This window comes from Micromonospora sp. NPDC053740, from assembly GCF_040677775.1.
Lineage (GTDB): Bacteria > Actinomycetota > Actinomycetes > Mycobacteriales > Micromonosporaceae > Micromonospora > Micromonospora alfalfae.
Genome location: NZ_JBFASO010000001.1, coordinates 57,536 through 113,294, shown reverse-complemented (window position 1 = coordinate 113,294; position 55,759 = coordinate 57,536). Strand labels below are relative to the sequence as shown.

The following is a 55,759-nucleotide window of genomic DNA, read 5'->3' as shown; positions in this document are numbered from 1 at the left end:
CGCTCCTCGGGGTGGGCGATGCCCCAGTCGGTCACCTCGCGGTAGCGCTGGAGGAACGCCCGGATCTCGTCCGAGCGCTTGTCGACCGCCCGGGGCGCGGCCAGGACGTACTCACGGTTGCTGGCCAGGCCCGTCGCGTCGGCGAGCACCTGGACCCCCGGCTGCTCGGCCAGCGCGAAGTACGGGTCCCAGATCACCCAGGCGTCGATCTGGCCGCCGTCGAACGCGGGCCGCCCCTCGGCGGGCTTGAGGTACTTGACCTGGATGTCCTTCAGGGTCATGTGGTTCGCCTCCAGCAGCCGGACCAGCAGCCAGTGCACGTTGGACCCCTTGTTCAGGGCCACCGTCCTGCCCTTGAGGTCGGCGAAGCTGCGGTAGCCCCGATCGGCCTTGACCAGCACGGCCTCGCCCTGCGGGATCGGCGCCGAGGTGCCGATGATGGAGAACGGGATCTTTCCGGCGGCGGCGAAGACGGGCGGCGCCTCGCCGACCTGTCCGATGTCGATCGAGCCGGCCTTGAGCGCTTCGGTGAGCGCCGGACCGCTCTCGAACAACGACCACTGCACATCCGGTGCGGCGTCGCGCGCCTTGACCAGGCTCAGCCCGCCGAAGCGCTGGTAGCCGATCCGGAGCTTGCCCGGCGCGGCGTCAGCATCGGCGGACCCGCCGCACCCGCTGACCGCGACCGTGGCGAGCACCGCCACGGTGGTGAGCGCGGCCGTCAGCAGGCGGCGATGCGGGGGGTGGCTCGTCGACGGGGTGGGCATGGCGGCTCCTCGGGTCGGGCAGGGCGGGGTGGCGACGCATCGACCGGTGTCGGCGCCTGAAGTAGCCTACTAACCCGATAGGTTTTATGGGTAGGCTGTCGGCGGGATCGTCCCACCCCTCAGGAGGTGCCCGCGTCACCGCGTGCGCCGACCGCCCCGCCGACGGAAAGAGCCGCGATGACCCTCACCTTCCACTGGTTCCTGCCCACCAACGGCGACAGCCGGGACATCGTCGGCGGCGGACACGGTGTACCGACCGGCGCCGCCGGAGGCGCACGCCCCGCCAGCGTGGCGTACCTCGGACAGATCGCGCGCAGCGCCGAGCAACTCGGCTTCGTCGGCGCGCTCACCCCCACCGGCGCCTGGTGCGAGGACGCCTGGCTCAGCACCGCGATGCTCACCGAGGTGACCGAGCGACTCAAGTTCCTGGTCGCCTTCCGACCCGGGCTGCTGGCCCCCACCCTCGCTGCCCAGATGGCCTCCACCTTCCAGCGGTTGTCCCGGGGCCGGCTGCTGCTCAACGTCGTCACCGGCGGCGAGTCGCAGGAGCAGCGGGCCTACGGCGACTTCCTGGACAAGGACGCCCGGTACGCGCGGGCCGACGAGTTTCTACACGTGGTGCGCGCGCTCTGGCGCGGCGAGACAGTCGACCACGACGGCACCCACGTACGCGTCGAACAGGCCCGGCTGCACCGGCTGCCCGACCCGGTGCCACCGGTCTACTTCGGTGGGTCCTCCGCGGCCGCCCTCCCGGTGGCGGTGCGGCACAGCGACGTCTACCTCACCTGGGGCGAACCACCAGCCCTGGTCGCCGACAAACTGGAGCGGGTTCGGGCGTTGGCCGCCCGCTCCGGACGGGAGTTGCGCTTCGGCATCCGGCTGCACGTCATCGCGCGCGATACCGCCGAACAGGCGTGGGGGCAGGCCCAGCGCCTGCTCGACGGGGTCGCCGAGGCTGACATCCGGGCCGTGCAGGAGGGCCTGCGCCGCAGCGAGTCCGAGGGGCAGCGCCGGATGCTCGACCTGCACGGTGGCTCCCGCGACGGGCTGGAGGTCGCGCCCAACCTGTGGGCGGGCGTCGGGCTGGTCCGTGGCGGGGCCGGCACCGCCCTGGTGGGCAGTCATGCCGAGGTCGCCGACCGGATCGCCGAGTACCACGCGCTCGGCATCGACGAGTTCATCCTCTCCGGCTACCCGCACCTGGAGGAGGCGTACTGGTTCGGTGAGGGCGTGCTGCCGATCCTGCGCGACCGTGGGCTGTGGCGGCACCCCGACGGCCAACCAGGGGCCGCCGACCACGTCGACGTCCCGTTCGCCGGCGTGCCAGCGCCGCAGCCCGCCGGAGCCCGCTGACCGACCGACCCGCGGCAACCGGCGCCACGGCCGCTCACAGGTCCATCGCGTAGACCCGGACCTGACGGCCGGTGTCCGGCTGCACGGTCTCGCGTTCCAGCGACATGCCCAGCTTGACCATCACCCGCGCGGACGCCTCGTTGCCGACGACGTGGATGCTGACCAGCCGCCGCAGGTCGAGCGTGGCACGGGTGTGGGCGACAACGGCCCGGGCCGCCTCGGTGGCCAGGCCCCGACCCCAGTACGCGCGGCCGAGCCGCCAGCCGATCTCCACGGCCGGCATGATCTCGGGCAGGAAGGTCGGCACCGCCAGTCCGGTGAAACCGGCCAGCTCGCCGGTCTCTCTGACCTCCACCGCGTACAGGCCGAAGCCGTGCTCGTCCCACTGCCGCTGATAGGTGGCCAGACGCTCCGCGGTCGCGGCCCGGTCCAGGGTGCGGCCGTCATGGATGTAGCGCATCACCTCGGGCTGCGCGTTGACGGCGGCGAACCCGTCCAGATCATCGCTTCGCATGCGGCGCAACAGCAGCCGCGGAGTTTCCAGGGACGTGGCATCAGGGGAGCTTTTCGGGTCAGGCACCTCCCCTTCGTAGCATTTCGGCGCCCACGGGGGCGACGGGACGTCTCTAGGCGGAGCGGCCGGCGAACCGCTGGCCGACCCGCCGCCCGGCGAGGCTCACCAGCGTGCTGCCGACAGCCATCCCGACCAGCACCAGAATCCCGCCGACCACCCACAGCCCGCTGTCGTCGGTCCCGGCGGCCCGCCACGACCAGACCGCCGTGAACGCCACAGTCATCACCGGCGCCACCAGCCACGGACTGAGCCGCGTCCCGGCGAGCGCGGCCAGCAGCACCAGCGTCAGCACGCAGCCGATCACCTGCCACGCCTCGTACGGGCCGCTGCTCGCGCCGGTCTGCGCGTCGACCGTGTACCGGGTGTCCCAGCCCAGCCAGAGGATCCACGCACCGACCGTGGCCGCCGCCAGAAACAGAACACCGAGCAGTGCGCGGGTACCCCTCGTCGCCGTCATCGGGCGATCATGCCCTGCCTGCCGCCGCACCGGAACACGGACCGGCACCCGGCACCATCCCTGATGGCTGTTGCCTCGGTCGGTGGCGATCCTCTACGGTCTGCTCAGCGGTGGGCGGTGCGGTCCGCATCCGACCCGACACCGCCGGTTGCCCGTCGTGCGGGCCGGGATGGTGGAATCCCGGGTCGCCCCGTCGGCGGTGACCCGGCGGTCGTGTGACTCCCAGCTCGTCCCCTCGGGTCCTGTTGCCCGGGTGGCTCCGTGTGGAGCCGACGGCGAGCCGGGGCACGCCGACCCACCGGGAGAGCCCCGTGTTCCTCAGCCCGCACGAGCAGGACCGCCTGCTCGTCCACGTCGCGGCAGATGTCGCCCGCGCCCGCCGCGAACGCGGCCTGCGCCTCAACTACCCCGAAGCCGTCGCGGTGATCACCGCGTTCCTCCTCGAAGGTGCCCGCGACGGGCGGTCGGTGGTCGACCTGATGTCCGCCGGCCGGGCGGTGCTCGGCCGCGACGACGTCCAGGACGGCATCCCCGAGCTGCTGAGGGAGGTGCAGGTGGAGGCGACCTTCCCGGACGGCACCAAGCTCGTGACCGTGCACCACCCGATCCCATGATCCCCGGGGAGATCCTGCCGGCGGCGGACCCGGTCGAGATCAACGTGGGGCGTCCGGTGACCACGGTGCTCGTGGTCAACACCGCCGATCGCCCGGTGCAGGTCGGCTCGCATTACCACTTCGCCGAGGCCAATCCGGCGCTGTCGTTCGACCGGGGCGCGGCCTGGGGACAACGGCTCGCCGTTCCGGCCGGCACCTCGGTCCGGTTCGAGCCGGGCATCAACCGCAGCGTCGACCTCGTGCCACTTGGCGGCGCACGCGTCGTGCCGGGCCTGCGCGCAGAGTGCGCCGGACCGTTGGACCCGTCGCCGCACGCGGTCACGGCCGACGGGTCGCCGCGGTGAGCGCCGTGCGGCGGGACCGCTACATCGACCTGTACGGACCGACGACCGGTGACCGGATCCGACTGGCCGACACCAACCTGCTGATCGAGGTGGAGACCGACCACTGCGTGGGAGGCGACGAGGCGGTCTTCGGCGGCGGGAAGGTGATCCGCGAGTCGATGGGGCAGTCCCGTGCCACCCGCGCCGAGGGGGCGCTGGACACCGTCATCACCGGCGCTGTGGTGCTCGACCACTGGGGCGTGGTCAAGGCCGACGTGGGGCTGCGCGACGGGCGCATCGTGGCGCTCGGCCGGTCCGGCAACCCGGACACCATGCCCGGTGTCCACCCCGACCTGGTCATCGGCCCGTCGACCGAGGTGATCGCGGGCAACGGTCGGATCCTCACCGCCGGAGCTGTCGACACCCATGTGCACTTCATCTGCCCGCAGATCGTCACCGAGGCGCTGGCCAGTGGCATCACCACGATGGTCGGCGGTGGCACCGGGCCGGCCGAGGGGACCCGCGCGACAACTGTCACCCCGAACGCCTGGCACCTGGCCCGGATGCACGAGGCACTGGACACCATGCCGGTCAACGTGCTGCTGCTCGGCAAGGGCAACACCGTCTCCAGTGAGGCGCTGTGGGAACAGTTGCGGGCCGGCGCGGGCGGTTTCAAGCTGCACGAGGACTGGGGCACCACACCGGCGGCGATCGACGCGTGCCTGCGGGTGGCGGACGCGTCCGGGGTCCAGGTGTCGATCCACACCGACACGCTCAACGAGGCCGGGTTCGTCGCCGACACCCTGCGGGCGATCGGTGGACGGGCGATCCACTCGTACCACACCGAGGGAGCCGGTGGCGGGCACGCGCCGGACATCATCACAGTGGCCAGCGAACCGAACGTGCTGCCGTCGTCGACCAACCCGACCCGGCCGTACACCGCAAACACCCTGGCCGAGCACCTGGACATGTTGATGGTCTGCCACCATCTCAATCCGTCCGTCCCGGAGGACCTGGCCTTCGCCGAGAGTCGGATCCGACCGTCCACGATGGCGGCCGAGGACCTGCTGCACGACCTCGGCGCGATCTCGATCATCGGCTCGGACGCGCAGGCGATGGGCCGGGTCGGCGAGGTGATCATGCGGACCTGGCAGAGCGCCCACGTGATGAAGGACCGGGTCGGCGCCCTGCCGGGTGACGGGCCCGCCGACAACAACCGGGCCCGACGGTACGTGGCGAAATACACCATCTGCGCGGCGATGGCCAACGGCCTGGAACGGGAGGTCGGCTCGGTCGAACCGGGCAAGCTCGCCGACCTGGTGCTGTGGGACCCGGCGTTCTTCGGCGTACGGCCGCACCTGGTGCTCAAGGGCGGCATGATCGCGTACGCCCAGATGGGCGACGCCAACGCCTCGATCCCGACACCGCAGCCGATGCTGCCGAGGCCGATGTTCGGGGCGTACGGCGCAGCGGCGGCCGCCACCAGCCTGGCCTTCGTGGCCCCGGCGGCCCTGGACGCCGGACTCCGCCTCGACGTGCGTCGCCGGGTGGTGCCGGTGAGCGACGTACGGTCGCGGGGCAAGGCCGACCTGCCGGAGAACAACGCGATGCCGCGCATCGAGGTGGACCCGGACACCTTCACCGTGCGGATCGACGGGCAGGTGGTGGAGCCGGACCCGGTGACCCGGCTGCCGATGGCCCAGCGGTACTTCCTGTTCTGATGGCGACGCCGAGCCTGCTGTTGCTGTTGGCCGACGGGCGCTTCCCGGCCGGGGCGCACGCGCACTCCGGTGGTCTGGAGGCGGCCGTCGCCGCCGGCCGGGTCACCGACCTGACCTCGTTGGAGGCGTTCCTGGCCGGACGGCTGGCCACCGCCGGTCTTGTCGGCGCGGCGTTCGCGGCGGCCGCACACCGGGTGGCGATGCCCGAGACGGTCGGCTCGGCGCACCCGGCCCGGTCCGCCCGACCATCGGACGCGCCGGTCGGGTCTCCCGCTCGGTCGGGGGCGCTGGCCCGGCTCGACGCGGAGCTGGACGCGCGTACCGCCGCCCCGGCGTTGCGGGCGGTCTCGCGCCGGCAGGGCCGGGCGCTGCTGCGAGCCGGCCGGTCCATCTGGTCGGACGCCCCGTTCGCCGACCTGCCCGCGACGCCAGGTGGCGCGCACCAACCGCTGGTGCTCGGGCTGCTCTGCGCTGCGGCCGGGTTGTCCCGCGTCGAGACCGCCACGATCGCCGCGTACGGGACGTTGACCGGGGCGGCCAGCGCCGGTGTACGTCTGCTCGGCCTCGATCCGTACCAGGTCCAGGCCCTGCTTGTCGGCCTGGCCGACGCCTGCGACGGCACTGCCGCCGACGCGGCGCGGGCCGCCGATGACCCACCGGAGCGGCTGCCGGCCGCCGCCGCCCCACTTGCCGACATCCATGCCGAAATCCATGCCACCTGGGAGGTGCGTCTCTTTGCGTCCTGACACCGTTGTGCCGAGCGCTGTGCCCGCCGTCGAACCGCTCACGCCGCCGGCCGTCCCACCCCACGACGAGAGCGTTCCGCACGCCCATCCGGAGCCGGGGGTGGACCCCCATCCGCCGTTGGCGCGTGCCGGTCGGGCCCTGCGGGTCGGCATCGGCGGCCCGGTCGGCTCCGGCAAGACGGCCCTGGTGGCCGCGCTCTGCCGTGCCTTCGCCGACGAGTTGCGGCTCGGCGTGGTGACCAACGACATCTACACGACCGAAGACGCCGATTTCCTCCGGCGGGCCGGTGTGCTGGACCCGGCCCGGATCCGCGCTGTGGAGACCGGCTGCTGCCCGCACACGGCGATCCGTGACGACATCGGTGCCAACCTGGACGCCGTCGACGAGCTGGCCGAGGCCGTCGGCCCGTTGGACCTCGTCCTCGTGGAGAGCGGTGGGGACAACCTGACCGCGACCTTCAGTCGCGGGCTGGTCGACCGGCAGATCTTCGTGGTCGACGTGGCGGGCGGGGACAAGGTGCCCCGCAAGGGCGGGCCCGGGGTCACCGCCGCCGACCTTCTCGTGATCAACAAGACCGACCTGGCGCCGATGGTGGGTGCCGACCTCGCCGTCATGGATCGTGACGCGCGGGCCCGGCGCGGCGACCTCCCGACCCTCTTCCTGTCCATCGTGGGAGACCCCACCGCCACGTCGGTAGCGGACTGGATCCGGCACGAGTTGGCCCACCACGCCGCAGCGCACCCACTGACCGTGCCGGTCGGCCCGGCCTGATGCGAGCGCTCGCTCGGCTGGTCGCCCGGGCCGACGGTCGGGGTGGCACGGCCCTGGTCGAGCTGCACGGCGAAACGCCGTTGCTGCTGCGCCAGACCCCGACCGACGGTGGTGTCGCCACGGTGCACCTCGTCGGCGGGGCGGCCGGACCGCTCGCCGGCGACGATCTGCGCCTGGAGATCGAGGTTGGACCGGGCGCGGCCGTCCGGGTGCACAGCGTCGCCGCGTCGATCGCCCTACCGGGTCGCGCGGGTGCCGTCTCCCGGATGGCGGTTCGGGCGGTGGTGCACGCCGACGCCACGCTGCACTGGCTTCCGGAACAGTTGGTCGCGGCGGCCGGCTGCGCGCACCTCGCCGAGTCCCGGATCGAGTTGGCCGCCGGTGCGAGCCTGCTGTGGCGCGACGAGCTGATCTGCGGCCGGTACGGCGAGGCGCCCGGCGGCGCCGTCGTACACACCCAGGTCGACTACGCGGGTCGACCACTGCTGCGCCAGTCCCTCGCTGTGGGACCGCACGCGCCGGGCTGGGCCGGCCCGGCGGTGCTCGGCGGCGCCCCGGCCACCGGATCGCTGCTCGTGGTCGATCCGTCGCAGGCCGCCGAACCGCCAATGGCCGACGGCAGTGTCGCCCGGCTGCCGTTGGCCGGTGGCCCCGCGACACTGTGGACCGCCACGGCTCCCGACGCGCACACCCTGCGCGCCCACCTCAGCGTCTAGGGACCCGCTGCCGAGTCGTCCGCTGGTCCTGCCGGGATCGACCTCGGTCAGCGAGGCCGTTTCCGAGGTCAGTTTGGTGCGGTGAGCGACGGCGCCGGGCGGGAGCGGGGAAGGGGGTCAGCGGTGTGGACCGACCGCGTCGGCGTGCTCCCGCTGACGGGTCGGGTCGAGGCGGCCGACTAGGTCGTCGAGGTGGCCGATCAGGTCAGCGGCCTGCCGGACGCCCAGTTCGGCGATGCTGGCTCGGACTCGTTCGTCCAGGCGGGCGTGCTCGCGGCGGCCGCGAACTGTCAGGTACGCCCGGATCCGTCGGCGGTCGATCGGATCGACCCGGCGGAAGACGAGGTTGCGGTCGACGAGCTGGTCGACCAGCTTGGTGAGGGTGCCCGGCGGCAGTGACGCCTCGACGGACACCTCGCTCATCGGGTGACCCTGGCCGTCGGCGAGCAGGCAGAGCACCCGCCACGCCTCGATGCTGATCGCGTCGTCGGCCAGAACAGCGCCCAGTCGGCGGGAGAGCAGCCGTTCGGCGCGGGTGAGCGAGCGCAGCAGGTCGGCTGGCGTCCCGGGCACGTCTGACATGAAACTCCCTGGGCCGGTGGCCCTGTCATGGTAGCGAGTCGTCCCGGCCAGTGGTGAGCGCTGGTCTTCCGTCGTGGGCCGGGCAATCATGTGGTCATGTCCGCGCCGGCACCGCCGTGGCTGACCGTCGACAGTGCCGTGGTCAGCATCGCGCTGGTCTACCCGATGCGCGGGCCGGCCGGCATGTTCGGCCCCACCTGTGAACTCTGCGCGCAACTCGCGGTCGAGGAGATCAATCGGTGCGGTGGCGTGCTGGGTCGGGAGGTCCGGCTGGTGCCGGTCGACGGTGGCGCACCGCCGGCCGAGGTGGCCGCCGAGGTCGAGGCGTTGGTGTCGGTGGGGGCCGTGCAGGGGGTGACGGGGTGGCACATCTCCTCGGTGCGCCAGGCGTTGGCGCCCCGCGTCGCGCACCGGGTGCCCTACGTCTACACCGCACTCTACGAGGGCGGCGAACGCACCGAAGGTGTCTTCCTGACCAGCGAGACGCCGGATGCCCAACTGTGGCCCGCGATGCGGCTGCTCGCCGCGGAGCAGGGCGTGCGCCGCTGGTTCGTGGTGGGCAACGACTACGTGTGGCCGCGCCGGACGTCGCGCGCGGCCCAGCGGTACGCGCTGCGCGCCGGTGGGCAGGTGGTGGGCAGGCACTTCCTGCCGTTGGACGCGCACGACTTCACCGAGGTGCTGCGCCGCATCGAGCACAGTGACGCGGACGCGGTGTTGATGCTGCTGGTCGGTGCCGACGCGGTCCGGTTCAACCGCGCGTTCGCCCGATCCGGCCTGGACCAGCGCTGCCTGCGGTTGAGCACCCTGATGGACGAGAACATGCTGTTGGCCAGCGGCGCCGGCGCGACCCGGAGGCTGTACAGCACGGCGGGTTTCTTCGCCGGGCTGGTCACACAGGAGAATCTCGACTTCCACGGCGAGTTCGCGCGGCGTTTCGGGGTGGAGGCGCCGCCGCTGGGAAGCCTGGGCGAGTCCTGCTACGAGGGCGTCATGCTGCTTGCCGCGCTGATCGGCCAGGCCCGCACCCTCGATGTACGGGCCATCGAGACGGCCGCCGACACGGTTGCCTACCACGGGCCCCGTGGGCGGTTGCGGCTGCGCCAGCGGCACGTCCGGCAGCGCATCTACCTCGCCGAGGCCGACGGGCTCGACTTCACAGTGCTCGCCCAGCTCTGAACTCAGCACGGCAGTCGGCCCAGCCGACCCTTGACAGCGCCACCCGATCCCGTCCTAAGATGCTTCCTGCGTGAAGTATCTGCCATGGGGTCAGATCTCACCATTGCGCGCCCACCGTTGACGGATTCGTCCGTCGACCATTGTGGTGGCACTTATCCTGCGTTTTTCCGAACGGCCGACACCGCTTCCTCCCCAACGGTGTCGGCCGTTTTTCGTGCGCGCCTCGACGGTCCCTCGGAAACAGTCAATTAAGGACTGGGAAACACCCGCGCAATCATGCCGGTCAACGCTTTCCCTGCCCATATCCGATCCGGTGCCCTGCGCGGCGTCCACCCGTCGACCCTGGCATCGCCCACGTCAGCTCCATCGGACCGCACCGACCGTCCTTTCGCCACTTGAGTGCACCGCAGGGAGAGTAGATGTCATTATTCCGGGGCCGCCGCATCCTGGCGGGTGCCATGACCCTGGTCGCCGCGGCCGCGATGACCGCGTGCGGCAGCAAGACCACCGACGAGGGCGGCGCGACCGGCGTCACCGCCGACGTCTCCGGTGACACCGTCAAGGTGGGCCTGCTCAACTCGCTCTCCGGGACCATGGCGATCAGCGAGGTCACCGTCCGCGACTCCATCATGCTCGCCGTCGATGAGATCAACGCGGCCGGCGGTGTCCTCGGCAAGAAGATCCAGCCGGTCGGTGAGGACGGCGCCTCGGACTGGCCCACCTTCGCCGAGAAGGCCGAGAAGCTCATCTCCGAGGACCGCGTTGCCGCCGTCTTCGGCTGCTGGACGTCGGCCAGCCGCAAGGCGGTCAAGCCGGTGTTCGAGAAGAACAAGGCGTTGCTGTTCTACCCGGTGCAGTACGAGGGGCTTGAGCAGTCGCCCTACATCTTCTACACCGGAGCGACGACCAACCAGCAGATCGTTCCCGGGCTGGACTACCTCAAGTCGCAAGGCGTCAAGTCGGTCTATCTGGTCGGTAGCGACTACGTCTTCCCGCGAACCGCAAACAAAATCATCAAGGCGTACGCGACCGCGAACGGGATGACGGTGCTGGGTGAGGATTACGCGCCGCTCGGCTCCACCGAGTTCGGCACCATCGTCAACAAGGTCAAATCGTCCGGCGCGGACGCGGTGTTCAACACACTCAACGGTGACAGCAACGTGGCCTTCTTCAAGGAGTACAAGTCCGCGGGTCTGAGCGCCGCCGCGATGCCGGTGGTGTCGGTGTCGATCGCCGAGGAAGAGGTGAAGGGCATCGGCACCCAGTACCTGGAGGGCCAGCTGACGGCCTGGAACTACTACCAGACCACCCCGGGCGCGGCGAACTCGAAGTTCGTGGCCGCGTACAAGGCGAAGTACGGCGCGGACAAGCCGACAAGCGATCCGATGGAGGCCGCGTACGTCGGCGTGCACCTGTGGAAGGCGATGGTCGAGAAGGCCGGCGCCTTCGACGTGGAGAAGGTTCGCTCCGCCTCGGACGGGATCACCTTCGACGCGCCGGAGGGTCTGGTCACCGTCGACGGCAAGACCCAGCACATCGCCAAGACCGCCCGGATCGGCAAGATCGGCGCGGACGGTCTGATCACCGAGGTGTGGAACTCCGGCAAGCCGGTCGCACCGGACCCGTACCTCAAGACCTACCCGTGGGCGAGCGGCCTGAGCTGACGCCGCCGGCCCGGGCGGAACGCGTTGCCGCGCGCTCCGCCCGGGCCACCCGACCAGCAGTTCGGAGTCCCCACAGTGACAGTCCTCTTCGGTCAACTCTTCACCGGCATCAGCATCGGCGCGGTGCTGCTGCTCATCGCGCTCGGCCTGGCGCTGACCTTCGGCCAGATGAACGTGATCAACATGGCGCACGGTGAATTCATCATGGCCGGCGCGTACACCACCTACGTTCTGCAACAGAGCATCACCGGCGCCGGCCTCTCGCTGGCGGTCGCGCTGCCGGTGGCGTTCGTGGTCGCCGGCACCATGGGTGTCCTGCTGGAGGTGCTGCTCATTCGCCGGCTCTACGCCCGGCCACTGGACACCCTGCTGGTCACCTGGGGTGTCTCGCTGATTCTGCAACAACTGGCTCGGGACATCTTCGGCAGCCCGAACGTGCAAACCCGCGCGCCCGAGCTGCTCACCGGCAACGTGGCGCTGCCCGGCGGGCTGACCATCGCCAACAACCGGCTGTTCATCCTGGCCCTGGCGCTGGCCGCCGTCGCGGCGCTCACACTGGCGCTGCGACTCACCCCGCTCGGGCGTCGCATCCGCGCGGTGGTGCAGAACCGCGACCTCGCCGCCGTGTCCGGCATCGCCACCTCCCGGGTCGACCGGACGACCTTCTTCCTCGGCTCCGGCCTGGCCGGGCTCGCCGGGGTGGCCCTCACCCTGCTCGGCCCGATCGGCCCGACAATGGGCACCAACCTGATCATCGACGCCTTCCTGGTCGTCGTGGTCGGCGGGATCGGCCAACTCAAGGGCAGTGTGATCGTCGCCTTCGCCCTCGGCGTGCTCCAGGCCACCGGGGAGTACCTGACCACCCTCAGCGTCGCCAAGGTGATCGTGTTCGTGGCGATCGTCGCGTTCCTCCAGTGGCGGCCACAGGGTCTGTTCACGCTGCGGACCAGGAGCCTCGCATGACCGCCGTCACCCCCGCGCCGCCCAGCACCGCCGTCCGTCCGGCGCCCGCCGGCGCCGTACCCCCGAACCGCCCCGCCGGCCGCTCGCGACTCCGCACCCTGGCCGGCTTCGCCTTCGGCGCGGCGCTGCTGTTCGCCGTCGCCCCGCTGGTGTTGTCGGACTTCCGGCTGGCCCTGCTCGCCAAGTACCTCTGTGTCGCCATGGTCGCGGTCGGCATCGGGATCGCCTGGGGCCGGGGCGGGATGCTCACCCTGGGCCAGGGCGTCTTCTTCGGCCTCGGCGGCTACGCGATGGCCATGCACCTCAAGCTCGCCGACGCGGGCCCGGGTGGGATGCCCGACTTCATGCAGCTGTACGGGCAACTCGACGAGCTGCCGCTGTGGTGGCGGCCGTTCGCCAGCCCGTGGTTCGCGCTGCCCGCCACTGTGCTGCTGCCGATGGCTGTCGCCTTCGGGCTCGGCTCGCTGGTCTTCCGTCGCCGGGTCCGTGGCGCGTACTTCGCCATCCTCAGCCAGGCGCTCGCCGCCGCGATGGTGATCCTGCTGATCGGCCAGCAGGGCACCACGGGCGGCACCAACGGGCTCACCGACATCACCGGCTTCTTCGGCTACGACCTGGACGACCCGGTCAACCAGCGGATGGTGTACTTCATCATCGCCGGGACGCTGCTGGCGTTGCTCGCGCTGACCCGTCAGCTCATCCACAGCCGCTACGGCGAGCTGCTGGTGGCGGTCCGCGACGGTGAGGAACGGGTCCGCTTCCTGGGCTACGACCCGGCGTCGGTCAAGCTGGTGGCGTACGTGGTCGCGGCGGGGATGGCCGGGCTGGCCGGGGCGCTGTTCGTGCCGGCGGTGGGCATCATCTCGCCCGCGCTGATCGGCATCGTCCCGTCGATCGAGTTCGTCATCGGCGTCGCAGTGGGCGGCCGGGCGACACTGCTCGGGCCGGTGCTCGGCGCGGTGGCGGTCGCCTGGGCGCGTACCGCTCTCTCCGAGCGTTTCCCGGGCACCTGGACGTACCTCCAGGGGTTGCTCTTCGTGGTCGTGGTGGCGTTCCTGCCCGGCGGTCTGGCGTCGCTGTGGGCGTTGGCCCGCCGCCGCGACGTCGCCGCGCAGCCGCTGCGGCGCGGGTGGTTGTCGCTGGGCCGACGACGCGCCGAGCGGACGGAGGTGCCGGCGGCATGAGCGAACGCACCGAGCGCAGGGAGGGCCGTGAGCGCATGCCCAGCCAGCACGGCATGAGCGAACGCACCGAGCGCAGGGAGGGCCGTGAGCGCATGCCCAGCCAGCACGGCATGAGCGGCGAACGGTTGGACGGGTTGTCCGTCCGTGACCTGCGGGTCAGCTTCGACGGCTTCACCGCTGTGGACGGCGTCTCGTTGGAGGTGCCCGCCGGTGACATCCGGTTCCTGATCGGGCCGAACGGCGCCGGCAAGACCACGGTTGTCGACGCGGTCACCGGTCTGGTCCGGGCCACCGGCTCGGTCCGGTTCGGGGAGGAGGAACTGCTCGGCCGGCCGGTGCACCGGATCAGCCGACTCGGCATCGGGCGGACCTTCCAGACCTCGACGGTATTCGAGGAGCTGTCGGTGTTGCAGAACCTCGACATCGCGGCGGGCGCTCGCCGCAGTTGGGCGACGCTGGCCCGCCGCCGCCGTGGTGTGCCCGACGAGGTCGCCGCCGCGCTGGAGACCATCGGCCTGGCCGAGCGGGCCGCTGACCTCGCCGGGACGCTCGCGCACGGCCAGAAGCAGTGGCTGGAGATCGGCATGCTGCTGGTGCAGGACGCGCGGCTGCTGCTGCTGGACGAGCCGGTCGCCGGGATGAGCCATGAGGAACGCGACGCCACCGGCGCCCTGTTGGAGACGGTGAGCCGGGACCGCACCGTCGTCGTGATCGAGCACGACATGGACTTCCTGCGTCGGTTCGCGCGCAGCGTCACGGTGCTGCACGCCGGCCGGGTGCTCAGCGAGGGCACTGTCGCGCAGGTCCAGGCGGATCCGCGCGTGCAGGAGGTCTACCTTGGCCACCCGGTGGACGCCGGGTCGGCCCGCACCGGCCTGGAGGCATGATGCTGACGCTGCGCGGGGTGCACGCCGGGTACGGGCGTTCTGAGGTGCTGCACGGGGTCGATCTGGCGGTCCCGCCCGACGGGGTGGCCGCCGTGCTCGGGCACAACGGTGCCGGCAAGAGCACACTGCTGCGGGTTGCGGCGGGGCTGCTGCGCCCGAGTGCCGGCACCGTCGAGTTGGACGGTGAGGACGTCACCCGCGCCGGGCCGCACGAGCGGGTGGCGCGGGGGATGGCGTACGTGCCGCAGGGTCAGCAGTGCTTCCCGCACCTGACCGCCGCGGAGAACCTGCGGCTTGTCGCTGACGGTCGGCGCGACGGGGCGGTGGCCACGGCGGAGGTGCTGGATCTGTTTCCCGCGTTGCGCCCGCTGTTGCGGCGTCGGGCCGGGCTGCTCTCCGGCGGTCAGCGCCAGCAGCTGGCCATCGCCCGGGCCCTGATCACCCGGCCGCGGCTGCTGATGCTCGACGAGCCGACCGAGGGCATCCAGCCGTCGGTTGTCGCGGAGATCCAGGAACGGATCGTCGAGCTGACCCGGCAGTCCGGGTTCAGTGTGCTCCTCGTCGAGCAGCACCTGGGTTTCGCGCTGCGGGTGGCGGACCGCTACCACGTGCTGGAGTCGGGTCGGGTCACCTCGCACGGCGACGGGGGTTCCACTGCCGAGCGGGAGGTCCGGGCGGCGTTGGCGGTGTGATCGGCGTGGCGTCGGTCAGATCGTCGGTGCCGGCCCGGTCGAGTCGCGGACCACCAGCAGGTGCCCGGTGGGGCGGCGGCGAGGGCGTGTCGTGCGTGGCTTGAGCGCGAGGGCGAGTGCCGTGCGGCCCATCTCGGTCATCGGCAGGCGGATGGTGGTGAGGCTGGGTGCGAGGTCGGCAGCCACGGAGACGTCGTCGAAGCCGACGACTGACATCCGCGCGGGCACCGGCACGCGGCGCGAGCGCAACGTCGACAGCACGCCAATGGCCATCGCGTCGTTGAGCGCGATGATCGCCGTCGTCTCGGGATGGTCGTTGAGGATCTGCTCGGCGGCGGCGCGTCCACCGCCGCGGGTGAAGTCGCTGTGCACGACGGCGAGGTCGGCGGGGGACCGCCCGCGCTCCCGCAGAGCCGACGACACTCCGGCCAGCCGGTCGGCGACGGTGGTGAGGCCGGCGCTGCCCGCGGCGACAGCGATCCGCCGGTGGCCGAGATCCATCAGGTGCTGGGCGAGCGCGAAGCCACCGGCCTCGTTGTCCGGCAGCACGGCGTCGACGCCGAGCGCGTGCCGTCCGATGGCGGCGGCCCGGCCGCCGTGGTCCTGGAACGTGGCCAGCTCGGCGCGCGCCGCGCTCTCCATCCGTGGGTCGTCGTAGCCGGAACCGCTGATCAGGACGATGCCGACCCGCTGGGCGATCAGGTGGCGCAGCTGTTGCAGCTCGTAGTCGGGGTCGCGGCCGGACTGGCAGATCTGCACGAGCAGCCCCTGCTCGGCGGCGAGCTGGATGACCCCGGCGGCGATCTCGGAGAAATACGGGTCGTCGACCTGATGGACGATCAGACCCACAGTGGAGGTGGCCCCGCTGGCCAGGGTGCGGGCGTACGGGTTGGCCACGTAGCCCAGTTCGCGAGCGACCTGCCGGATCCGATCGGCCACCTCGGCGCTGACCCCCTCACGGCCGGCGAGGGCGCGGGAGGCGGTCGCCAGCGAGACGGCGGCGTGTCGGGCGACGTCCACGAGGCGCGGCCGCTGGCTGGCCCTGGGCATCGGCAACCTTCCGAAAACATCCATGTCGCCCGATCTGTTGCGAGCGACATCGATCGAAGCCTAGGGTACGTAAGCGCTTTCGTAAGCGCTTACGTGACCGGCATCCGGGATGCCGCGAAACGAGGTGACAGCCATGTCCAGGGCCCGAAGAGCGGCCGTCTCCCTCCTGGCGATCGGCGCACTGACCGGCGCCAGCGCGCCAGCGGCGCAGGCGGATCGCAGCATGTCGCCCGACGTCCACCCGGCGCTGCGCGCGCACCTGGTCGCCGCGTACGACTTCGACCACCCGGTGCCCGGCGACCCCGCCCTCGAACGCGACCAGGGGCGTTCCGGCACCGAGATCGAGCTGATCAACGGCGGTGCCGCCATGCGGGTGCCGGACCGCGCCTACCGCGGCAGCGGCAACGCGGTGCAGACCCGGCAGGTCGCCCCCGCCGTCGCCGGCAACGACGACTGGAAGGCCGGCACCTGGTCGGCCAGCGGGGTGCGGACACTGCGTGCCTTCAGCGCCACCGCCGGCACCACGGTCATGGGCTGGTTCAAGCTGAACATGGACAGCCCGCTACCCAACTCCACCACCGCCGACCCGGACGACAGGTACAACGCGATCGGGCTGGCCGGAGTGCTGACCGGCGACTCCGACGGCCACGGCGTCCGCGCCCTGCTGGAGCTGATCGACGTCGACGGGGAGTTGCGCCTCGTCGCGCTCGGCCGGCGGCTCGACGGCGGCAACTCACAGACCTTCGCCGCCACCCGGGACTGGCGTGAGCTGCTGCCGGTGGGGGAGTGGGTGCACCTCGCCGCCACCTTCGACTTCAACACCGGCGCGCTCGCCCTCTACCGCAACGGCGAGCCGGTGGACGGCTTCTACACCCGCGCCGACGACCCGTGGCTGGTGTCCGGGCCGGGCCCGCACGTGACCACCGCGTCCGACCCCCGGGGCATCAAGATCGGCGGGAGCTTCCCGCAGGACACACTCGAACGCAACCCGTGCGACTGCCGGATCGACGGCCTGATGTTCCTCGACAGTGTGGTCTCCGCAAACGACGTACGGAGGCAGTACCGCCACCTTGCCCGCTGACCACCCTCGGCACCGTCCCACCGAGAAGGAGACACGCGTGCGCACCCTGCACCGCCGCGCCGGCACCGTCCGCCGGCCCACACTGAGGGCCGGCCTCACCGCCCTCGTGCTGATCCTGTCCACACTGGTCGCCACGCCCGCGCGCGCCGCCGACGCGGTCTACGACCCGATCCCCGAGATGCCGGTCCAGTCCCGACTGGGGCTGGTCCTCAGCGAGTACGCCAGCTTCCCGCAGTCGTACCCCACGCCGGCGCCGACCGACGCGCGGCTCATGCGTACCGCACGGATCAACACCATCATGGAGGTGCCCGACGGCTCCGGCCGGCGGGCGGTGCCCGACCTCAACGGCAGCCTCTACCTGGTCGAGGGTGGCGTGCCGCACGTCTACCTGGACGTGGCCGCGACGTTCGCGCCGCGGTTCTTCTCCGGTCGTGGGCTCGGCCAGGGCTTCGGGTACGTCGCCTTCCACCCGGAGTTCGGGGCGAACGGCCGGTTCTACACCATCCACACCGAGTTGGCGTCGACGACGACCGCCACAGCGGACTACGCCCAGCCCAACACCCTCTTCCACGGTGTCATCACCGAGTGGACGGCGACGGATCCGGCCGCCGCCACCTTCGCCGGTACGCACCGGGAGGTGCTGCGCATCGGCTTCGGCGGTCAGGTACACGGCATCCAGGAGATCAACTTCAACCCCACCGCCAAGCGGCACGACCGCGACTACGGCCTGCTGTACCTCGCCGTCGGCGACGGTGGCCAGGGCGCGCGCAACACCGATCCGCAGAACCTTGCCCTGCCGCACGGCAAGCTGCTGCGGATCGACCCCCGGGGCACCAACTCCGCCAACGGGCGTTACGGCATCCCCGCCGGGAACCCGTTCGTCGGCAGGCCCGGCGCGCTCGGCGAGCTCTACGCGGTGGGTTTCCGGGACCCGCACCGGTTCAGCTGGGACCGGGCGACCGGCCGGATGTACCTCGGGCACATCGGTGAACACGCCGTCGAGGCCATCTACGAGGTCCGCGCCGGGGACAACTTCGGCTGGAGCGAGCGCGAAGGGTCCTTCGTCTTCGACAGGGCGGCAACGAACCAGTGCGACCGGCTGTTCCCGCTGCCCGCCGACGATGACAGGTACGGCTACACCTACCCGGTCGCCGCGTACGACCACGACCCCGCCGCCGGTTGGAACTGCACCGACGACGTCGGTGTCGCGGTGGCCGGTGGCTTCGTCTACCGGGGGCGGGCGCTGCCCGCGCTGCGCGGAAAGTACGTCTTCGGCGACCTGGTCGACGGCCGGGTGCTCTACACCGAGGCCAACGAGATGCGCCGGGGCCGGGATCTGGCCACGATCCACCAGCTCGCGCTCTTCGACACGGCTGGCACCCCGGTCCGGATGCGCGACCTGTCCGCCCCGGGCGCGCCCGGTGACCCCAACCGGGTGGACCTGCGCTTCGGCACCGACGCCGCCGGTGAGCTCTACGTCGTCGCGAAGGCCAACGGAAAGGTCTGGAAGGTGACCGGTACCCGGGAGTTCGCCAGCGGTGACGTCGGAGACGTCACAGTCCGCCGCACCGCCGGAGCCGCGAACTGGGCGCCGGTGACGCCGGCGAAGTGGCAGTTCACAGGCGACCAGGTCATCCTGGCCGAGGCCGGGGAGAGCCGGCCGGGCCCGCGCCGGCCCTTCGAGTACGCAGTGCTGACCAACGGCCCGCAGTGGTCGTCGGTGCGGATCGACGCCGAGGTACGACTCGACACCCCGGTGGAGGTCACCAACCGGGACGTGATCATCGTCTTCGGCTGGCGCTCCGACACCGAGTTCTACTACGCCCACCTCTCCACCGACAACACGATCTATCCGCACAACGGCATCTTCAAGGTGGACGACGCCGACCGGGAGCGCATCGACCACCAGTGGAACGGCCGCTCCCGGGGCGCCAATCCGGCGATCACCGATGCCAGGTGGCACCACGTCCGGGTGGTGCACCTGCCGAGCACCGGCGAGATCGCCGTCTACCTCGACGGGCACCGCGACCCGCTGCTCACCGCGAAGGACACCACCTTCGGCTCGGGCCGGGTCGGCTTCGGCTCGTTCGACAACGTGGGCCGACTGCGCAACCTGACCGTCACCGGCACGCCGGCCTGAACCGGGGGCGCGGTGGGGACGACGACGCTCGCGCCGTCGTCCCCACCGGCTCATCCGTCGACCTGCCCCGGCGGGCCCGGTCCGGTTCGTAGAATTCCTGCCATGCCGGAGATCGTCGAGTTGTTGGCCTCGCCCGTGCACCGCTTCCTGGGCCGGCCCGCCGACGGCCCGGCCCCGGCCCCGCCCGGTGAGCTGGTTGACGCCGTCCGGATCCGGGCCGGCCTCGGCATCGTCGGCGACAGGTACTTCGGCCAGCAGGCACACCGCGACGCCAGCGTCACAGTCATCGCCCAGGAGTCGCTGCCGGTCGGCATCGGCCTGGCCGAGGTGCGGCGCAACATCCTCACCACCGGGATCGCCGTGGACGAGCTGATCGGCAGGGTGCTGGTGCTGGACTCCGGCGACGGCCCGGTCAGCCTGCGGGTCAACCGGGCGGCCCGACCGTGCGCCTGGATGGACGTCACCGTCGGCCCGGGGACGTGGAAGGCGCTGCGCACCACCGGCGGCATCCGCTGTACGCCCCTCAACGACGGAACCCTGCGCGTCGGCGCTTTAGAGGCCGTCGTGAGCTGAGGACAGGGCTCGACGTCGACGGCCGAGCTGGCGGATTCGGCGAGGTGACGCTCTGGCGAGCTGGCGCGTGGTAGAACCAAACCGCGCATCGGCTCGCAGGTCTCCGGGCAGCCGGGGGCAGTGCCGACGGGACCTCATCCGAAACAGAGGTGGTGCGTTGAACCTCGAGCTGCGGCAGCTCATCGAGGAGCTGCGGGCTGAGCTGGCCGATGTGCCGGACAGCCTGGCCTACGCCGAGTTCGGCGAGGGGGCGGGGATCGACGCCGTGCCGGCGGGGCTCCCGGCCGACCTCCGAGACCTCCTGCTGGTTGCCGACGGGCTGCGGGCGGGCCGGGTCGAGCTGGCGTCCTCGTCGACCCTCACCGGGATGCAGTACCACCTGGACTACGCGCCGGACTTCTCGTCCATCCCGCAGGACCGGGCCGGCTGGCTGGTGGTCGGCACCCGCAGCGACGAGCCGATCTTCATGGATCGCGGCACGGGAGCGATCTGGTACTTCCCACCCAACGGCACCGAATGGTTCATGTCCGACGCGTTCGAGGAGTTGGCCCCCGACGTGGAATCCTTCGTGGACTACTACCTGCTCGGGCCGGGCTACGCCGACCTGACCCCCGCCGACGACATGTGGTTCGCGTTCCTCGACGAGCAGGGCCTGCTCGATGAGGACGACGAGGACGGCAGCTGAGTCAGACCGGGCTGATGTGTGCGGCCAGGACCCGCCAGCCGTGCGGGTCGTCGTGCACCCACGTCCGGGTGTAGCGCAGCCGCGCAGCGAACGGCGCCCCCTCGGAGACGCCGGACACCCGGCCCAGGAAGAACGTCACCCCCGTCGCGCCGACAACGAGCAGGTCCAGCTCCTCCTCCACCAGTTCCTCAATGACCAGGCGGCGGTCCCGATGGGCGGCCAGGTCGTCCTGCTTGGTCTGGGTACGCCCGTCCGGGCCGATCGCGATCAGCTGGTCGACCAGCAGCTGATCGAGGGCGGCGACGTCACCGGCCCGCTGGGCGGCCTGCAGGGTGCGCTCGGCGTCGAGCAGTTCGGCCTCGCGTGCGCTGTCCGGCATCGTGACGTCCTCCCGTTCGGGTCCGACCCGGTGCCACCATCGGCCCGGGCTGTCCGCATTGTGGCAGCCAACCTGGCCGGGGGCGGATGGGGATCGCCGCCGACCTTCACAGACTCAGGCGAATCCGTACGACGGTCTCCCCCGGGCCGGTGAGCACAGCGACCTCGTCACAGATCTGCTCGACGATCGCCAGCCCGCGACCCCGTACCGAGTCGGCGGCCGGCATGCTCCGGCCCAACGCCCGCGTCGGCCCGTGGTCGACCACGTCGCAGAACAACTGACCCGGCTCGGCCCAGAGCCGTACCCAGCCGCCGCCGGTGGTGTGCTGCAACGTGTTGGTGGCCAGCTCGCTGACCGCCAGGGTCAACAGTTCCACCCGCTCTGCCGACAGGCCGCGGGCCAGCGCCCCGGCGCTGACGAACGCGCGCAGCGCTCGTATGTCGGTCGCGACCTGATACGCCATGGTGTCCGCGGCATGGGTGGGGACACTCTGCTCGGCCACGGTCTCCCGTCGCTCGCCCGGCATCAGCCCGCCCGGTGCGGCAGCCCGGCCAGCGGCACCGCGTTCCGCGCGGGTGTCGTGGGCGTGCGAGCCTCTAGGTGCGCCATCGGGCAGCCGGAACCCTTCTCGTAGCGACAGCTGTTGCCGCCACGTCATGTCACCCACTGCCCTCTTGACTGTCTCGTCCGTTCGGCGGTTGATCACCTGCGGGCGGGCCCGACCAGCCTCGCGGCCCCGGCGGCAGAGAGATCAGCGAGACCGCGCGAACAGCCGGTGCTGAGCCGAACTCGCGGCACGGCGTTCCCCTTCGTATCGGTGGGGCACTCGCCGTCAGGGACGGATGTCCAGGGCGCCGATCAGCCCGTCGCGCAGCGTGAACCGGTACCGCAGCTCGATCGGGCTGCCGGGGAAGTCACCGGACACCCGGGTGAGGGCCAGGTACGAGTCGCCCGCCTGCGACGTGACCCGGACCGGCTCGGCGGTGTACGAGTAGGCGTCCATCGTCTTCTGCCGCCAGGCGCGGATCGAGGCCCGCCCGTCGTACAGCCGGTCCTCGTCGGCGACGCTCGCGGTGTCCGCGAAGCAGGCGACGAAGGCGTCCAGGTCCCGGTCGTTGACGGCCCGGAAGTACCGGTCGATCACGTCGGGCAGGTCGAGGGCCATCTGCTCCTCCTGCGGCACGGGCCGCCGTCGGGCAGCCGTCGGGTTCCCGGTCCGACCTCACCGTACGAGAAGCGGACGGCACCGCGCGGAGCAACAAGCAGAACCATCCCGCTCCGGCTGCCGGGTTTGCTGCCGGTGGGCCCGGGTAGCCACGCGTTTCCGAAAGCGAAGGGCGGGGGCATGGCCGAGCTGGCGTTCGTCGACAAGGTTGCGGCACGGGCGGGTCTCCCGCCGGAGCAGGCGCGCCCGCTCACCGAGGCGGTCCTGCGGACCCTCACCGAGCGGCTCAGCGGCGGGGAGGCGGGCGCGTTGGCCCCCCACCTGGCCGACGAGCTGAGCCCGCTGCTGGTCAAGGCCGCCGAGCCGCCGGAGACGTTCGGCTACGACGAGTTCCTGCGCCGGGTGGCCGAGCGCGCCGGGATCGACCGGCCGGCCGCCGAGCGGGGCACCCGCGCGGTGCTCCAGACGATGCACCGGGTGGTCGGGCACCGGGAGTTCGAGGACGCCCTGGCCCAACTGCCGGCGGACCTACGGGCACTGGCGCAGCCGCTGCCACACGGCCCCTGACCGACGCCCCAGCGCCGCACGCCTCGGGCGTCGGTGACCGTTCGGTCCCTGGCGCCCCGCCATGACACCGGATCTACTGTGCGTTACCGATCGAACGCGCAGTGGTGGTGGCCCCGCGCCCGTCCGCCGGGTCGTCGCCGCTCCGATCCGAGGAGCGTCCCCCTTGGCGTCCATGGTGTCCCCGCGTCCCCTGCTGACCGCAGCGACGACCGTCGTCGCGTTGATCACCCTCGCTCCCGCTCCCGCCGCCGCGTCTGCGCACAGCTACCGGGTCGTCGACCTCGGCACCCTGAGCGGCGGTGACGGCGCCGCCACAGCGATGAACGACCGCGGCGACGTCGTCGGCTGGAGCACCGTCGCCAGCGGCGCGCGGCACGCCGTGCTCTGGCGCCACGGTGTCATCACCGACCTGGGCGTGCTGCCGGGCGACACGGATTCCAGCGCCGTGGACGTCAACGAGTTCGGTGACGTGGCGATCACCTCCTTCGGCCCGGACTACCTGACCCGCGCGGTGCTCTGGCGTGACGGCCAACTCCACGACCTGGGCACCCTGGGCGGGGAGAACAGCGTGGCGATCGGCGTCAACGACCGGCGGCAGGTGCTCGGCACCAGTGAACCGGCCGGCGACATGCCGCACCGCTTCCTGTGGCGCAACGGCGTCTTCACCGACCTGGGTCGGGAGTACTTCTACGAGTTCACCGCCGACTTCAACAACGCGGGCGACGTGGTGGGCGGGTTCAACGTGCCGCCGCAGGACTACCCGTGCACCTGCGTCGGTGGCCGGCTGCGCGACGGGGTGCTCACACAGATCGGCAGCGAGGCCGTCGGGATCAACAACCGGGGCCAGGTGGTGGGCGCGGCGAACGGGCGGGCGTTCCGCTGGCAGAACGGGACACTGACCGACCTCGGCACGCTCGGTGGCGACTGGAGTCGCGCCACCGCGATCAACGACCGGGGCGAGGTGGTGGGCCAGAGCACCACCACGGTGGCGTGGCGCCCGTTCCTCTGGCGCAACGGGGTGATGACCGACCTGACCACCCGGGGCGTGTGGGAGACCGACTCGATCGAGGACATCAACATCCGGGGCCACCTCGTCGGCGCCCGGGGTAACCGGCCGGTGCTGTTCCGCTGAGCGGAGATCCTCGCGCCGCTGACGGGCGGGGCGCGGTCTGACCCGCCGGTCAGTCCGCGCCCCCTCGTCCGAGGTCAGCCGGTTACCCCGCTGCTGACCACCCACTTCTGGTGTGCGCCGCCCGCGTACGTGCCGAGCTGGATCTGGGTGCGGTCGGCGCTGCTGCCGCCGGCGGCCTCCAGGACCTTGCCGGACTGCGGGTTGCGGATCGACCCGTCGGCCTGCGGCTGCCATACCTGTGCCGCGGTGGCGTTGCAGGTCCAGAGCTGAACCTTCGTGCCGTTGGCGGTGCCGCCGTTGTCCACGTCCAGGCACTTGCCCAGCACCCGGTACGTGTCGCCGACCTTCGTCCACGACTGTGCGGTGGTGCCGTTGCAGGTCCAGAGCTGGATCTTCGTGCCGTCGGCGGTGCCCGCGTTGTCGACGTCCAGGCACTTGCCACCGACGCCGGTGATGGTGCCGCCGGTCGGCGGCGGGGGACTGCCCGGGATCGAGTTGAGCGTGTACCACGCCTCGGTGCTCCACAGGGACTGGCCGCTGTTGGAGGTGAACGGGCGCGGTGACCGCAGGTGCACCACCCTGCCGGCCTTGCGACCGGGCACCGTGAGGCTGACCTTCTTACCGTCCGCCGAGAGGGTGGCCGAGGTGACTGTCAGGGTCTCCTCGTCGATCTTCGGACCGCCGTAGTTCGACGTCGCCACGTACCGCCACTGCTTGAGCTTGTAGCGCGCGGCCAGGTCGGTGGCGGTCGCCGTCGACACCGGCTGGGTGTACTCCACCTCGAAGCCGGTTGTGGTGGCGCGCATCGCGAGCATCTCGAACGTGGTGGCGGTGTTCGGCGTGAGTTTCTGCAGGCCGTACGAGAGCTTGCCGGTCTGGCCCCAGTTGCCGCCCGCGCCGAGCCCGCCGACGTAGATCGCGCCGTCCGGGCCGACGTTGACCTCGGAGACGCCCGCCTCCAGGCCCTGGGTGAGCCGGAACAGCGCGCCCTGGTACTCGCCGTTGACCTTTTCCACATTCGCGCGTTGCAGGCCGCCGTATGTCACGTCACCGATGACGAACTGGCCGGCGTAGCGACCGCTGGTCAGGTAGAGCGGCGTGCTGGGCGAGTTGGCGATCTCGTTCTGCGGCATCCAGAGCACCGGCTGGGTGACCGGTGCGGTGTCGAACGGACCCGCCGGGTTCGTGAAGTGGTTGAAGAACCGGCCCTGCTTGACGTGCACCAGCTTCGACGAGGGCAGCCAGCCGCCCTGGTTGTCGGTGACGAAGATGCCGCCCTCCGGGCCCCAGCCGATGCCGTGTGGCGTACGCAGACCGCCGGCGACGTAGCTGACCGCGCCGGTGTCCTTGTTGACCTTGAGGGTGGTGCCGCGGTTGGTGGCGGGCTGCGGGTTGGTGGTGGCGCCGCCGGAGTTAATCGACACCGACAGGTTCAGATAGAAGAATCCGTCCTGGTAGAGCAGGCCGAACGCGAACTCGTGGAAGTTGCCGCCGTACGGCCAGGTGGCGACGGTCTCCAGGCGCTCGGCCACCTCGTCACCGCCGGTGTTCACCAGCCGGGTCAGCCGCTGCTTCTCGGTCACGTAGACCACCCCGTCGACGACCTTGAGCCCCATCGGTTCCTTGAGGCCGCCGGCGATCTTCTTGGTGGTCACGGCGCCCGGGGTCGTCGACCCGCCGGTGTTGCCGAGGATCCAGACCTCGCCGTCCTGGGAGGTGCCGGACTGGTCGCTGCCGCCCCAGGTGCTGATGACCAGCCGGCCGTCGGTCAGCCAGTCCATGCCGGTGACCTTCGGCTGGAAGCCGCTGGGCCGCAGGTTGGTCAGGGTGTAGCCGGGGTGCACGCCGGTCAGCGGCAGGCCGTCACCGGGGGTGTCGGAGATCCCCTCGCACTCCTTGCGTCCGGGTGCGGTCACCCGGACCACGCCGGCGTCGGTGCTCAGCGCCGAGTTCGGTACGACAACGAAGGTCGACGAACCGGGAGTCTTCCACTCCAGGGTGATCTGCTGCCCGCCCCCACGCTCGAAGTGGTCGATGCGCAGCGGGTGCAGACCGGCGGTGAGGGTGACACTGCCCTCCTTCGGCGGGGTCGCGCCGTGCAGGCCGTCATGGTTGATCACCACGGCGTTGTCGATCGACAGACTGGAGCCGTCGTCGCTGCTGAGCCGGAAGGTGTAGCTGCCGGCCTGGGTGGTGGTGATGTTGCCGAGCACCTGCGAGACGAAGTTGTCCTCGAAGCCGAAGTCGGCCGCCGAGGTCCAGTTGATTGTGGACATCAGCTTGTCCACGTTAGGGGTCTGGGCCGGTTTGAGGGTGCACAACTCGGACAGCGGCACCTGCACGTCGAAGACGCGCAGCGTGACGCCCGGTTCCTGCGCGGGGGCGGCGTTGGCGGGGACGGCCCAGAGACCGGCGGCGAGGACGAGTGCCAGCGCACCCAGGACGGGATGGTGGAGTCGGCGTAGCAGGCGTGTGCCCATCGTTCCTCCAGGAGGCAGTGGAGTGTCCGACGGCCGGCGTGGATCAGCGGTGAGGATGACCGTCGGCCCGGCTCCGTAACGTCCTCGACGCCGACGAGTGACGTTGCGGAAACACCGGGTGGATGGCTCGCAACATTAAGGTGTTTCGATTGGAGTGTCCATGGCTTCGCCTTGATGCATCAAAAGTTTGCTATGTCCGTGCGAAAGTTCGCGATGGTACGCGAAGAGTGCCCGGCTATTGGAACTGTCTACCGCCGCCCGCGCCGCGCCGGACCGCCGGCCCGATTGCCGGTCTTCCGGGGCGGGTTGGCGGACTTGCGGGTCGCGGCTCCGCCCCGACCCGCGCCGCCGGCGGACCGACGATCCACTGCGGAGGATCCGCGCGTCGCGGGCCGGCGACGGGCCGCCACCAGCACGATCGCCGAGACCACGACGACGATCAGCGCCGGGACCAACCAGGCCGGGAACCCGCCGCCGCGTTGCTCCTGCGCCGCGCCGGCCGGGTTGTCCGCCGCAGCGCCGGTAGGGGCGACCGGGCTGCCGCTGGCCCCGGAGTTGGTCGAGCCCTCGCCCTCGGCCTGCGCGAGCAGTGCCGGATCCGGCCCCGACGTGGGCGCCGACCAACCGGCCGGGGTCGGCGTGCCGGGGCCCTGGTAGTCGAAGGCCACCTCGCCCCGCACCGCCTCACCGTCCGAGGCGACCGAGAGGTAACTGGCGGTGTAGCGGCCCTTCGCCGGCCAGTGCGCGACGGTCACCATCGCCGGGAAGCCGGTGTGGTAGAGCCGCGGCTCGAACACACCGTTGACCATGAAGTACTCGGTGACCGGCTTGTCCAGTCGCTTCGGCTCACCGTAGGACCACCCGTTGTCCACTCGCGACCCGTCCGGACCACTGATGGCGAAGTGCGCGTTGGACGCCGGCTTCTCGGTGAAGTACAACGCCAACTGGGTCAGCGGCTCGCGTACGACAGTGCCCTTCAGCGGGGTGGAGGTCGCCAGTTGGCCGTGCGCGGACGCCGGGGCGACAGGCAGCAGCAGCGACACCACCACTGTCGCCGCCAGCGCAGCCACGACACGGCTCAGGACCTTACGTACAGTGACCAGCTTCGATCGCATTCGTTCATCATGGTCATTTCCCCGGCACCGAACAAGACGTAGAGTTCTCCTCCCCGACGATCAACCCGACACCCGTCCCCCTCGCGTCGTTCGGAGTCCGCCCGTGCTCGTGACCACCCCCGCCGCCCGGACCGTCGCCACCCTCGCCGCCGCCACCGTCGCCGCGCTGCTCCTCGCCGGTTGTGGGCAGGACGACGACCCCTCCGTGGCCACCCCCTCGCCGGCGCCCACGGCCGTCGCCCCGTCGAACGCCACCTCCACCGCGCCGACCGCGACAGCCACCAGCACGCCCAGCGCCACCGCCAGCACCGCCGCCGTGGACCAACAGATCACCGTCACGATCGCGAAGAAGCGGGTCGACCCGCCGACCGGACGGGTCACCGTCAGTAAGGGCCAACTGGTCCGGATCACCGTCACCTCCGACGTGGCCGACGAGTTGCACGTGCACGGCTACGACCTGGGTGCCCGGCTGCCGGCCGGCACGCCCGGCTCGGTGGAGTTCCGCGCCGACAAGACCGGGCTGTTCGAGGTGGAGACGCACGAGTCCGAGCTGGTGCTCTTCCAGCTCGTCGTCCGCTGAACGACATGACGGCCGCCCCCTCACTGCTGGCACACGGCGTCGGTGGCCGCCAGGACCTGCCGATCACGCTGCCGCAGCTCGTCGTCGCCGCCGCGCTGACCCTCGTCGTCACGTTCGTGGCGCTGGGCCTGCTCTGGCGCGAGCCCCGGCTCGACCGGGACGCCGTCGGCGGTCGCCCGGTGCCGCGCTGGCTCGCCCGACTCGTCGACGCGCCCACGTTCCGGTGGGCGCTGCGCGGGCTCGGCCTGCTCGCCGTGGCCTGGTTCTGCCTCGGTCTGCTGGGTGGGCCGGACACCGCGGACAACCCGACCGCCGGAGCGCTCTACGTGCTGCTCTGGGTCGGGCTGGCCCCGCTGTCGCTGCTGCTCGGCCCGGTCTGGCGTGCGGTCAACCCGCTGCGCACTGTGCACCTGCTCGCGGCGCTGGCGGCACGGCGCGACCCGAACCGAGGGCTGCGTGAGCTGCCCGACAGCGTCGGTTGGTGGCCGGCAGCCGCCACAGTGTTCGGGTTCGTCTGGCTGGAGCTGGTCGCCCCGGACCGGGCCACCCTGCCGGTCATCACCGCCTGGCTGGCCGGGTACGCGGTGGTCATGCTGGTCGGCGCGGTCCTGTTCGGGGCCGGCTGGTTCGACAACGCCGACCCGTTCGAGGCGTACAGCACGGTGATCGGTCAACTCGCCCCGCTCGGTCGGGCCGCCGACGGCGTTCTGGTGTGGCGCAACCCGCTCGACGGGATCGCCGGCCTGCGACCCCGCCCCGGGCTGGTCGCCCTGGTGGTCGTGCTGCTCGGCTCGACAATGTACGACAGCCTCTCCAACGCGCCGGCCTGGTTGCGCTTCAGCCAGGAGAACGGCCTGCACCCGGCGGTCACCGGCAGCGCCGGTCTGAGCCTCGTCATCGCCGCCGTCGCGGTGGCGTACCTCGCCGCCACCGGTGCCGCGGCACGCATCGGTCGTGCCGACGCGGCCGAGGCCCGTGCGGTGCCGGGCGAGATCGCCCACTCCATCGTGCCGATCGCCGTGGGGTACGTGGTGGCGCACTACTACTCGCTGCTGATCCTGGAGGGCCAACGCACCGTCGCGTTGCTCTCCGACCCCTTGGGCGCCGGTGCCAACTGGCTCGGCACCGCCGGCTGGGAGCCGCAGACCGCGCTGATCACGCCCTCCGGGGTGGCGACCCTCCAGATCACCGTCATCATCCTCGGGCACCTGCTCGGCACGCTGCTCGCCCACGACCGCGCCCTGTACCTGTTTCCCCGGGCCCGGGCGGTGGCCGGCCAACTACCCCTGCTGGCGTTGATGGTCGCCTACACCGTCGCCGGTCTGCTGCTGCTCTACGCGGGGTAGCCCCGGCCGGCTGCCGACCCGTGCGTCATGATGGCCCGTGGACTCCGATCTTCAGCGCTACCTCGACGACCTCGTCAGCACCGCCCGGGACGTGCTCGGCCCCGACCTGGTCGGCGCGTACGCGGCCGGTTCGGTGGGGCTCGGGGCGTACCAGCCCGGCCGCAGCGACGTGGACGTGGCGCTGCTCAGCGCCGGGCCGCTCACCGAGGCCGCCAAGCAGACGTTGGTCGCCCGGCTGCGGCACGAGGCGCTGCCCTGCCCGGCACGCGGACTGGAGTTGGTCGCCTACGACCGGGCGGTGGCCGCCTCCGGCACCCCGGAGCCCGGCTTCGAGGTCGAACTGAACACCGGGGCCGGCATGCCGTTCCGGCGCACCCTCGACCCCGCCGACCGCCCGGACGCCGACGGCCGATTCTGGTACGGCCTCGATCGCAGCATCCTGCACCAGAGTGGACTCCCACTGCTCGGGCCGCCGGCCGGGGATGCCTTCGCCGACCTCGCCCCGGCCGACCTGCGCCGGCTGCTCATCGAGGCGCTGTCCTGGTGGCTCGCCCTGCCCACACCCCCGGCCGACCAACCCGCGCCCGGCAGCGAGGACGCCGTACTGGGCGCCTGCCGGTCACTGGTGCGCCACCGCGACGGCGTCTGGTTGGCGAAGGTGGCAGCCGGCCAGCGGCTGATCGACGCCGGCGACCGGGCCGAGGTGATCCGTCGGGCGGTCGCCGCACGCCACGGCGGGCCCCCGCCCACCGGGGCGCAGGCCCGCGCCTTCCAACAACGGGTACGCGACGAGATCGCCGGGTAGCCGTCGCCCGGTTGCCGGTCGGGCCTCGCGGCGCTCAGCGGACCGGGCTGGACTTCAGCGAGGCGAAGAGCAGGTTGAGACCCTCGGTCATTGTCGGGTGGGTGATGACAGCGTCCCGCAGGGCGGTCCACGGCATCCCGGCGAGCATGGCCAGCTGCACCGACGTGATCACCTCGCCGGCCTCGGCGCCGAGCAACGCCGCACCGAGGATCCGGTCGCTGCTGGTGTCGATGACCGCCTTCCACATGCCCTGGGTCTGGCGCAGGGTGCGGGCCCGGGGGATGGCGGCGACCGGCAGGTGGGCGACCTGGATGTCGTACCCGGCGCGGCGCGCCTCGGTCTCGGTCAGCCCGACCCGCGCCAGCTCCGGTGTGGTGAAGACGGTGTACGGGATCAGCCGGTCGGCGGTGCTGCGCTGGCCTCCAGCGAGGTTCGCGCGGATGATCCGGTAGTCGTCCAACGAGACGTGGGTGAACTGCGGGCTGCCGGCGACGTCCCCGGCCGCCCAGGTGCGCTCGGCGCTGGTACGCAGGTGCTCGTCGACGTCCACGAAGCCCCGCTCGCTCAGCCGTACGCCGGCCACGTCCAGGCCGAGCCCGTCGGTGACCGGTTCCCGGCCGGCCGCCACCAGCACGTCGTCCCCGACCACCACGCTGCCGTCGTCCAGCGTCACCCTGAGCGCGCCGTCGGCGTCCCGGTCGACCCGTGCGACAGCCACACCCACCCGTACGTCGATGCCGTCGTCGAGGAAGACGCGCATCACCGCGTCGCTGATGTCGGGGTCCTCGCGGGTGAGCAGCCGTGGACCGCCCTCGACCAGCGTCACCGCGCTGCCGAACAACGCGAACATCTGCGCGAACTCCACCCCGACGGTGCCGCCGCCGAGCACCACCAGCCGGGCCGGCAGCCGGTCCAGGCGCAGCAACTCGTCGCTGGTGAGCACTCCGGCCTCGGCCATCCCGGGCACCGACGGCAGATGGGGGCGGGTGCCCGTGTTGATCACCACGTCGCTGCCGCGCAGCAGCCGCTCGCCGCCGTCGGCGAGTGCCACCCGTACGGTCCGGGGGGCGATGAACCGGGCCTCGCCGATAACCAGGTGCAGACCGGAGTCGAGGAACTGCTGCCGGTTGGCGGCGACCATTCCCTCCACCACGTCCTGCTTGTGCGCGCGCAACAGGTCGATGTCGACCCGGCCGCCCTCCACCGCCAGGCCGAGCGCCGACGCGTCCCGCAGTTGGCGGGCGGCCCGCGCGCTGGTCACCAGCGCCTTCGTCGGGATGCACGCGACGTTGATGCAGCTGCCGCCGATCATGCCGCGCTCGACCATGGCGACCCGCTGACCGGAGCGGGCGACGTCCATGCTCAGCGTCTTGCCGGCCTTGCCGCCACCGACGACGAGAAGGTCGAACTCCTCCGGTTGGTCGGTCACCGGGCGCTCCTCTCGGTCACCGGCCAGGCCGGCGGCCACCGCTGGTGCGCGGCGGCCAGCCCAGCCTGCCAGCTCAACCGGCTACGGCGACCCGCTTCCGTGCAGAATCCGCCCGGACCACCCTCATCCCGCGATCTTGCACTTACTGTGCCGACGTAAGGGGGCATTTCCGCGCATCTGGGCAACCGAAACTGCAAGATCGGCGCGGGCGGGGCCGGGGGTGCAACCACGGGTGAGGTCAGTGGCGGGCGGCGCCGTTCTCGCTGACCGGCTGCCCGAAGGCCAGGAACGGCACTGGCGTCGGTGCGTCAGTGCCGATGTGCCGGGGGAAGGTCCGCTCGGCGTCGTCGGCGCCAACCTCGCGGGCCGCCGTAGGTTCGGACGTCGTCGACTCGTCCGCCGCCGCCGGTGCGTCCGCATGCTCGCCGTTCGCCTGCTCCGCCCCTGCCCGGTCGCCGTTCGCCTGCTCGGCCGGGGCCTGGTCGCCATTGGCCTGTTCCACAGGGGTCAGGTCGGCGTAGCGGTTCTCGACCGGGGTGCGGTCGACGGGCGCGGGGCGGAGCGGGGCGCGATCGGCGTCCGCATCGTCCACCGTGGGGCGCTCGGCGGAGTACCTGTCGACGCCGACGCGGTCGACGGTGAGCCGCTCGACGCCCACCCGCTCCGGGGCGGGCCGGTCGGCGTTGGAGCGGGAACCCACCATCGGGTACTCGGCGGTCTCCGTACCGCCGGCTGCCGCGGCCATGACCGCCGCGGCGGCGAGGTCGGCCACCCGCTTCGCCTCCCGCTGTACGCGGGCGCGGACCTCCTTGGCGTGCCGCTCGGCGGAGTCCCCGGCCCGCCGGGCCTCGTCCAACCGGGCACTTTCGGCGGTAAGGTCCCGACGGACCTCACTGAGTCGCTGCTGCATCCGGGACAGCTCGTTCTCCAGCGTCTCGCCCTCCTGGCGGATCTCGGCGAGCTGCTGGCGGCCGGTGTCCAGCTCGGCGTTCAGGTCAGCGGCCTCCTGCCGGCGCTCGTCAAGCTCCTTCTGCAGGGCGGCGAGCTGCTGCTGATGGCTGGCGGCCTGCTCGTCGGCGCGGTTGCGCAGCTCGGTCACGTGCTGCTGCGCCTCGGCGAGCAGCGCCGCGATCTGCTGCTCGGTCGCGCTGCGCTGCTCGGCCAGCTCCTGCTCGGCGGCGGCCTGCTGTTCGGCGATGTCCTGCTCGGCGGCGGTACGCCGCTCGTTGACCTCTCGCTCCACGCTGGCCTGCCACTGGGCCATCTCCTGCTGGTGCTTGGAGCGGGTCGACTGGAGTTCCTGCTGGATCTGGGTACGGGCTGACTTCATGAGCGCGTCGGCGGCCACCCGGGTCTGGTTGAGCTGCTGCGCGCTCTGCTCGGTGATCCGCTTGGCCTCGGCCTGGGCGCGCTCGTGCGCTGCCTCACCGTCGGCCCGCAACTGCTCGGCGTGCTCGCGGATCGCTGTCAGTTCCGCCTCAGCCAGGGTGCGCCGCTCCTCGTGCGCCTGCTCCTGCTCGGCCCGTCGGGCGGCCAGCTCCTCGGCCAGATCCTGACGTGCCTGCGCGGCCCGCTCACGGGTGTCGGCGAGGATCCGCTCGGACTCGCTGCGCAGCTCGTTGGCCCGGTCGGTGGCCGACTCGGTGATGATGCCGGCCTGCTTCTCGGCGAGCGCCATGATCTCGCCGACCATCGGGCCCAGATCGTGGAACGAAGCGCGGTCCACCTGCACGGGTTGCTCCTGAAGCTCAGCCAGTTCGGCACGCAGCCGCTGCACCTCGGCGGTCAGTTCACGGACGCGGACGGCGGAGCGCCCGTGCTCTCCGCTCAGCATCGCGATCTGGCCGTCGAGCTGCTCCAGGTGCCGGTCCACCTGGCGTTTGTCGTATCCGCGCAGGGCGAGCTCGAAGCTCGGCCGGGAGGCCGCATCGTCGCGTGCTGCGTGCGGCTCAGCGCCGATGGACATGCACCATCCTCCGTACGATCGGGGCGTCAGGGTCGGCGGTCGCCTGCCCCACTGGCCGTCAGTGTGGCGCAACGCTACCGCCGAGCGGACCTCATGCGAAGTCCTGCCCCACCACCTCTCACGTTGCCGTCCCGTGTGCCAGTGTTGCCGCGCCGATCATGGAGTCGTGGTGCCGGAACTGTGGTGCTCCGCCACCTTTGTCATCCACCACAACTCCATGATCGACGCCTGTCGGTGGTGCGAGGTCAGCGTCGGCGGGCGACCAGTACCGCGTCGTGGAGGGTGATGTCCTCACCGTTCTGGTCGGTGGCGAGGCGGGAGCGTTCCTCAGCCGCCAGCACCTCCCACTGGGCCGGCGCCAGATCGGCGGCCACGTCCTGCGCGGTGTACATCATGTCCGGCATGTGCATCCGGTGCGCCGACCCCCACAGATCCGACGGGTGGTGCCCGACGATCAGCAGGACGCCGCCGGGTGCCACTGCCGCGGCCAGCCGGCCGAACAACTCCCGCCGCTCCGTCGGTGGCAGGTGCATGAACTGCGCGGACACCAGGTCGTACGCCTCCTCGGTGGGCGGCTTCTCCCGTAGGTCGGCGTGGGTGAACTCGATCCGGTCGCCCACGCCGGCGGTCTCGGCGTGTGCGGCGGCCCGGCTCAACGCGGTGGTGGAGATGTCCACCGCCGTCACCTGCCAGCCGCGCTCGGCCAACCACACCGCGTCGGCACCCTCGCCGCTGCCCACGTCCAGGGCGCGCCCCGGGGCCAGGTCGGTGACCTCGGCGACCAGTTGCGGGTTGGGCCGGCCACTCCAGACCGAGGGGCGGGACTGGTAGCGCTCCTCCCACGCCGGTTCCTCGAACGTCGTGGCCACCAACTCCCGGTACGCGGCCACCGCGTCGCGGGTCTCCTCGGCGATGAGATCGGCGTTGATCGCCGCCGCCGCGTTCAGGCCGGCCCCGGCGGACGTGATCACCTGACCGCGGATGTCGGCCACGTTGCCCGCGACCCAGACACCACTGACGGTGGTCGCGCCGGTGGCGTCGGTCGGGATCTGGGCGCCGATGACGTGCTCGCCCATCGTCACCTCCTCCGGGGCCAGACCCAACCCCACCAGCATGTCGGCGCGGGGAGTCACCCGCGTCGCCACCACTATCGCGTCGAGCGCCACCACCCGGCCGTCGGCGAGCCGTACACCGGTCAGCGCGTCGTCGGTCACCTCCACAGCGGCGACCGGGCCGGGCACCACCGCGATGCTGCGGGCGGCGAGCCGCTCGGCGGTCTCCGCGTCCGGCGCCGGAGCGTCGTGCAGGAGGAGCAGCACGCTGGAACTCCACTGTCGCCACATCTCGGCCTGGTGCACGCTCAGCGGGCTGGTCGCCAGGACGCCGATCCGGCGGTCCCGAACCTCCCAGCCGTGGCAGTACGGGCAGTGCAGCACGTCGCGACCCCACCGCTCGGCGAGGCCGGGCACGTCGGGCAGTTCGTCGGTCAGGCCGGTGGTCACCAGCAGCCGGCGGGCCCGCACCGATTCCCCGCCGTCGAGGCTCAGCCGGAACCCGTCGTCGTCCCGGGTCGCGGCCTGCACCCGTCCGGTGCGGAACTGCCCGCCATACCCCGCCACCTCGGCCCGGCCGATCGCGAGCAGCTCGCCCGGCGGCGTCCCCTCCCGGCCGAGGTAGTTGTGTATCCGGTCGGCCGGCGCGTTGCGCGGCTCACCGGAGTCGATCACCAGTACCGAGCGTCGGGCCCGGCTCAGCGCCAGGGCTCCGCTGAGCCCTGCGGCACCGCCACCCACCACCACCACGTCATATGTCTCGTCCACCGGTATATCTCCCTCTTGCTCTGTCGGCTGCGCCCACCATCCGTCGCCGTCGGCAAGGTGGCAACTATCCTTGCCGTTATGGCAAACGAGGACAGCGCCGCGCTGGCGGCCGTCGGCCCCCGGCTGCGTGCCCTGCGTCACCAACGCGGGACCACGCTGACCCAGCTCGCCGACCTGACCGGCATCTCGGTGAGCACCCTGTCCCGGCTGGAGTCGGGTAGCCGTCGCCCCACCCTGGAGTTACTGCTCCCGCTGGCGAGGGCCTACCAGGTGGCGCTGGACGAACTGGTCGACGCCCCCGCCACCGGCGACCCCCGGGTACGCCCCAAACCGATAGTCATCCACGGCGTGACGTACCTGCCGCTGACCCGCCGGCCGGGCGGTGTCCAGGCGTTCAAGCAGATCTTCCCGCCGGACCCGTCCGCCGGGGGCCGAATCCCGCAGGCCCACGAGGGGTACGAGTGGCTCTACGTGCTCTCCGGCCGGCTGCGCCTGCTGCTCGGCGACCGTGATCTCACGCTGACCCCGGGGGAGGTGGCCGAGTTCGACACGCGCATTCCGCACCTCTTCTTCAACCCCGGCCCCGGCACCGCGGAGGCCCTCAGTCTCTTCGGGCCGCAGGGGGAGCGACTGCACGTCCGCGCCCGCCCCGCCACGCCCGACAAGCAGCAGTGATCAGCTCGGCTTCCGTGAGCGGGTACGCCGGGACCGTCGGTGCGAAGATGGCCTGATGATCGATGCGGCATCCCGAGGCTCGACCGACCGGACCGAGCACCGCGACATCGTCGTCAACGAGGTCCCGGGCTTCCGCCCGCTGACGTTGGACCTTGCCGTGCCGGTGGCGGCGCCCCAACCGGCCCCGGTCCTGGTGTGGATCCACGGGGGCGCCTGGCTGTTCGGCTCGCCCAAACACCCGGCGGACTGGCTGATGGAGGTGGACCCGTTCACCGCCGCCATCAGTGCCGGGTTCGCTGTCGCCTCCGCCCAGTACCGGCTCAGCGGCGAGGCGCACTTCCCGGCCCAACTCGACGACGTCAAGGCGGCGGTGCGCTGGCTGCGCCGACACGGCGACACGGTGGGCGTGGACCGCGAGCGGATCGGGGTGTGGGGTGAGTCGGCTGGTGGACACCTGGCCTCGATGCTCGCGCTGACCTGCGACGACCAGGACGACAGCCGCGTCGAGGCGGCGGTCTGCTGGTACGCGCCGTCGAACCTGTTGACCATGCAGTCGCAGGCACACCCGGCCGGAACGATCGACCACGACGCCGCCGACTCGCCGGAGTCGCTGCTGATCGGCGCCCCGTTGGCGGACAACCCGGGCCTGGGCCGGGCGGCCAGCCCGATCACCCACGTCACCGACCAGGCCCCACCCATGCTGCTGATCCACGGCGACCAGGACCTGGTCGTACCGGTGGGGCAGAGCGAGGAGCTGGCCGCGGCGTTGACCGCGGCGGGCGCCGATGTCGAGTTGTCGGTGGTGCGGGGGGCCGACCACTGCTTCGCCGGAGTGCCGGTGGAGCCGCTGATCCGCGACACCCTGGCGTTCTTCACCCGGGTCCTCGCCCCCGACACCGGGGCGCTGCCGCCTCACTAGGGTGACCCGGTGACCGCCTACGACGTCGCCGCCCAACTGCCCGACATCGACCTGCTGCGGCAGCGCTGCAAGGCGTTGGCTGTGCTCGAGCGCATCATCGACGGCGGTGAGCCCTACTACGCCTACACCTCGAACTGGGGCGGGGACGAGGCGGCGTCGATGAGCAACGGCAGCGGCGACGAGTGGGCCGTCGTGTTCACCGCCGACGGTGCCTTCATCCGACTCTTCGACCACGAGTCGGCGATGTCGCCGTACCGCCACCCGGACCACGAGCTGTGGCCGGGCCTGGTCGACGGTGTTCCGGAGGTCCTGCGTCCACACGTGACGGAACCCGCCTTCTGCGACGAGGACGGGCAACTCGTCGCGACGACGGTGCTGTGGCGGCTGGCGGAGGACGATCGCTGGCACGCCGGTGACGGCATCGCCTTCCCACCACCAAGGCCGTACGACGACAACGGCCCGGACGGGTCAGGGCTGCTCGACATCCTGCTCGACGACATCGTCGACCGCTTCGTCGAGTTCGCCGTCGACTACTACGAGATGACGGTGGACCGGGCGGCGGTCGAGCACATCGTTGCCCATCGACCGCTCACCGACACCGTGACAAGGGCAGTGAATCCGCAGCTCAGCGTCGCCGACCTGCGGGTGGACCTCACCGAGATCGGCTACCCGATCGCCGTGGGCGACGCCGCGACGGTAGAGATCCGACCTGATGGCGCGTTCTCCGTGAACAGCGTGGGGCTGGACGGCGCGCCCTTCCCGTTGAGCTTCAACGTTTGCGAGAAGGGCGGCTCCTGGATGGTGACCGCGACCGCGGCGCAGGCCGCCGAGCTGGCTGATGTGCTCATGTTCGCCGGCAACGACACCATCATGGTCGTCGGCCTGGATACCAACAGCTTCCTGGACGAGGACTATCAGCAGTGGCGGCCGTCGCGGATCGCTGCGGAGCAGGGCGTCAGCTTCGAGGTGCACCAGGTCGGTGCGCTGACGGCCGGGGTCGTCGGCCTCAGCGAAGAGGCCCTGCTGATCGGCCGGGAGCAGCTGCCCCGGTTCCTGGCCGGCTGGTACCCCTACGAGCTGACACTCGTCGACGTGCCGGGTACGCCTTCCGCCGCGCGGGTCGACGAGATGATCGTGGTCATCGGAACGGCCACGTACGACAAGCCGGTCCTACCCGCGCTGGCAGGTTCACGCCTGCTGTTCTCCGGGCACGACGACTGCTACGTGGTTGTCGAGACGACGGACCGCGCGGTGCCCGCGGCGGTCCTCGGTCGGCTCCTGGCCCTGTTGGTCGGCTCGGCGCTCGTCGACACCACAGTGGTGGCGGTGACGACGCCTGACGTCGAGACCGTGCAGCGGCTGATCGAGCAGAGCCGGCACTGGGTCGGCGAGTTGGGCGCCGCGACACCGGGCTCGGTGACTGTCGATCTGCACGCCACGTCCGAATCGTGGCGGCTCGGCCAGCCGGTCCCGAAGCAGGTCGACCGCCGGATGGTCTACGACGTCGCGAGCAGGGCCTGGCGGTCGACCGAGGTGGTCGCGCCGCTCCCGAATCGGTGACGTCGACAGTCGTGGTCGTGGGGTGACGTGCCGCGAGGGCCGGACCGGTTCCCCTCCGGTTCCGGCTGGCATCCCGCTGACCCGCACGGCTCGGCTCCGAACGTCCGGGCGGTACCTCGGGGGGTACCGCCCGGATGCATCGGCGCTCAGGTGGTGTAGTCAGCGTTGATCCGGATGTATCCGTCAGTGAGGTCGCACCCGTACACGGTGAAAGCGTCGGCGCCGATCCCCAGGTCCACCTCGATCACCACGTCCTCGCCTTCGAGGTGGCGCCGCAGCCGAACCAGGGTCTCCTCAGTGGCCGGTGTCGGATAGACCTCGATACCGCCGAAGCCGATCCGTACCCGTTGCTGGTCGATGTCCTCGTCGTCCTCGCACTTGCCGACCGCCATGGCCACCCGGCCCCAGTTCGGGTCCGCGCCGTGCACTGCCGTCTTCACCAGCGGTGAGTTGACGATGGCCTTGCCGACCCGCTTGGCCTGCTGGCCGTCCCGGGCGCCGCTGACCCGTACCTCGATGAGTTTGCTGGCGCCCTCCCCGTCGCGGGCGACCATCCGCACCAGATCCAGTGCGACCGTGTACAACGCCTGCTCGAAGTCGTCCAGATCCACCGGCCCGGCCAGGCCGTTGGCGAAGACGGCCGCTGTGTCGCTGGTGGAGGTGTCGGTGTCAATGCTGACCGCGTTGAAGGTGCGAGCGATAACCGACCGGAACACCCGGTCCAGGTCGACCGGCTCGATGCGGGCGTCCGTACAGAAGAACGTCAACAGGGTGGCCATGTTCGGTTCGATCATGCCGACGCCCTTCGCGACACCGACGATGCTCGCCGCTCCGCAGCTGGCCCGTACCACCTTGGGCGTGGTGTCGGTGGTCATGATCGCCCGTGCGACCCGGTCGAAATCGGCAGGCGGAAAGGGCCACCGAAGCTCGGCCAGGCGCTGTCGCACCCTCAGCATCGGATACTGCTTCCCGATCACCCCGGTCGACGCGATGAGCAGCTCCTCGTCGTCCAGCCCGGCGGCGCGAGCCACTGTGGACCGCACCTCGCGGGCGTTCTCCAGCCCTTCCTTGCCGGTGGCCACGTTCGCGTTGCGGGAGAGCACCACGACGCCGCGGGCGGAGGACGTCGACGCCGCCGAACGGCTGAGCACGACGCTGGGGCCGGCGAACCGGGAGCGGGTGAACACCGCGGCGCTGACCGCGGGCACCTCGGAGACCAGGGCGGTGAAGTCGTCCTCGTCCTCCTTGAGCCCGGCGTTCGCGACCACCGCGCGGAACCCCTGCGGAACGATCATGTCCTGCTCCATCCTTCTCGTCTCGGCCCGGTTCTGGCCCGCGAATTCCGCAGCGGGCGACGTCAAGGCTCACACCAGCCCGGACACCCGTGACCTGCCGGTCACCACACCGGAGCACCGGGGGAGCGGACCTCCGGACGTCGGCGCGGCGCACACCCGAAACCCGCCGATGGGCAGCCGCAGCGGCCCGCCCTTCGTGACCCAACGTATCAATGAGGTAGCTATCCGACGGACGCCCGCCCGGAGCGTCCCACGGCGGTCCGCCGCACCGTGGCCAGACCGGACGACCTCGGAGCGAGGCAGGCCGGAATGGCGGTCCTGCCGGGCGAGCTTCGAACTGTGCGCACCGAACTTCCGTGTTTATGATCGACAACCCCCGACCGGGGATCCGACCTGGCCGATCGATTCGGCCCGGAGCAGAGCTGAGGTGCGCGACGGTGATCCGCGAGGCGTACGCCTGCTGGGTGCGCGAACCCGGGGTGGCCGAGATCCGGCCGGTGTCGCTGACCGCCCCTGGCCCCGACGAGGTGCTGGTTCGGACCCGTTACTCAGGGGTCAGCCGGGGCACCGAGACGCTGGTCTTCGCCGGCCGGGTGCCCGCCGACCAGTACGCCACCATGCGCGCGCCGTTTCAGGAGGGCGAGTTCCCCGGCCCGGTGAAGTACGGCTACCTGAGCGTCGGCGTGGTCGAGCAGGGCCCGCCGGAGCTGCTCGGACGGACGGTGTTCTGTCTGCACCCGCACCAGAGCGCCTACGTCGTGCCGGTGAGTGCCGTGGTGCCGGTGCCGGAGGGGGTGCCGGCCGCCCGAGCGGTGCTCGCCGGCACCGTGGAGACCGCCGTCAACGCGCTCTGGGACGCGGCGCCGCTGGTCGGCGACCGGGTCACGGTGATCGGCGCGGGCATGGTGGGCTGCTGCGTCGCGGCGCTTCTGGCCCGGTTCCCCGGCGTGCACGTCGAGCTGGTCGACACCGACGCGCGCAGGGCCGGCGTCGCCGGGGCCCTCGGCGTCGACTTCGCCAACCCGGCCGAAGCCCGTGGCGACCGGGACCTGGTCGTGCACGCCAGCGCCACCGCCGCCGGCCTGCAACAGTCGCTGGACCTGCTCGCCCCGGAGGGCACCGTCATCGAGCTGAGCTGGTACGGCGACCGCCCGGTGCAGGTGTCACTGGGCGGCGCGTTCCACTCCGGTCGACTCAGCGTGCGCAGCAGCCAGGTCGGCATGGTGGCACCCGCCCGACGGGGACGGCGCAGTTACACCGACCGACTGGCGCTCGCCCTGGACCTGCTCGACGACCCGGCCTTCGACGCGTTGATCACCGGCGCGTCGCGCTTCGCGGAGCTGCCCGACGTGCTCGACAGACTGACCTCGGGCGACCTGCCCGCGCTCTGCCACCTCATCACCTACGAAGACGGAGAGTGACAGTGTTCAGCGTGACAGTTCGGGACCACATGATGATCGCCCACAGTTTCCGAGGCGAGGTGTTCGGGCCCGCCCAACGGCTGCACGGCGCGACGTTCGTGGTGGACGCGACGTTCCGCCGGCCGGACCTGGACGGCGACGGAATCGTGGTGGACATCGGCCTGGCCACCGAGCAGCTACGGGCCGTGCTGAGCGAGCTGACGTACCGCAACCTCGACGACGAGGCGGCCTTCGCCGGGGTGAACACCACCACCGAGGTGCTGGCCCGTACTGTCGCGGACCGGCTGGTCGAGCGGGTGCACGCCGGTGAGCTGGGCGCGGGGGCGCGCGACCTGAGCGGCATCACTGTCACCCTGCACGAGTCGCACATCGCCTGGGCGAGCTACGAGCGGTCGTTGTGACCGATGCGGGCCGGGCGGTGCACGTCGTCCTGCCCGGTGACATCGACGACCCGGCCACGCCCAGCGGCGGCAACGCCTACGACCGGCGGATCTGCGCGGGGCTGGGCGAGCGCGGGTGGTCGGTGCACGAGCATCAGGTGCCCGGCGCGTGGCCGCACCCCGACCCGGCCGACATGGCGACGTTGGGCGGGGTGCTCGCCGCCGCCCCCGACGACGCCGTGGTGCTGATCGACGGCCTGGTCGCCTCGGCCGTACCGGACCTGCTCGCCCCGCACGCCAGTCGGCTGCGCCTGGTGATCCTGGTGCACCTGCCGCTCGACGACGAGCCGGAGGCCCGCGCCCTGGCCACCGCCCGCGCCGTCGTCACCACTAGCGTTTGGACATGCCGAGCCCTGCTGGCCCGCCACCCGGCCCTCGCCGGCCGGGTCCGGGCCGTGCCGCCCGGGGTGCGGCCCGCGCCGCCAGCGGCCGGCTCGGTGGCCGGCGACCGGTTGCTCTGCGTCGCGGCTGTCACCCACCACAAGGGGTACGACGTGCTGGTCGACGCGATGGCCACGCTGGTCGGCCGGCAGTGGACGATGGTCTGTGCGGGCACGCTGGCCCGGGAACCGGACCTTGTGCACCGGCTGCGCGACCGGTTGACCGGGGCGGGCCTCACCGAGCGGGTGCGGCTGGTCGGCCCGCTGACCGGCGCCGCGTTGGACGACGCGTACGCCGCCGCCGACCTGCTGGTGCTGCCGTCGAGAGGCGAGACGTACGGCATGGTCGTCACCGAGGCGCTGGCCCGCGGCCTGCCGGTGTTGACCACCGCCGTGGGCGGGCTGCCGGAGGCGCTGGGTCACGCGCCCGGCGGTGAGCGCCCGGGACTGCTGGTCCCACCCGGTGACCCGGCGGCGCTGGCCGCCGCGCTGATCCGCTGGCTGGACGACGACGCGCTGCGCGCCCGGCTGCGGCGTGCCGCTCTCGCCCGGCGCGACACCCTGACCGACTGGCCGGTGACCACCGCGTTGCTGGCCGGCGTGCTGAAGGAGGTGGCGGAATGACCGCCGAGGAGACCCTGCCGTTCGCCGACTGGCTGCGGTTGCGTGAGCCGGCCGACGCGGCGGCACGCGCCGAGGACCTGCTCGATGCCGTCCGGGCCCGGCTGACCGGTGACGGCCCGACGGTGATCCACGACCTGGGCAGCGGCACCGGGTCGATGAGTCGTTGGCTGGCCGCCCGGCTACCCGGACCACAGCACTGGGTGCTGCACGACCGGGACCCCGACCTGCTGGCCCGTGCCGCCGAGGGCATGAGGGGGGTGACCGCCGCCGACGGCGCCCCGGTCACCGTCCACACCCGCTGCGGCGACCTCACCCGGCTGACCGCCGCCGATTTCGCCGACGGTTCCCTGGTCACCGCGTCCGCGCTGCTGGACATGCTCACCGTGGAGGAGATCGAACGGGTGGCGGACGCCTGCGTCGGCCGACCCGCCCTGTTCGCCATCTCGGTGACCGGGCGGGTCCGGTTCACCCCGGCCGACCCGCTCGACGAGGCGGTCGAGGCCGCGTTCAACGACCACCAGCGGCGTACCGTCGAGGGCCGACGGCTGCTGGGCCCGGATGCCGTCGCCGCCACCGCCGCCGCGTTCGCCCGGCGCGGCGTCGACGTGCGGGAACGGCCCAGCCCGTGGCGTCTCGGCCCGGAGCAGGCCGACCTGACCGTCGAATGGTTTCGAGGGTGGCTCGCGGCGGCCTGCGAGCAGCGCCCCGACCTGGCCGATCCCGCCCAGGCGTACGCCCGCCGTCGGTTGGATGACGCGGCGGCCGGACGACTCACAGTGCTTGTCGAACACACTGACCTCCTCGCCGGTGGATGAACCGTTCACGCCCTGGGTACGTGCACTAGGGCAAGTGGACGATCTTCAAAGGGGAGGCCGGCGCCGATGTTCTGGGCCTGGGCACGAGTGGTCGGCGGGGTGGGTCTGCTCGCCGTCCTGCTGTGGCAGGTGGGCAGCGGCCCGTTCCTCGCCGGAGTGCGACTGATCGACGCGCCGGCGTTGGCCGCGGCGCTGGTCATCGGGGTGCTCACCACCGTCTGCGCGGCGTGGCGGTGGAGCCTGGTCGCCGGCGGCCTCGGCGTACGCCTGCCACTGGCGACGGCTGTGGCGCACTGCTACCGGGCCGTGTTCCTCAACGCCACACTGCCTGGCGGGATGCTCGGCGACGTGCACCGGGCGGTACGCCACGGCCGCGACGCCGGTGACGTGAGCCGGGGCATCCGCGCTGTGGTCTGGGAGCGTGCCGCCGGGCAGGTGGTCCTGGTCGGGGTCGCGCTGGTGGTGCTCGCCGCCTTCCCGTCCCCGGTGCGGCGGTACCTGCCGGTCGCCGCCGCGCTGCTCGTCGCCGGCGGGTTGGTCGTCGTGCTGGTGGCCAGGGTCCTTCCCAACGGTGGCGGGTCGCGTTGGGCGACGGCGCTGCGTACCGCCGTGGCGGACGTGCGGTCGGGGCTGCTGGCGCGGCGCACCTGGTTCGGTGTGCTGGTCGCCTCGGCCGTGATGGTCGCCGGTCACCTGGCCACCTTCCTGGTGGCGGCGCGCACCGCCGGATCGGACGCCCCGCTGTCCCGACTGCTGCCGTTGACGCTGCTCGCACTGCTCGCCATGGGCCTGCCGCTGAACGTGGCCGGCTTCGGTCCTCGCGAGGGGGTGGCAGCATGGGTGTTCGGTGCAGCCGGTCTCAGCGCGGCCGAGGGCGTCGCCACCGCCACCGTCTACGGTGCACTGGTGCTGGTGGCCAGCCTGCCCGGGGCCGCCGTGCTGCTGGCCCGGCGGCGTCGAACTCCGGTCGCCGCCCGGGAAGCCGCCTCCGGCGGCGGATGTTGAGTCGGTTGTGAGACGGTACGCGTCGCCGGACGACGGTGACGCCGGACGAAGGAGTCCCATGCCCGAAGCATTGCCGGTTGCCACGATCCGCACGCAGGTCACGGTGCCGCTGGCGTTTCCGGATGGCTACACCACCACCGCCCGGGTGTTCACCTTCAAGGGCCTGGTGGACGGTCGGGAGCACCTGGCCCTCGGCCTCGGCGACTGGGCGGGCGCCCTGGACCGGCTGGCCGCCGGGGGAGCAGCCCCGCTGGTCCGTCCGCACAGCGAGTGCCTGACCGGCGACGTGTTCGGCAGCCAACGCTGCGACTGCGGGCCGCAACTGCGCGAGGCGGTGCAGCGGATCGCCGAGACCGGCGGTTTCCTGCTCTACCTCCGGCAGGAGGGCCGTGGCATCGGCCTGTACGCCAAACTCGACGCGTACGCGTTGCAGGACGCCGGGTTGGACACCTACCAGGCCAACGTCGCGCTGGGCCGGGGCGAGGACGAGCGGGACTACACGGCCGCCGCGCAGATGCTGGCCACGTTGGGCGTGCCGCGGGTCCGACTGCTGAGCAGCAACCCGGACAAGGCCGAGCAGTTGACCCGGCTGGGCGTGGACGTTGTCGAACGGGTGCTCACCAGCGTCTTCCTCTCGCCGGCCAACGCCGACTACCTGGCTGCCAAGGCGGCCAAGGCGGCGGAGGTCGAGGCGGCCGAGGCGGTCGAGGCGGCGGATGTGCTCGCGGGTCGTGCTCCTGAGCGGCCCGTCTCCCGATGAGTTGGCGGCCGGGGCCGGCGCGGCCGTACGTGCTGCTGAGTTGTGCCGCCTCCATCGACGGGTACATCGACGACGCCTCCGAGCAGCGGTTACTGCTGTCCAACGAGGAGGACCTGGACCGCGTCGACGCGGTCCGGGCCAGCTGCGATGCCATCCTGGTCGGCGCCGGCACCGTCCGACGAGACGACCCTCGGCTGCTGGTGCGCTCCCCGAGTCGACGGGCCGAGCGGGTGGCGGCCGGTCGGCCGGCCTCGCCCACCAAGGTCACCCTGACCGCCCAGGGTGACCTCGATTCGACCGCCCGCTTCTTCACCGCCGGTGATTCGGCCCGGCTCGTGTACTGCGCCACGGGCGCGCTGGAGAAGACCGAGGAGCGGGTCGGCCGACTGGCCACAGTGATCGACGCGGGTGAGCCCGTCGACCCGGGGTGGATGCTGACCGACCTGGCCGCGCGGGGTGTTCAGCGGTTGATGGTGGAGGGCGGCGGGACGGTGCACGCGCAGTTCCTCGCCGCCGGTCTCGCCGACGAACTGCACCTGGTGGTCGCCCCGTTCTTCGTCGGCGACGGCCGGGCGCCCCGGTTCGTCGGCGAGGGTCGCTTCCCCTGGCACCCGGGCCGCCGCGCCCGCCTGGCCGAGGCCCGCCAGATCGGTGACGTGGTCCTGCTCCGTTACGCCCTCTCCGCCCGCTGCCCGGCCGACCCTGCCCGCCCTATCGGTTGATCAGGGGTTTGGCGGGTGATTCGATTTCCGCGGAACCCGCCAACCCGGGATCACCCCGACCGCTGGGTGGGTGGGGTTATTTCGTGGACGGCAGTGCCGTGCCCCGACAGAATCTCCGGATGTCCGTAGCGCCCCTGGCCATCCTGCGCTCGCAGTTCGACCTGACGTGGTCGCTGTTCGAGTACCACCTTGAGCGACTCGATGCCGCTGACTTCCTCTGGGAGCCGGCCGACCACTGCTGGTCGGTGCGGCAGAGCACCGACGGCACGTGGACCCCGGACTGGGCCGACACCGAACCCGACCCGGTCCCGGTGCCGACGATCGGCTGGCTCACCTGGCACGTCGGCTGGTGGTGGACAGTGGCGATGGACCATCTCCGGGGTGGACCAGTCCGGCAGCGCACGGCCGTTGTCTGGCCCGGCCCGGGCGAGCCGAGTGTCGTCTGGCTGCGGGGCCTGCGCACCGAGTGGCTGGGTCTGCTCGATCAGCTCGGTGACAGCGACCTCGACCGCATCGCGACGTTCCCCTGGCCGGACGGGACCGACCACACGGTCACGCACACGGTCGGTTGGGTCAACTCGGAGCTGATGAAGAACGTCGCGGAGATCGGTCAGCTCCGGCTGCTCCGCGCCGCACGGACCGATCGGGGCGGCCCGGCTGCTCGCCCGTAGTACCTTCGTCACTGGCAGTGCCGTGACGAGGCTGGAGGCGGCGTGCTCAGTGTCCGGTGTGTCGAGTGCGAGGCGGAGCTGCCCGCCGGCGCCGGCCGGGGGCGCCCACGCCGCTACTGCTCCCGGCGCTGCCAGGCCCGCGCGTACCGCAGGCGTCGTGAGCACGGCCCCACCAGCACCCCGCGTCGATTGCCGGACCTGCCCGCGCCGACCGGCGGCGACCCGCGTCACCGGTTTGTCGCCCTCGCTGTCGAGCTGGCGGACGCCGGCGGCCTGGACGCCGTCTCCCTGCGGGTCCTCGCCCAACGCGCCGGCCTGCCCGCCCACGCCGTGTACCGGCACGTCCGGAACCGGGCCGACCTCCTCGCCGCCATGGCCGAGCAGATCACCGCGACCCGCCCGCCGGGCGCCGCGCCACTACCGCCTGATCCTCGACAACGGCTCGAACGGCTGGCCGAGGACGAGTGGGCGATGTACCGCCGCCATCCCTGGCTGCTGGCCATCCTCGCCACCGACCGACCGCCGACCGGGCCGGCGGTACTCGCCATGGTCGACCGGGTGGTCGCAGCGTTCAGCAGCGCCGGATACGACCCGGCCGAGGCGTTCCGCGCCTACCTGGCGCTCAGCGGCTACATCCAGGGCATGGCCCTGCTCATCCGGCGCGATCCCGTCGACAGCACCTACCACGCCTGGTGGTCGGCGACCCGCACCCGGCTGGAACGGACCGGTCGTACCCGCAACCGACAGTGGCTGGTCGCGGCCGGGCAGACCAGACCCGACACCGACCTGGACGCGTGGTTCCAGTTCGGCCTGCGCGGGCTGCTCGACGGCCTGTTGCGCGGCCCGTCTCGGTAGGGTTGCCGGCGTGCCGCGACTGGTGAAGGTCACGCAAGACAATGTGGATGCCGCGTGCCGGGTGAGCGTGCGGCCCGACCAGGAGAAATTCGCCTCTCCGGTCGCCTGGTCCCTCGCCGAGGCGTACGTGCAGCCCGAGATCGCGTGGCCGCGTCTGATCGTCGAGGATGACGAGATCGTCGGCTTCCTGATGGGCTTCTTCGACATCGTGTGGGATCCCGCCCACCCGGACGACAGGCGCTCGGGGCTGTGGCGGCTGAACATCGCCGCCGAGCACCAGGGTCGGGGGTATGGCCGCTTCGCGGTGCAGGCCGTCCGCGACGAGGCCCGCCAACGTGGGCACTACCGCGTCTACACGACCTGGAAGCCGGGGCCGGACGGCCCGGAGCGGTTCTACCTGAAACTCGGGTTCCAGCTGACCGGGGAGACCAGCGAGGACGAGGTGGTGGGCGTCCACTCCACCCACTGATCGGACGCCGTCGACCACCCCGGACCGAGTGATCAGCAGTGCGGCGGGGCCTGCGTACGATGCGGGGTCGAGTTCCCCTCGTCGCGGCGGAGGTATCGGGCAATGGCAGGCCAGCACGAGGGTTTCGCTCTCGGCATCGACCTCGGTACGTCCAACACGGTCGCGGTGCTGCGCTGGCCGGACGGGCGGACCCGTCCGCTGCTGATGGACGGTCAACCGCTCAGTCCGTCCGCTGTCTACGCCGACCCGGACGGCACCCTGCACACCGGCTGGGACGCGCGCCGGTTGGCGCAGGCCGACCCGGCCCGGTTCGAGGCGAACCCGAAGCGTCGGGTGGACGAGCCGACAGTGCAGCTCGGCGACCGCGCGTACCCGCCGGCCGACCTGCTCGCCGCGGTGCTGGCGACGGTCGGCCGCGCGGCGGTGGGCGCTGTGGGTTTCCTGCCGCCGGCCGTGGTGACCTGCCCGGCCGCCTGGGACGCGACGCGGCGGCAGGTCCTCGCCGACGCGCTGCTGCGGGCGGGCTGGCCGCAGGCGGCCGAGCACACCCTGGCCGGGCCGACGCCGCCGGGCACCCGGTTGCTGCGGGAGCCGGTGGCCGCCGCCCGCTACTACACGCAGGTGCTGCACCGTCCGGTGCCGGTCGGCGGGGCGATAGCGGTCTTCGACTTCGGTGGCGGGACGCTCGACGTCGCGGTGCTGCGCAACGAGGGCGCCGACCCCTGGGGGGACTCCGGCTTCAGCGTGGTCGCCGACGGTGGCCTGCCCGACCTGGGCGGCCTGGACCTCGACGCCGCGTTGGTGCGGCGGGTCGGTGAGTTGGTCGGTGAGCGGCACGCCGCGCAGTGGGCCCGGCTCACCCGGCCGGTGGATCCGGCACAGCGCCGCGACCAGGTCCGGCTCTGGGACGAGGTACGTGGTGCGAAGGAGACCCTGTCCCGGTCTGCTGTCGCCCCGGTGGCGGTGCCGGGAGTGGCCGAGACGATCCAGCTGACCCGGGCGGACGTCGAGCGGGTGGCCACACCGCTGCTGCGCCGGGCGGTGCAGCGGGCCCGGGAGGTCATCGCCGCCGCCGGGCTGCGCCCCGATCAGCTCGACGGGCTGTTCCTCGTGGGCGGGTCGTCGCGAATCCCGCTGGTGGCCCGCATGCTGCACGCCGAGCTGGGGATCGCGCCGACGGTGCTGGACCAGCCCGAGTTGCCGGTGGCCGAGGGCGCCCTGACCGACCTGCCGCTGCGCAAGCCGCTGCCCGCCCCGGCGTACGCGGGATCGCCACTCGCACCACCCGCGCCTGCTCCGGTGAGCCCGCCGGCCCCGGCCGGAGCGCCCGCGCCGGTCGTACCGTCGCAGCCCTGGCCGGGATCCACCCCGCCGGCGGGCCCGCCCCCCGGGCCGGGCCTGGCTGGCGCCACCCCGACGCCACCTGTCGGCGCGACCCGCTGGCGGAGGGCGCGCTGGGTGGTGCTCGGCGCGGTGCTGGCCCTGGCCGGGGTGGCCACCGCGGCGACGCTCTACCTGACCCGGGACCGCTACCCGGATCTGGAGTTCGCCTCGCTGCGCGAGCTGTCCCGGCTGTCGGCCGGCGCCGAACGGCCGGTCGGCATGTGGACTGCGGTGCTCGACGACCGGGCCTACCTGGCGTTTCCGCTGCCCGACGACCGGCTCGAGGTGGTGGCCGTCGACGCGGGCAACGGCCGCGAGGTGTGGCGCGAGCAGACCGACGTGCGGGCCGACGACTGGGAGGCGATCATCGCCGTCCCCGGGGCGGTGGCGGTCCTCGCCGACGCACCGGGCGACAGCACCCCCCGACCGCTGGCCGTCCTCGACGGTCGTAGCGGCGAGCAGCGCTGGCAACGCGTTCTGCGTGGCGACGACGACGTCTACTTCAGCGACGACACTGCGGTGGTGGTGGACCGGGCCGCTGACGAACTGGTCGGCCTGCGCCTGACCAACGGCTCGGCGAAGTGGAAGCAGCCCAACCCCCGCGGCCAGTACGCCGGTGGCCGTACCGTGGTCCGGCCGGTCGGCACCGACGCGGCGGCGGGCGGGCCGGCCTTCCTCGACGGCACGCCCCGCAACCCGTGGGTGAGCAAGGGGCGGCGACTGGTGCAGGTGGGTGCGGACCGGTCGGTGCGGCTGCTCGACATGGCGTCCGGCGCGGTGCTGCGCCAGTGGGGCAGCGTCGCCGACCTCGACGACCTGGTGGTCGCCCACGAGGACCGCCTGTACGTGGCCGCCAACGAGGGTGGTTACCAGCTGCTCTCGTACGACCTGGGCTCCGACGCCGAGCCGGTGGTGCTGCACCGTTCCGGCAACGACGCGTTCCGCCCGAAGGAGCTGGTCGCCTGCGGTGAGCGGCGGGCCTGCCTGTTGCAGGTGCCGGACAATGACGTCGCGCGCACCGAGGTGGTCGCGGCCACCGAGGGCGAGCGCATGATCAGGTGGTCGGCGCCGGGCGTGACCGGCCTGGTCCCGTTGGGTGAGCAGGTGCTCGCCCAGCGGGAGTTGCCGGAGCCGACCGTCACCGTCTTCGACGCCGCCGGCGAGCCGGTGCTGCGGGACCGGGGCGGGGTGGCTGTCCGTCTGGACGCCGGCAACCTGCTGGTCTTCGCCAAGGCGCCCAGCGTGGTCGCTGACAACCGGGTGCTGGCCGGGGTGTGGGCCGAGTCCGGGGAGGTCGACGAGTTGGGTGAGCTGAAGGACGTGCGCAGCTCGTCCTGCTCGTGGAACACCCACGTGATCGCCTGCGGCGCGGAGAAGGACTTCGTGCTGTACCGCTTCTCCGACGACTGACGTCAACTGCCCACCGGTCGGCTCGTACGATGCTCCGGTGAATCTTCGAGGTACGGTCCGCGCCGATCGTCCGTTGGTGGTTCTTGCCGTGGGGGAGGAGGCCCGCTACCTGCCGCCCGAGCTGCCGGTCCTGCTCACCGGCATGGGCAAGGTGAACGCCGCCAGCGCGGTGGCAGCGGTGCTGGCCGCCGGGCCGCGCCCCACCCTGCTGCTCAACCTGGGTACGGCGGGCGCGTTGCGTCCCGGCTGGGCCGGCATCCACGAGGTCGCCACAGTTCTCCAGCACGACCTGGACACCGACCTGCTGCGCACGCTCACCGGCGAGACCTACGGGGCGCCGCTGTCGCTGGCCGCCGAGGGCGCGGTGCTGGCCACCGGTGACACCTTCGTGGCCGACGACGCGGAGCGGGACCGGTTGGCGCAGCGCGCCGACCTGGTCGACATGGAGGGGTACGCGGTGGCCTGGGCCGCGGCGCAGGCCGGCGTGCCGTGCCGGCTGGTCAAGCAGGTCAGCGACGAGGCGGGGGAGGGCGCGGCCCGGACCTGGCAGGAGTCGGTGGACGCGTGCGCCCGGGACCTGGCCGACTGGGCCGGTCGATACTTCGGCTGAGCCTGGCGGGTCAGTCGTCGGGTTGCCGCAGCCGCAGGTCCGGTGTGGTCTCCCGGGCCGCTCCGGGAATCAGGATGTGCGCCGCCAACGTGAGCGCCACGACTGTGGTGACCAGCAGCGGCGGCCAACGGCCGGCCCACGGCAGCGTCAGCAGCGGCAGGGGGAGGCAGAGCATTCGCCGCCACGGCAGGAGCCTGGACACCAGCAGGGTGAACAGGGCGCGGCCGATCACGAACAGCGCCGGGCCGCCCAGGATCAGTAACAGCCACCCCACCGGCGTGGTGCCGGTCGGCCGGGTGACGACCAGGTCGAACGAGGCCGCCGTGGCGACGACCCCGGCGAGCATCACCAGATGGGTGTACGGAGCCACTCGCGCTGGCCGGCCCGACTTCGGCCCGGCTCCGGCCTCCAGCAGCTCGCCGGCGCGGAAGACGTAGACCTGCCAGAGCAGCAGCATGATGGCGAACGCGCAGAACAGCGCGCTGACCCGGAGCCCGGCCAGCGGGCCCCGGCTGACCTGCAGCGTGGGAACCAGGATGATGTCGCCGAGGGCCAGGATGATGAACTGCTGGTACCGCTCGCCCAGATGTGCTGTGGTTCGCTCGTACTGTTCGAACGGCACCCGGCCCAGCCAGGGCGTGGGGTAGCGGGCCGCCGCGGAGATCAGGTCGATCATGATGGCGATGGTCCAGAGGGCCCAGTTCACAGTGCCGGACACCGCGCCGGTGACCCAGAAGACGCCGGACACCACGAACCAGAAGAAGAACCGGGTGGCCCGGACCATGGCCAACCGATGTCGCTTCCGGTACAACGTCGTCACCAGGATGACGCCGCGGATCACGTGCGTGCCGACGTAGGAGATCGCGAAAACCATCGCGTGCCCGTCGGAGACCATCGGCAACGATGCCGCCATCCCCACCGAACCGACCATGGCGACCATCAGGATGGTCTGGATGGGGCGCTGCTGCGGGTCGTAGAACTCGGTGGTGGTGGAGGTGACCGACCAGGTCCACCAGATCGCTGTCAGCATCAGCAGGACCATCGCCGCGCCGGACCAGTTGTGGACGTTCGCGAGCAGGGTCGAGGTCAGCGCGAGCGAGGCCACGAAGACCACGTCGAAGAGCAACTCCAGCAGCGTGGCCCGCGTGGAACCGTCCGGCCGGCGTACCAGTGCCGCGGTGCCTCCGGTGGTCATGCCCGGCCTCCCGCCGTGTCTCCGAAAATTATCGGCGGCGCCGGCGCGGCCCGTCCCCGGATCGGCGATTCCCGCCGCCCGGGGAAGGCGGCTGGAGGCTCCCACGGCGAGCACCGGTCGACACGTCGGCCGAACAAGCGGGGGTCAGTCGTCGGATTGCCGCAGCCGCAGGCCGGGCGTGGTCTCCCGGGCTGCTCCGGGAAACAGGATGTGACCGGCCAACCCGAGCGCCACGATCGTGGCTACCAGCACCGGCGGCCAACCGCCGGCCCACGGCAGCACCAGCAGCGGCAGGAGCTGCCAGGCAACTCGCCGCCACGGCATGACCCACGACACCGCCAGGGTGAAGAGGACGCGGCCGACCACGAAGAGCGTCGGGCCGGCGATGATCAGGACGAGCCACGGCACCGGCGTCGTTCCGGTCGGCCTGGTGACGACCAGGTCGAAGGTGGCGGCAGTGCCGGCTACGCCGGCCAGCATGACCAGATGGGTGAACGGGGCCAGTCGCGTTGCCCGGCCCCCGTGGGACCCGGCCGCCACCAGCAACTCGCCGGCGCGGAAGACGTAGATCTGCCAGAGCAGCAGCATCGTGGCGAAGGCGCAGAGCAGGGAGACGAGCCGGAGGTGGTCGAGATGGCCCCGGCTGACCTGTAGCGTCGGCAACAGGATGATGTCGCCGAGGGCCAGGATGATGAACTGTTGGTACCGCTCGCCCAGGTGCTCGGTGGTTCGCCCGTACTGCGCTATCGGCACCCGGCCCAGCCACGGTGTGGGGTAGCGGGTCGCCCCGGCGACCAGGTCGATGGTTATGGCGATCGCCCAGAGCCCCCAGTTCGGAGTCTCTGACAGCGCGCCGAGGACCCAGAGGGCGCCGGACACCGTGAACCAGAAGAGAAACCGGGTGGCCCGTTCCCGTGCCGTCCGGTGCCCCTGCCGGTGCAGGGCGGTGACCAGGATGATGCAGCGAACCACGTGCGTGCCGACGTACGAGATCACGAAGAGCAGCAGATGCGCGATGCTGACCATCGGCAGCGATGCCGCCATCCCCACCGACCCGACCATGGCGATCATCAGGATGGCCTGGATCGGGCGTTGCTGCGGGTCGTAGAACTCGGTGGTGGTCGTGGTGACCGACCACGTCCACCAGACGGCGGTCAGCATCAGCAGCAGCTTCGCGCCGCCGGACCAGGAGAGCTCTTCGGACAGCAGTTTCGATGTCAGTGCGAGGGCTGCCACGAAGACCACGTCGAAGAGCAACTCCAGCAGTGTCGCCCGGGTCGACTGGTCCCGCCGACGTACCAGCGCCGCATTCCCTTTGGTGGTCATGCCTGGCCTCCCGCCGCGTCTCCCGAGGAATTATCGGCGGCCCTGGCACGGGTCGTCCCCGGATCGGCGATTCCCGCCGGTCGGGGAAGAGGGCGGCCGGAGGTTGCCACGACGTCGGGCACCGGGCGATGCTTTTCTGCATCCATTAATCTCGATCTCTTCGGAGGTTCGGATGCGCCGCTCCCCACTGGCCGCCCTCGTCCTGACCACCCTGCTGCTCGTCGCGCCCGGCGCGGCGCAGGCCGCCGTCCCCGACCGGGCCGCCGCGCCCGCCGCCGACCCGACGGCCACGCTGACCGGGGTACGCACCACGGGCACCGCCTGGGGTCTGGACCCCGCCACCGGCCGGATGACCCTCACCGTCGACGACACCGTGACCCCGAGCGAACTGGCCGCACTGCGGGCGGTGACCGACCGGGCCGGCGTGCTGCTGCGCCGCGAACCCGGAACGCTGCGCCCCCTGATCGCCGGGGGGCAGAGCATCTACGGCGGCGGTGGCGCGCGTTGCTCGCTCGGCGCGAACGCCCGCAGCGGCAGCACCTACTACGTGATCACCGCCGGGCACTGCACCACCGCCGCCGCCACCTGGTACGCCGACAGCGCCCAGACCACAGTGCTCGGCACCCGCACCGCCACCAGCTACCCCACCAACGACTACGGGCTGATCCGCTACACCGGCCGGATCGCCCACCCGAGCGCGGTCTACACCTACCCCGGCCTGCTGACCATCAACGGCCCCGGCAACGCGTACATCGGTCAGGCGGTGTGCCGCAGCGGCAGCACCACCGGCGTGCGCTGCGGCACCGTCACCGGCCTCAACCAGACGGTCAACTACGCCACCGGGGTGATCTACGGCCTGATCCGCACCAACATCTGCGCCGAGCCGGGGGACAGTGGCGGACCGCTCTACGTGGCCTCCACGGGCAGGATCCTCGGCATCCTCTCCGGTGGCACCGGCAACTGCACCGCCGGTGGCACCACCTACTACCAGCCGATCGCTGAGGTGCTGGCCGCGTACGGGCTGACGTTGCCCTGAGCGTAGAGGTGTGACGTACGACGGGTTGCCCGTCCCGCGCGGGACACCTAGGCTCGGCGACGCCCAGCACCCCCGCCGCGAGGACGTGTGCCCGATGCCGACCGCCCCCCGACCTGACCGGCCGAGTGTTCCGGCAGGCCTCCCGTCGATCGAGGTGGCCGCCGTGGGGGAGACGATGGTGGTGCTCTGCCCCGCGCCGGGTGAGCCGCTCGAGCACGCAGAGCGGGTCGCCGTCTCGGTCGGCGGGGCCGAGTCCAACGTGGCCGGTTACCTGGCCCGCCTGGGACACCTGACGACCTGGGTGAGCCGGGTCGGCGACGACCCCTTCGGCCGGGCCGTCATCCGGCACGTCGCCGCCGCCGGCGTCCGCGTCGACCAGGTGTGCGTGGACCCGGCCGCCCCCACCGGCCTGTACGTCAAGGACCCTGGCCCGGAGGGGACCGCCGTGCACTACTACCGGGCCGGGTCGGCGGCCGCCCGGATGGACCCCGCCACGCTGGCCGACCCGGCGTTGGCCGGTGCCCAGGTGCTGCACCTGTCCGGAATCACCCCGGCGCTGTCCGCGTCCTGCCGGGCGCTGGTCGAGCACGCGGTGACCGACCGGCCGCTGGCGCAGGCGTTGGTCAGTTTCGACGTCAACCACCGGGCCCGGCTGTGGCCCGCCGAGCAGGCCGCGCCGGT

General features: G+C 71.9%; 55 protein-coding genes (2 of these 55 cut by a window edge). 39 read left to right on the top strand and 16 right to left on the bottom strand.

The genetic code is table 11. The annotated features are described in order from the left end of the window. On the bottom strand, positions 1-767 hold the 5' portion of the coding sequence (locus AB0K35_RS00525) for an aliphatic sulfonate ABC transporter substrate-binding protein (protein WP_363882495.1). The gene continues 211 nt to the left of window position 1, outside the view; 767 of the gene's 978 nt are visible here — the first part of the coding sequence; it begins with the start codon at positions 765-767; the stop codon falls past the left edge of the window. A 177-nt stretch (positions 768-944) separates the two neighbouring features. Here AB0K35_RS00525 and AB0K35_RS00520 point away from each other — a divergent pair, with 177 nt between their 5' ends. Then, a complete protein-coding gene (locus AB0K35_RS00520) occupies positions 945-2,120 on the top strand; it encodes an LLM class flavin-dependent oxidoreductase (protein WP_363882492.1) in 1,176 nt (391 codons plus the stop codon). A gap of 34 nt (positions 2,121-2,154) precedes the next feature. Here AB0K35_RS00520 and AB0K35_RS00515 read toward each other — a convergent pair whose 3' ends face one another. Both AB0K35_RS00515 and AB0K35_RS00510 read right to left on the bottom strand, forming a co-directional pair. Then, a complete protein-coding gene (locus tag AB0K35_RS00515; protein ID WP_308193474.1) occupies positions 2,155-2,700 on the bottom strand; it encodes a GNAT family N-acetyltransferase in 546 nt (181 codons plus the stop codon). Positions 2,701-2,746: 46 nt separating this feature from the next. After that, positions 2,747-3,151 (bottom strand): hypothetical protein, encoded by a 405-nt coding sequence (locus AB0K35_RS00510; protein ID WP_363882489.1) that lies wholly within the window; start codon positions 3,149-3,151, stop codon positions 2,747-2,749. 311 nt (positions 3,152-3,462) lie between these two features. On the opposite strand from AB0K35_RS00510, the gene AB0K35_RS00505 reads away from it, so the two are divergent. The 6 genes from AB0K35_RS00505 (at position 3,463) to AB0K35_RS00480 (ending at position 8,043) form a co-directional block, all read left to right on the top strand. After that, positions 3,463-3,765: an urease subunit gamma gene (locus AB0K35_RS00505; RefSeq protein ID WP_030335444.1), complete on the top strand. Its 303-nt coding sequence runs from the start codon at positions 3,463-3,465 to the stop codon at positions 3,763-3,765. Continuing rightward, a complete protein-coding gene (locus tag AB0K35_RS00500; RefSeq protein ID WP_112672927.1) occupies positions 3,762-4,109 on the top strand; it encodes an urease subunit beta in 348 nt (115 codons plus the stop codon). The genes AB0K35_RS00505 and AB0K35_RS00500 overlap by 4 nt, the downstream gene beginning before the upstream one ends. Next, the gene (locus AB0K35_RS00495; RefSeq protein WP_363882485.1) at positions 4,106-5,809 is read left to right on the top strand and encodes an urease subunit alpha; all 1,704 of its coding nucleotides are present in this window, start codon (positions 4,106-4,108) and stop codon (positions 5,807-5,809) included. The genes AB0K35_RS00500 and AB0K35_RS00495 overlap by 4 nt, the downstream gene beginning before the upstream one ends. Then, positions 5,809-6,555, top strand: coding sequence for an urease accessory UreF family protein (locus AB0K35_RS00490; protein WP_238669108.1), 747 nt, complete (start codon positions 5,809-5,811; stop codon positions 6,553-6,555). The genes AB0K35_RS00495 and AB0K35_RS00490 overlap by 1 nt, the downstream gene beginning before the upstream one ends. A 100-nt stretch (positions 6,556-6,655) precedes the next feature. Further along, positions 6,656-7,327 carry an urease accessory protein UreG gene (gene ureG / locus AB0K35_RS00485; RefSeq protein ID WP_363883750.1) on the top strand — a complete coding sequence of 224 codons (672 nt, stop codon included), beginning with the start codon at positions 6,656-6,658 and terminating at the stop codon, positions 7,325-7,327. Next, complete coding sequence (locus AB0K35_RS00480; RefSeq protein WP_238669110.1) at positions 7,327-8,043, top strand: urease accessory protein UreD; 717 nt, start codon at positions 7,327-7,329, stop codon at positions 8,041-8,043. Before ureG ends, AB0K35_RS00480 begins: the two co-directional genes overlap by 1 nt. A gap of 117 nt (positions 8,044-8,160) precedes the next feature. Here the strand turns inward: AB0K35_RS00480 and AB0K35_RS00475 are convergent, their stop codons facing one another. Further along, a complete protein-coding gene (locus AB0K35_RS00475; RefSeq protein ID WP_363882481.1) occupies positions 8,161-8,625 on the bottom strand; it encodes a MarR family transcriptional regulator in 465 nt (154 codons plus the stop codon). A gap of 96 nt (positions 8,626-8,721) precedes the next feature. On the opposite strand from AB0K35_RS00475, the gene AB0K35_RS00470 reads away from it, so the two are divergent. The 6 genes from AB0K35_RS00470 to urtE all read left to right on the top strand — a co-directional run bounded on the left by AB0K35_RS00470 (position 8,722) and on the right by urtE (position 15,194). Next, complete coding sequence (locus AB0K35_RS00470) at positions 8,722-9,804, top strand: substrate-binding domain-containing protein (RefSeq protein ID WP_238669112.1); 1,083 nt, start codon at positions 8,722-8,724, stop codon at positions 9,802-9,804. Positions 9,805-10,223: 419 nt separating this feature from the next. Continuing rightward, the gene (gene urtA / locus AB0K35_RS00465; RefSeq protein ID WP_238669113.1) at positions 10,224-11,468 is read left to right on the top strand and encodes an urea ABC transporter substrate-binding protein; all 1,245 of its coding nucleotides are present in this window, start codon (positions 10,224-10,226) and stop codon (positions 11,466-11,468) included. 75 nt (positions 11,469-11,543) lie between these two features. After that, entirely contained in the window at positions 11,544-12,431 is an 888-nt protein-coding gene (gene urtB, locus AB0K35_RS00460) for an urea ABC transporter permease subunit UrtB (RefSeq protein WP_112605839.1), read from the top strand. Continuing rightward, the gene (gene urtC / locus AB0K35_RS00455; RefSeq protein WP_363882476.1) at positions 12,428-13,615 is read left to right on the top strand and encodes an urea ABC transporter permease subunit UrtC; all 1,188 of its coding nucleotides are present in this window, start codon (positions 12,428-12,430) and stop codon (positions 13,613-13,615) included. Before urtB ends, urtC begins: the two co-directional genes overlap by 4 nt. Continuing rightward, positions 13,612-14,502, top strand: a complete 891-nt coding sequence (gene urtD, locus AB0K35_RS00450) for an urea ABC transporter ATP-binding protein UrtD (RefSeq protein ID WP_238669115.1) — start codon at positions 13,612-13,614, stop codon at positions 14,500-14,502. Before urtC ends, urtD begins: the two co-directional genes overlap by 4 nt. Further along, complete coding sequence (gene urtE, locus AB0K35_RS00445) at positions 14,502-15,194, top strand: urea ABC transporter ATP-binding subunit UrtE (RefSeq protein WP_238669116.1); 693 nt, start codon at positions 14,502-14,504, stop codon at positions 15,192-15,194. The genes urtD and urtE overlap by 1 nt, the downstream gene beginning before the upstream one ends. A gap of 15 nt (positions 15,195-15,209) precedes the next feature. Here urtE and AB0K35_RS00440 read toward each other — a convergent pair whose 3' ends face one another. Next, complete coding sequence (locus tag AB0K35_RS00440) at positions 15,210-16,244, bottom strand: LacI family DNA-binding transcriptional regulator (RefSeq protein WP_238669117.1); 1,035 nt, start codon at positions 16,242-16,244, stop codon at positions 15,210-15,212. A 133-nt stretch (positions 16,245-16,377) separates the two neighbouring features. Between AB0K35_RS00440 and AB0K35_RS00435 the strand changes: the two genes are divergently transcribed. The 4 genes from AB0K35_RS00435 (at position 16,378) to AB0K35_RS00420 (ending at position 20,723) form a co-directional block, all read left to right on the top strand. Further along, positions 16,378-17,325: a LamG-like jellyroll fold domain-containing protein gene (locus AB0K35_RS00435; protein WP_363882471.1), complete on the top strand. Its 948-nt coding sequence runs from the start codon at positions 16,378-16,380 to the stop codon at positions 17,323-17,325. Between the two features lie 37 nt (positions 17,326-17,362). Further along, complete coding sequence (locus AB0K35_RS00430; protein ID WP_363882468.1) at positions 17,363-19,465, top strand: PQQ-dependent sugar dehydrogenase; 2,103 nt, start codon at positions 17,363-17,365, stop codon at positions 19,463-19,465. A gap of 102 nt (positions 19,466-19,567) precedes the next feature. Then, complete coding sequence (locus AB0K35_RS00425; RefSeq protein WP_363882466.1) at positions 19,568-20,038, top strand: molybdenum cofactor biosysynthesis protein; 471 nt, start codon at positions 19,568-19,570, stop codon at positions 20,036-20,038. Positions 20,039-20,195: 157 nt separating this feature from the next. Then, entirely contained in the window at positions 20,196-20,723 is a 528-nt protein-coding gene (locus AB0K35_RS00420) for a hypothetical protein (RefSeq protein WP_363882463.1), read from the top strand. Between the two features lies 1 nt (position 20,724). Here AB0K35_RS00420 and AB0K35_RS00415 read toward each other — a convergent pair whose 3' ends face one another. From AB0K35_RS00415 to AB0K35_RS00405, 3 genes are all read right to left on the bottom strand, one after another. Beyond that, the gene (locus AB0K35_RS00415; RefSeq protein ID WP_238669122.1) at positions 20,725-21,102 is read right to left on the bottom strand and encodes a nuclear transport factor 2 family protein; all 378 of its coding nucleotides are present in this window, start codon (positions 21,100-21,102) and stop codon (positions 20,725-20,727) included. Between the two features lie 106 nt (positions 21,103-21,208). Beyond that, positions 21,209-21,760: an ATP-binding protein gene (locus tag AB0K35_RS00410; RefSeq protein ID WP_363883748.1), complete on the bottom strand. Its 552-nt coding sequence runs from the start codon at positions 21,758-21,760 to the stop codon at positions 21,209-21,211. Positions 21,761-21,934: 174 nt separating this feature from the next. Then, positions 21,935-22,267, bottom strand: coding sequence for a nuclear transport factor 2 family protein (locus AB0K35_RS00405; RefSeq protein WP_238669123.1), 333 nt, complete (start codon positions 22,265-22,267; stop codon positions 21,935-21,937). A 180-nt stretch (positions 22,268-22,447) separates the two neighbouring features. Between AB0K35_RS00405 and AB0K35_RS00400 the strand changes: the two genes are divergently transcribed. Both AB0K35_RS00400 and AB0K35_RS00395 read left to right on the top strand, forming a co-directional pair. Continuing rightward, positions 22,448-22,834, top strand: coding sequence for a DUF2267 domain-containing protein (locus AB0K35_RS00400; RefSeq protein ID WP_238669124.1), 387 nt, complete (start codon positions 22,448-22,450; stop codon positions 22,832-22,834). Between the two features lie 172 nt (positions 22,835-23,006). Beyond that, the gene (locus AB0K35_RS00395) at positions 23,007-23,966 is read left to right on the top strand and encodes a hypothetical protein (protein ID WP_357360548.1); all 960 of its coding nucleotides are present in this window, start codon (positions 23,007-23,009) and stop codon (positions 23,964-23,966) included. 74 nt (positions 23,967-24,040) lie between these two features. On the opposite strand, the gene AB0K35_RS00390 is transcribed toward AB0K35_RS00395, so the two are convergent. After that, positions 24,041-26,446 carry a ricin-type beta-trefoil lectin domain protein gene (locus AB0K35_RS00390; RefSeq protein ID WP_363882455.1) on the bottom strand — a complete coding sequence of 802 codons (2,406 nt, stop codon included), beginning with the start codon at positions 26,444-26,446 and terminating at the stop codon, positions 24,041-24,043. Between the two features lie 248 nt (positions 26,447-26,694). Then, positions 26,695-27,561 (bottom strand): copper resistance protein CopC, encoded by an 867-nt coding sequence (locus tag AB0K35_RS00385; protein WP_363882452.1) that lies wholly within the window; start codon positions 27,559-27,561, stop codon positions 26,695-26,697. Between the two features lie 103 nt (positions 27,562-27,664). Here AB0K35_RS00385 and AB0K35_RS00380 point away from each other — a divergent pair, with 103 nt between their 5' ends. The 3 genes from AB0K35_RS00380 to AB0K35_RS00370 are packed head-to-tail and all read left to right on the top strand — an operon-like array spanning position 27,665 to position 30,292. Continuing rightward, positions 27,665-28,141: a hypothetical protein gene (locus AB0K35_RS00380; protein ID WP_363882449.1), complete on the top strand. Its 477-nt coding sequence runs from the start codon at positions 27,665-27,667 to the stop codon at positions 28,139-28,141. A 5-nt stretch (positions 28,142-28,146) separates the two neighbouring features. Beyond that, positions 28,147-29,487 (top strand): hypothetical protein, encoded by a 1,341-nt coding sequence (locus AB0K35_RS00375; protein WP_363882446.1) that lies wholly within the window; start codon positions 28,147-28,149, stop codon positions 29,485-29,487. Between the two features lie 37 nt (positions 29,488-29,524). After that, positions 29,525-30,292, top strand: coding sequence for a nucleotidyltransferase domain-containing protein (locus AB0K35_RS00370; RefSeq protein ID WP_363882443.1), 768 nt, complete (start codon positions 29,525-29,527; stop codon positions 30,290-30,292). A 34-nt stretch (positions 30,293-30,326) separates the two neighbouring features. Here the strand turns inward: AB0K35_RS00370 and AB0K35_RS00365 are convergent, their stop codons facing one another. The 3 genes from AB0K35_RS00365 to AB0K35_RS00355 all read right to left on the bottom strand — a co-directional run bounded on the left by AB0K35_RS00365 (position 30,327) and on the right by AB0K35_RS00355 (position 35,507). After that, the gene (locus tag AB0K35_RS00365; protein ID WP_363882440.1) at positions 30,327-31,721 is read right to left on the bottom strand and encodes an FAD-dependent oxidoreductase; all 1,395 of its coding nucleotides are present in this window, start codon (positions 31,719-31,721) and stop codon (positions 30,327-30,329) included. Between the two features lie 238 nt (positions 31,722-31,959). Next, complete coding sequence (locus tag AB0K35_RS00360; protein WP_363882437.1) at positions 31,960-33,687, bottom strand: hypothetical protein; 1,728 nt, start codon at positions 33,685-33,687, stop codon at positions 31,960-31,962. Positions 33,688-33,932: 245 nt separating this feature from the next. Further along, the gene (locus AB0K35_RS00355) at positions 33,933-35,507 is read right to left on the bottom strand and encodes a bifunctional NAD(P)/FAD-dependent oxidoreductase/class I SAM-dependent methyltransferase (RefSeq protein WP_363882434.1); all 1,575 of its coding nucleotides are present in this window, start codon (positions 35,505-35,507) and stop codon (positions 33,933-33,935) included. Between the two features lie 78 nt (positions 35,508-35,585). On the opposite strand from AB0K35_RS00355, the gene AB0K35_RS00350 reads away from it, so the two are divergent. Genes AB0K35_RS00350 through AB0K35_RS00340 form a run of 3 tightly spaced genes read left to right on the top strand, consistent with a single transcriptional unit; the run spans position 35,586 to position 38,661 of the window. Then, positions 35,586-36,182: a helix-turn-helix transcriptional regulator gene (locus tag AB0K35_RS00350; RefSeq protein WP_112589922.1), complete on the top strand. Its 597-nt coding sequence runs from the start codon at positions 35,586-35,588 to the stop codon at positions 36,180-36,182. A 55-nt stretch (positions 36,183-36,237) separates the two neighbouring features. After that, positions 36,238-37,101: an alpha/beta hydrolase gene (locus AB0K35_RS00345; protein WP_363882431.1), complete on the top strand. Its 864-nt coding sequence runs from the start codon at positions 36,238-36,240 to the stop codon at positions 37,099-37,101. A gap of 9 nt (positions 37,102-37,110) precedes the next feature. Then, the gene (locus AB0K35_RS00340; RefSeq protein ID WP_363882429.1) at positions 37,111-38,661 is read left to right on the top strand and encodes a hypothetical protein; all 1,551 of its coding nucleotides are present in this window, start codon (positions 37,111-37,113) and stop codon (positions 38,659-38,661) included. Positions 38,662-38,807: 146 nt separating this feature from the next. On the opposite strand, the gene argJ is transcribed toward AB0K35_RS00340, so the two are convergent. Continuing rightward, positions 38,808-39,956: a bifunctional glutamate N-acetyltransferase/amino-acid acetyltransferase ArgJ gene (gene argJ, locus AB0K35_RS00335; RefSeq protein ID WP_363882427.1), complete on the bottom strand. Its 1,149-nt coding sequence runs from the start codon at positions 39,954-39,956 to the stop codon at positions 38,808-38,810. 437 nt (positions 39,957-40,393) lie between these two features. Between argJ and AB0K35_RS00330 the strand changes: the two genes are divergently transcribed. The 12 genes from AB0K35_RS00330 to AB0K35_RS00275 all read left to right on the top strand — a co-directional run bounded on the left by AB0K35_RS00330 (position 40,394) and on the right by AB0K35_RS00275 (position 51,521). Next, complete coding sequence (locus AB0K35_RS00330) at positions 40,394-41,377, top strand: zinc-binding alcohol dehydrogenase (RefSeq protein ID WP_363882425.1); 984 nt, start codon at positions 40,394-40,396, stop codon at positions 41,375-41,377. A 2-nt stretch (positions 41,378-41,379) separates the two neighbouring features. Next, on the top strand, positions 41,380-41,778 hold the full coding sequence (locus AB0K35_RS00325) for a 6-carboxytetrahydropterin synthase (RefSeq protein ID WP_238669195.1): 399 nt from the start codon (positions 41,380-41,382) through the stop codon (positions 41,776-41,778). Beyond that, positions 41,775-42,821, top strand: a complete 1,047-nt coding sequence (locus AB0K35_RS00320; protein ID WP_363882423.1) for a glycosyltransferase family 4 protein — start codon at positions 41,775-41,777, stop codon at positions 42,819-42,821. The genes AB0K35_RS00325 and AB0K35_RS00320 overlap by 4 nt, the downstream gene beginning before the upstream one ends. Further along, positions 42,818-43,636, top strand: coding sequence for a class I SAM-dependent methyltransferase (locus tag AB0K35_RS00315; RefSeq protein WP_363882420.1), 819 nt, complete (start codon positions 42,818-42,820; stop codon positions 43,634-43,636). The genes AB0K35_RS00320 and AB0K35_RS00315 overlap by 4 nt, the downstream gene beginning before the upstream one ends. A 66-nt stretch (positions 43,637-43,702) precedes the next feature. Then, entirely contained in the window at positions 43,703-44,641 is a 939-nt protein-coding gene (locus tag AB0K35_RS00310) for a lysylphosphatidylglycerol synthase transmembrane domain-containing protein (protein WP_238669137.1), read from the top strand. Positions 44,642-44,699: 58 nt separating this feature from the next. After that, positions 44,700-45,401 (top strand): GTP cyclohydrolase II, encoded by a 702-nt coding sequence (gene ribA / locus AB0K35_RS00305; RefSeq protein ID WP_238669138.1) that lies wholly within the window; start codon positions 44,700-44,702, stop codon positions 45,399-45,401. Continuing rightward, positions 45,398-46,123, top strand: coding sequence for a dihydrofolate reductase family protein (locus AB0K35_RS00300; protein WP_238669139.1), 726 nt, complete (start codon positions 45,398-45,400; stop codon positions 46,121-46,123). The genes ribA and AB0K35_RS00300 overlap by 4 nt, the downstream gene beginning before the upstream one ends. Before the next feature lie 119 nt (positions 46,124-46,242). Continuing rightward, complete coding sequence (locus AB0K35_RS00295) at positions 46,243-46,794, top strand: DinB family protein (protein WP_238669140.1); 552 nt, start codon at positions 46,243-46,245, stop codon at positions 46,792-46,794. 42 nt (positions 46,795-46,836) lie between these two features. Next, positions 46,837-47,649, top strand: coding sequence for a TetR/AcrR family transcriptional regulator (locus AB0K35_RS00290; RefSeq protein ID WP_238669141.1), 813 nt, complete (start codon positions 46,837-46,839; stop codon positions 47,647-47,649). A gap of 10 nt (positions 47,650-47,659) precedes the next feature. Further along, positions 47,660-48,118, top strand: a complete 459-nt coding sequence (locus AB0K35_RS00285) for a GNAT family N-acetyltransferase (protein WP_238669142.1) — start codon at positions 47,660-47,662, stop codon at positions 48,116-48,118. 102 nt (positions 48,119-48,220) lie between these two features. Next, positions 48,221-50,911: an Hsp70 family protein gene (locus AB0K35_RS00280; protein WP_363882414.1), complete on the top strand. Its 2,691-nt coding sequence runs from the start codon at positions 48,221-48,223 to the stop codon at positions 50,909-50,911. Positions 50,912-50,948: 37 nt separating this feature from the next. Next, positions 50,949-51,521, top strand: a complete 573-nt coding sequence (locus tag AB0K35_RS00275; protein ID WP_238669144.1) for a nucleosidase — start codon at positions 50,949-50,951, stop codon at positions 51,519-51,521. 10 nt (positions 51,522-51,531) lie between these two features. On the opposite strand, the gene AB0K35_RS00270 is transcribed toward AB0K35_RS00275, so the two are convergent. Further along, complete coding sequence (locus AB0K35_RS00270; protein ID WP_363882411.1) at positions 51,532-52,716, bottom strand: low temperature requirement protein A; 1,185 nt, start codon at positions 52,714-52,716, stop codon at positions 51,532-51,534. Positions 52,717-52,860: 144 nt separating this feature from the next. Next, the gene (locus AB0K35_RS00265; RefSeq protein WP_363882408.1) at positions 52,861-54,042 is read right to left on the bottom strand and encodes a low temperature requirement protein A; all 1,182 of its coding nucleotides are present in this window, start codon (positions 54,040-54,042) and stop codon (positions 52,861-52,863) included. 172 nt (positions 54,043-54,214) lie between these two features. On the opposite strand from AB0K35_RS00265, the gene AB0K35_RS00260 reads away from it, so the two are divergent. After that, positions 54,215-55,078 (top strand): S1 family peptidase, encoded by an 864-nt coding sequence (locus tag AB0K35_RS00260; RefSeq protein WP_238669147.1) that lies wholly within the window; start codon positions 54,215-54,217, stop codon positions 55,076-55,078. Positions 55,079-55,241: 163 nt separating this feature from the next. Continuing rightward, a protein-coding gene (locus AB0K35_RS00255; RefSeq protein WP_238669148.1) for a sugar kinase crosses the window boundary here: on the top strand, positions 55,242-55,759 show its 5' portion. Its footprint extends 439 nt past the window's final position; the window shows 518 of its 957 coding nt (coding positions 1-518); its start codon is at positions 55,242-55,244; its stop codon lies off the right edge, out of view.

Coding starts and splice junctions, on each gene's coding strand:
- AB0K35_RS00385 (WP_363882452.1), bottom strand. CDS start 27,561: ATGCGATCGAAGCTGGTCACTGTACGTAAGGTCCTGAGCCGTGTCGTG.
- ribA (WP_238669138.1), top strand. CDS start 44,700: ATGCCCGAAGCATTGCCGGTTGCCACGATCCGCACGCAGGTCACGGTG.
- AB0K35_RS00300 (WP_238669139.1), top strand. CDS start 45,398: ATGAGTTGGCGGCCGGGGCCGGCGCGGCCGTACGTGCTGCTGAGTTGT.
- AB0K35_RS00410 (WP_363883748.1), bottom strand. CDS start 21,760: ATGACGTGGCGGCAACAGCTGTCGCTACGAGAAGGGTTCCGGCTGCCC.
- AB0K35_RS00400 (WP_238669124.1), top strand. CDS start 22,448: ATGGCCGAGCTGGCGTTCGTCGACAAGGTTGCGGCACGGGCGGGTCTC.
- AB0K35_RS00360 (WP_363882437.1), bottom strand. CDS start 33,687: ATGTCCATCGGCGCTGAGCCGCACGCAGCACGCGACGATGCGGCCTCC.
- AB0K35_RS00440 (WP_238669117.1), bottom strand. CDS start 16,244: ATGCCCAGGGCCAGCCAGCGGCCGCGCCTCGTGGACGTCGCCCGACAC.
- AB0K35_RS00295 (WP_238669140.1), top strand. CDS start 46,243: ATGTCCGTAGCGCCCCTGGCCATCCTGCGCTCGCAGTTCGACCTGACG.
- AB0K35_RS00270 (WP_363882411.1), bottom strand. CDS start 52,716: ATGACCACCGGAGGCACCGCGGCACTGGTACGCCGGCCGGACGGTTCC.
- AB0K35_RS00315 (WP_363882420.1), top strand. CDS start 42,818: ATGACCGCCGAGGAGACCCTGCCGTTCGCCGACTGGCTGCGGTTGCGT.
- AB0K35_RS00480 (WP_238669110.1), top strand. CDS start 7,327: ATGCGAGCGCTCGCTCGGCTGGTCGCCCGGGCCGACGGTCGGGGTGGC.
- urtE (WP_238669116.1), top strand. CDS start 14,502: ATGCTGACGCTGCGCGGGGTGCACGCCGGGTACGGGCGTTCTGAGGTG.
- AB0K35_RS00490 (WP_238669108.1), top strand. CDS start 5,809: ATGGCGACGCCGAGCCTGCTGTTGCTGTTGGCCGACGGGCGCTTCCCG.
- urtD (WP_238669115.1), top strand. CDS start 13,612: ATGAGCGAACGCACCGAGCGCAGGGAGGGCCGTGAGCGCATGCCCAGC.
- AB0K35_RS00470 (WP_238669112.1), top strand. CDS start 8,722: ATGTCCGCGCCGGCACCGCCGTGGCTGACCGTCGACAGTGCCGTGGTC.
- AB0K35_RS00395 (WP_357360548.1), top strand. CDS start 23,007: ATGGTGTCCCCGCGTCCCCTGCTGACCGCAGCGACGACCGTCGTCGCG.
- AB0K35_RS00390 (WP_363882455.1), bottom strand. CDS start 26,446: ATGGGCACACGCCTGCTACGCCGACTCCACCATCCCGTCCTGGGTGCG.
- AB0K35_RS00475 (WP_363882481.1), bottom strand. CDS start 8,625: ATGTCAGACGTGCCCGGGACGCCAGCCGACCTGCTGCGCTCGCTCACC.
- AB0K35_RS00520 (WP_363882492.1), top strand. CDS start 945: ATGACCCTCACCTTCCACTGGTTCCTGCCCACCAACGGCGACAGCCGG.
- urtA (WP_238669113.1), top strand. CDS start 10,224: ATGTCATTATTCCGGGGCCGCCGCATCCTGGCGGGTGCCATGACCCTG.
- AB0K35_RS00345 (WP_363882431.1), top strand. CDS start 36,238: ATGATCGATGCGGCATCCCGAGGCTCGACCGACCGGACCGAGCACCGC.
- AB0K35_RS00280 (WP_363882414.1), top strand. CDS start 48,221: ATGGCAGGCCAGCACGAGGGTTTCGCTCTCGGCATCGACCTCGGTACG.
- AB0K35_RS00375 (WP_363882446.1), top strand. CDS start 28,147: ATGACGGCCGCCCCCTCACTGCTGGCACACGGCGTCGGTGGCCGCCAG.
- AB0K35_RS00310 (WP_238669137.1), top strand. CDS start 43,703: ATGTTCTGGGCCTGGGCACGAGTGGTCGGCGGGGTGGGTCTGCTCGCC.
- AB0K35_RS00510 (WP_363882489.1), bottom strand. CDS start 3,151: ATGACGGCGACGAGGGGTACCCGCGCACTGCTCGGTGTTCTGTTTCTG.
- AB0K35_RS00260 (WP_238669147.1), top strand. CDS start 54,215: ATGCGCCGCTCCCCACTGGCCGCCCTCGTCCTGACCACCCTGCTGCTC.
- AB0K35_RS00435 (WP_363882471.1), top strand. CDS start 16,378: ATGTCCAGGGCCCGAAGAGCGGCCGTCTCCCTCCTGGCGATCGGCGCA.
- AB0K35_RS00500 (WP_112672927.1), top strand. CDS start 3,762: ATGATCCCCGGGGAGATCCTGCCGGCGGCGGACCCGGTCGAGATCAAC.
- AB0K35_RS00415 (WP_238669122.1), bottom strand. CDS start 21,102: ATGCCGGACAGCGCACGCGAGGCCGAACTGCTCGACGCCGAGCGCACC.
- urtC (WP_363882476.1), top strand. CDS start 12,428: ATGACCGCCGTCACCCCCGCGCCGCCCAGCACCGCCGTCCGTCCGGCG.
- argJ (WP_363882427.1), bottom strand. CDS start 39,956: ATGATCGTTCCGCAGGGGTTCCGCGCGGTGGTCGCGAACGCCGGGCTC.
- AB0K35_RS00425 (WP_363882466.1), top strand. CDS start 19,568: ATGCCGGAGATCGTCGAGTTGTTGGCCTCGCCCGTGCACCGCTTCCTG.
- AB0K35_RS00405 (WP_238669123.1), bottom strand. CDS start 22,267: ATGGCCCTCGACCTGCCCGACGTGATCGACCGGTACTTCCGGGCCGTC.
- AB0K35_RS00350 (WP_112589922.1), top strand. CDS start 35,586: ATGGCAAACGAGGACAGCGCCGCGCTGGCGGCCGTCGGCCCCCGGCTG.
- AB0K35_RS00265 (WP_363882408.1), bottom strand. CDS start 54,042: ATGACCACCAAAGGGAATGCGGCGCTGGTACGTCGGCGGGACCAGTCG.